A 57671-nucleotide genomic window follows, 5' to 3' on the forward strand; every position below is an offset into this window, starting at 1 on the left:
ACAAGGGGGTCCTTGATATGACAAGCCAACAATGCGCCATAATCGGGTGCGATAGACAGGCGGAAGCCAATGGGATGTGTGAGATGCATTTCACGCGCGCACTCGTGTATGGCCAGGTAAGGACCCCGCAGCACAAGGCCGTTCTTGGTTCGACGATGGCTAAGGCGCACTGCCCGGCCTGATTCGAGAACATGACCGCCATGCACCGTAATCATACGATGCCCGACACAGTGGGGGCTGACCGACTATGACGTCGATCAGCCCCCACTCGCATATTGACGTGTCGTTATGATTCATTCATCGAACCAATGGTCGACATGCTCCGTCATGTGTCAACGACGATGCGGACGCAGCAGACGCTTCGGTAATGATGCCGGCATCTGCGCCAGTAGCGTGCCGGCAAAAATCAGTGCGCAACCCCAATAGGCGCGACCGGTCATCACCTCGCCAAGAATGATCGCTCCACCCACCACGGAGAAAAACGACTCCAACGACATGATCAACGACGCCTGTGTCGGCGGCACCCACTGCTGGCCCACCACCTGCAACGTATAGGCGACGCCCACCGAACCGATGCCGGCATAGAGAATCGGCATCCAACCCGCCGCCGCGCCCGCCCAATCGACGGAACCGTCGATCAGTGACCCGACCCAACTGAGTACGGCGGACACGACGAACTGACAGAACGACAGACGAATCGGATCCACCGAAGATCCCAGCGTATCGATCACTAGGATATGGGCGGCGAACAGCACGGCGCAGCCGAACAGAATAAGGTCGGCGCCGCTGATCGATCCGAATCCTCCGGTGATGCATAGCAGGTAGAAGCCGATCACGGCGATGACCACACTGATCACGGTGACGAACGTGATGCGTCGTTTCAGAAACACCCACGCCAGCAATGGCACGATGACGATATAGAGCGCGGTGATGAACCCGGCCCGTCCCGCCTCGTGACCCCATAGCACGCCGTACTGCTGCAGGGTGCTCGCCGTGAACAGCACCACGCCGCAGACACCGCCCACCAACAGCGTGCGCGCCCAGCCGGCATGAGCGTCGGCGGATGTCTTGGTCGTGTCGCTGACCGAACCGGAATGAGCCCGTGCGTGAGCCTGAACCAGCAGAATCGGCACCAGCGACAACGCTCCCAGCGTGAACCTGGTGGCATTGAAGAAGAAGGGGGATACGGAATCCATACCCTGCACTTGGGCCACGAACGAAAAGCCCCAGATCAGGGCCGTCAACAGCAGGCAGACCATGCCGCCCAATTCTTTCCTCTGCACGTGGCCATAACCTAACGGGCCCAGGTAACGAAGAACCCGGACGTCTCGTATGCCGAAACATCCGGGTTCTCGTGGCGCCTGTCGGTTATGCGCGTTACTCGCGCGAGCCAAGCAGCTGCAACAGGTTGAGGAAGAAGTTGATGAAATCGAGGTACAGGTTCAGCGCGCACAGGATCGACACGCGCTTGATCATCGTCGCGTCCCCGGCATACTGCTGGAACAGCGCACGGGTGAACTGCGCATCATACGCGGTCAGGCCGGCGAAGATCACCAACGCGATCGCCGAGATCACCATCGTCGCGGTCTGGCCGGGCATGACGAACATCATGATCAGTTCGGCCACGATCAGCACGATCAGCGCCACCATCAGGATCGGACCCGCCTTGAGCAGATCGGCCTTGGTGGTGAGCGCCACCATCGTCAGACACAGGAAGAACCCGGCCGTCATCGCCAGCACCAGCACGATGCTGCCCAGGGAATACACGGCGAAGATCGAACTCAGCGTGAAGCCCATCAGTGCCGCATACACGTAGAACATCACGCGCGCGGTGGTCGGATTCATCGACATCACCTTCCAGCCGAGCACCACGGCCAGACCCACCTGCACGATGGCCAGACCGATCAGACCGACCGAACCGAACGCCATCAGGAACGTATACAACAGGCCCGTGGCCTGGGTGAGCAGCGCCACCACCGCGGTGACCAGCAGACCGGCGGTCATCTCGCCGTACGCCTTGGCCGTGGATACGCGCGTGGCCTTCAGATAGTTCTCCTGCGTGTACGTGGCCTGTGCGTCCATCACCGGTTGACCGTACGCGGCGGTCCCATAGCTGTTCTGCGCGTACTGCGGCTGGCCATACGGATTGCCATACTGCTGTCCATATTGCTGCTGGCCGTACGGATTGCCGTACTGCGGCTGCTGATAGTTCTGGTAGTTCTGCTGCGCATACGGCTGCTGCCCATACGGATTCTGCGCGTTGTTGAACTGATTTCGGGGCTGGCCATTATTACCAAATGCCATGATCGCTCCTTCTATGCATCATTGCCGCCAGTCTATGGAAGTCACCTGAAGGCTTGCTGAACACTAGGGGGCAATTACGCTGAGAACGATAACAGTCGGCGTGGCAATCCGATTCGATCGTCATATTCGAATCCAAACCCATAGGATGGAACACGACACCGGTCGAGGCAAACCACGACGATGCCGCGTCTGTCATGACAAACGATCAAGGAGGATTCATGGACTTCATCACCCTCAACAACACCGTGACCATTCCACAGCTGGGACTTGGCGTATTCCAGACGCCCGAAGGCGAACAGACCGAAAACGCCGTGCGTTGGGCGCTCGCCAACGGCTACCGTCATATCGACACTGCCAAGGTCTACGGTAACGAGGATTCCGTAGGCAAGGCCATCGCCGAATCCGAAGTGGATCGCAAGGACATCTTCCTGACCACCAAACTGTGGAATGAGGATATCCGCCAGCACCGTGCCAAGGAGGCATTCGAGGAAAGCCTCAAACGACTGGGCACCGACTACGTCGACCTCTACCTGATCCACTGGCCCGCCGACGGTTGGCAGGACGCGTGGAAGGACATGGTCGACCTCTACCGTGAAGGCCGCATCCGCGCCATCGGCGTGAGCAACTTCCAGATCCACCACCTCGAGGAGCTCGCCGGCATCAGCGACATCGTACCCGCGGCCAACCAGATCGAGTCGTCGCCGGACTTCCCGAACAACGAGGTCATCGCCTACTGCAGGGAACACGGCATCACGGTCGAGGCATGGAGCCCGCTCGGCGGCACCGGCGGCAGCCTGCTGAAGAACCCGACGCTCGCCGAGATCGGCGCCAAGTACGGCAAGTCCGCGGCACAGGTCGTCATCCGCTGGCATCTGCAGCGCGGCGTGGTGGTGATCCCCAAGTCCGTGCACGAGGATCGCATCCGTCAGAACATCGACGTGTTCGATTTCACGCTGACCGATGAGGACATGGCCGCAGTCGAGGCCGCTGGCAGTGGCGTGCGCAACGGCGCCAACCCCGACACCTTCGACTTCTGATCGGGTCCGCCACATCGACGTCACTGCCGATGCCGGTACGGTGGAATGTGGAATGTGGCGGTGCACGCGTGTGTCACCAAGGCGCGGACGGTGAAGGCGTACAGATGGTACGTCGAACCGGCCGCAACGCCGGTGACACTCCGTGCATCATCGCATTCAGCCGAGCTCCTGATGGATCTGTTGCATCCGATCCTCGATGTCCGCGAGCTGACGCGCACACTCCTTCAGCGTTTCGTAGTGCTTCTCGCGCTCGCCGTCCTCGATGCTGTTCTTGTAGCGCAGACGATGCTCCAGGCTGGCCCAGTAGTCCATGGCACTGGTGCGGAACTGCACCTCGACGGGTGTGGGATGCGGCCCGTCGGACAGGAACACCGGCACCTGATAGATCACGTGGAGGCTGCGGTAGCCGTTGGGCTTGGGATTGCGGATGTAGTCCTTGATGCGGATCACCTCGATGTCGGACTGCTCCGACAGCGTATTCGCCACGGCATACACGTCGGTCACGTAGTTGCAGATCACGCGGATGCCGGCGATGTCGTACAGGTTCTGCCGGATCGATTCCACGGTGAGCGGCAGTCCGCGCTTGCGTAGCTTGCCGATGGTGGAGTCGATGCTTTTAAGCCGGCATTCCATGTGATGGATCGGATTATGCCTGTTTTTCAGCTGAAACTCATCGTCGAGGTTCTCCAGCTTGGTACCGATCTCACGCATGGCACCGGAGTAGATCTGTTCGAGCTCCGCGTACGCCACGATCTGGGATCCTTGGAATACGTCGGTGCCGATGTCAGTGGAGATCTGCGCCACCTTGGAACGGATCTCGGGGACGTTGAAGCGCTGTTTGCGTTCGAGCATCATGGGAACTGTTCTCCTTGCTAAAACCGAGGGTAGCGTAGCAAAGGTTCCGGGGAATTTGCTGAAAAAATCCTCTCCGAATCCGATCGGCGTGAACGGATCCGGAGAGGATCACATGGCGCTGGTCCGGCGTCGGCGAGCCGGGGAAGACCAGCGGAAGACCAACGATGGAAGGTCACCGCTTTCCGGCGATCGACCGGCGGAAGACGAGGAACCAGATAACGCCGAACGCCATGATCGCCGCGTAGATGAGCAGCATGTTGGACGCGTTCGCCGCCGCTCCGGTGGCGCCGATCAGGCTGCCACCGGCGAACGGCTGCATGACGATCGGCCCGCCGAACACGGCGATGCCGATGGCGCCGGCGCCCTGCATGGCCAGATCGTTGAGTCCCACGCCACGCCCGGACTGCTCGGGGGTGAGCGTGCCGAGCACCGTGTCCACCGTGGGGGAGTACAGCATGGCCATGCCGCCGTAGAACAGGCACATCGTCACGGCCACGGCCACCGGGCCGAGCCCCAGGCATAGCGCGCTGCCGAGCATGCCGAGTCCCATGAGCGTGCCGCCGGTGAGAATGGCGTGTTCACGGCCGATCGCCTTGGCGATCCTGCCGGAACAGGTACCGGAGATCGTGGCGAGGATCAGTGCGGGCAGCAACATCAGCGAGATCTGCGAACTGGTCATGCCGTAGACCTCGGAGCCGAATGCGTTGACCAACGGCGTGACCGAGAAGTTGATGAAGTAGAAGATCACGATCAGCATGATCGACTTGATCCATCGGGCATTATGGAAGAAGTCCGGCGTAATGAACGGATCCCTCGCCTTGGCGATGTAGACGGCGAACAGGATGAAGAACGCCAGCGACGCCACGATCATCCACCACTGCAGCATGGAGAAGAACAGGGTGAGCAGCAGCACCGCCACGCCGAAGATGGCGAAGCCGGGCACATCCACGTTGCCTTGGCCGCCGCGGGAGCTGGGCAGGTCCTTTGCGAGTGGGATGATCACCAGCAGCGACAGCAGCGGGATAAGGAACAGATACGACCAGTCGATGGAGACGAACAGGCCTCCGGACAGCACGCCGATGGCCGTGGCCAGCTGATAGTCGGCGGTGAACAGACCGAAGTAGAGCAGTTTCTCCTCCGGCTTCAGATATTTCGCCACGATGACCAGATACACCGATCCGGCCGCCTGGAATCCGATGGTCTGGATGATGCGGAAGCCGATCACCAGCGGCAGACTGCCATGCAGCAGGAATCCCAGCACGGATCCGGCGCACAGCAGCGCCAGCCCGAACAGGGTGATGCGCTTCAGCGACAGGAAATCGCCGAGCGACCCGTAGATGAAGCAGACGATGCCCAGCACCACGCCGGGGATGGCGGTGATCAGCGAGGCCTGATCGGGGGCACCCAGATCGGCGCCAATGTGCTGGAACACCAGATTGAACGCCTGCAGGCACACCGTGCCCAGCAGATAGATGACCAGCAGGGGAATGAGCGTACGACGAGCCTTGGCGGCGACGTCGTCGGTTCCATGAGTGGTTCCATGAGTATTCATGAACGGTCCTTGTCTTGGATTTCTTCGATGAAATTCGACTCAGGCTTATGCGGGGGAGCCGGAGGGCCGCGTATATCAATGATGCCCCGCGTCTTCGACAGGAGAGCGGGGCATCAGCAATGGGATCCGTCGGATCGTGTGTCACGGTCCGACGGGGCGCCGGATCACGCCTTGGCGAGACCGGTGATGCGGGTCATGAACTCGTTCAGGAAGCGGGGCACATCCACGCCCACCGCCACCTGCATGGTCTTGACTGGATCGTTGAGACGGTCGTTGTCGCCGATGGTGCGGCCGCGGGTCGGGCCCTCCACGTCGACCTTCATGTTGATCTTCAACGTGTCCACCAGAGTCGGGTCCACGGCCACGCCCACGGCGAGCGGATCGTGCAGGCCGCAGCCGCCGAGCTTCGGGGCCGTGGTCTCGTAGGCCTTGATGTAGTAGTCGGTCATGTCGGCGAGGAAGCGGCCGGCCGGGGTTCCCAGTTCGCGCCAGGTGGCGGTCTCCTTGTACGTGAGCAGCGTCTGCAGCGTCACGTCGAGGCCGACCATCGTCACCGGGGCTCCGGAACGGAACAGCTTGTCCGCCGCGTCGGGATCCTGCGAGATGTTCGCCTCCTGCCACGGGTCGACGTTGCCGCATACCGTCAGCGCGCCGCCCATGAGCACGATCTTGCCGATCTCGTCCTTGATTTCAGGGGCCTTGGCCAGTGCGGCGGCGATGTTGGTCATCGGGCCGGTGGGCACGTAGACCAGATCCTTGCCGTAGGTCTTGACCGCGTCGATGATGAAGTCCACCGCGGAGCCGGACTCGGGGGAACGATCCGAATCGGGGATCTCCACGTCGCCGATGCCGTTCTGGCCGTGGATGAACGCGGAGACGGGAAGCACCTCGAACGAGTCCTTGCGGCTGGCATGCGGCAGGCCGGCGTACACCGGAACTTCGGGATGTCCGAATAGGTCGGTCACCGCCAGTGCGTTGCGCACGCCCTGCTCCACCAGCACGTTGCCGTATGTGCCGGTGATGCCGATCAGCTCCACCTCGGGGCTTCCCAGCGCGTAGGCGATGGCGAGCGTGTCGTCGATGCCGGTGTCGAGATCCAGAATCATCTTCTTGCTCATATTGCGCTCCTTAACGGGGCGGCGGCCCGAAGACCGCCGCGAATCATTGCACGGGAATGGTCGGGGATCCGACCGGGATTACCAGATGAACAGGCCGACCATGGCGGCGGACAGCAGGGAGACCAGGATGCCGGAGAGCAGCATGCGACCGACCTGCTTGGAGATGGCGTCGTTCTTCTCCTTGTCCACGATGCCCTTGAAGCAGCCGATGACCATGCCCAGCGTGGAGAAGTTGGCGAAGGAGGTGATGAACACCGTGAGCACTGCCTTGTAGTGGGCCGCGTAGGAGGCGACCTCGCCGGTGATCTGACCCATGACGACGAACTCGTTGGTCACGAGCTTGAGGCCCATGAGCTGCGAGAAGTCCCAGGCGGTGGCCGGATCGAGACCCATCAGCCAGGCCGGGATGTACATGACCACACCGAGGATGGATTCGAGCGACAGCTTGTCCCAGATCATGCCCAGGAAGGCGTCGATCAGACCGGCCAGAGCCACGAAGGCGATCACGTTGGCGGTGATGATGAGGATCAGCTTGCCGGCGCCCAGAATGGAGTCGCCCAGGAAGGAGAAGAACGGCTCCTTCTTCGGAACGGACGGGTCGTGCTTGTAGATCTTCTTGTACCAGGGCAGGGCGTTGTACTCGGCCACGGCCTTGTCCTGCTCCTTCTGCTCGGCCTCGGTCAGCTCCTGGACCTCATCCTCGGAGGCGGGATCGCCCAGCGTGTAGATGACGTCCTCGTCCTTGGTGACGGCGACCGGGTAGAGCATGTGGCTGACGATCAGGGCGTTGATGCAGTTCAGCGGGATGGCGGTGATCACGAACTCACCGGGGACCATCTGGATGTAGGAGCCGATGATGGCGGCGGTCACGCAGCTCATCGACATCATGGCCAGCGTCACGTTACGGCCGGCCTTCATGCGCTGCAGCTGGATCTTGGAGACGGCCAGAGCCTCGGTGTTGCCGAGGAACATCATCTCGACGGCGTAGAAGGTCTCGAACTTCGGGCGACGGGTGATGAAGCTCAGACCGCGGCCGATCCACTTGATGATCCACGGCAGGAAGCCGATGTAGGTGAGGATGTCGAACAGCGGCACGATGAGCAGGATCGGCAGCAGTGCGCTGACGATGAAGTTCACCGGGGCGGGGTTGGTGCCGTCGGCGCCCACCCAGTTGGCCACGGCGAAGTTGATGCCCTTGTACGAGATGTTGACGATCCATGCGAATCCGTCGGCCGCGGCCTTGACGGCGTCACGACCCCACTGGAAGCTGGTCAGCAGTGCGGTGATGACCAGGTTCAGCACCACCATGCACCCGACGGACTTCCAGTCGATGCTCTTCCGATCGTGGGAGAACACCCAACCCAGGGCCAGGAAGACCAGCAGGCCCAGAATGTTTACGGCTAAATACATGTTGTTCCTTCTTTCCTTATGCCGGGAGATGGCCGATCTCACGGTCTTGGTGTGCGGCATGGCCTGCCACGGCCGACCTCTCTCTCCGGTACGTGTTCCAGCGTACTCTGCGGGGCGCCGGATTCAGTGGATATCCGGGGTCCGACGCCCTACGCGCCTGCACGTTGACTCAGACGATGACCTGATGGATCAGCGTGATCGGATCGGCATGATCGCCGATGACGATGTTGTCGAGGATCAGACGCTTCACATCCTCCACATCCTCGCGGTTGGCGTGGATGGTCAGCAGACGGTCGCCGGCCTTCACCGTATCGCCCACCTTGCGGTCCAGTGTCAGGCCCACCGCATAGTCGAGCTTGTCGTCCTTGGTGGCACGGCCGCCGCCGAGCATCATCGAGGCGATGCCCATCTCGTCGGCTTTCATCGAGGCGATGACGCCGTCGGCCTCGGCGAGCACCGGAATATGGTACTTCGCCTGCGGCATGATCGTCGGATCGTCGACCACGCGGCCGTCGCCGCCCTGCGCCTCGACCATCATGCGGAAGCGCTCCAACGCCTTGCCGTTGGCGATGTTTTCCTCCAGCATGCCGCGGGCCTCCTCGAGGCTCTTCGCCTTGCCGGCCATCACCGTCATCTGGCTGCCGATGGTGAGCACGATGTCGAGCAGATCGTCGGGCCCCTCACCCTTGAGCAGGGCGATGGACTCCTCGATCTCCAGCGCGTTGCCGATCGCACGGCCGAGCGGCTGGTTCATATCGGAGATCACGGCCATGGCGTTCATGCCCACGCCCTTGCCGATGTTCACCAGCGCGTGGGCGAGCGCCACCGCGTCCTCCTCGCGCTTCATGAACGCGCCGGATCCGGTCTTGACGTCCATGACCAGCGCGTCGGTGCCGCTGGCGATCTTCTTGCTCATGATCGATCCGGCGATCAGCGGGATCGAGTCTACGGTGTCGGTCACATCACGCAGCGCGTAGATCTTCTTGTCGGCGGGCGCGATGTTGCCGGTGGCGCCGGAGATGATGCATCCCACGTCGCGCAGCTGCTTCTTGAACGCGTCCTCTCCGATCTCCACGGTGTAGCCGGGAATGGCCTCGAGCTTGTCGAGCGTGCCTCCGGTATGGCCGAGGCCGCGGCCCGAGATCATCGGCACCACGATGCCTAGCGAGGCCACCAGCGGGGCGAGCGGAATGCTCACTTTGTCGCCCACGCCTCCGGTGGAGTGCTTGTCCACCTTGACGCCGGGAATGTCGGACAGGTCGAGACGGTCGCCCGAATGCAGCATGTCCATGGTCAGGTTGCGCGTCTCCTCGTCGCTCATGCCGTTGAACCAGATGGCCATGAGCAGGGCGCTCGCCTGATAGTCGGGGATGTCGCCGGCGGTGTAGCCGTCGACGAAGAACTTGATCTGTTCGGCGGTCAGTTCGCCGCCGTTGCGCTTGGCGTCGATGACGTCGACCATACGCATGATTGTGACTCCTTTGTCGGTTGGTTTGGAAGAACGGATGTGCGGAAACGAACGGTCAGAGTTCCACTGTCGGATGGTCCAGCAGTTCGGCGGCACTGACCTGGTCGATCACCAGCGTGTTGGCGTATCCGGCGGCCAGTGCGCCGTGCACGGCGGGGACCTTGGACGGGGATGCCACCACGAGGATGGAGTGGGGCTTGGCCTTCAGATCGTCGAGGTCGATGCCCACGGTCCTGCGGTTGATGTCCTCGTCCGCTGGGTTGCCATGCGCGTCGATGAATCGTGAGATCACGTCGCCCACGGCCGTCTCCTGCAGTCTGCGCTGCTCTTCGTCGGTCAGGTAGCCCAGTCGGAACAGCAGGGCCGAGTCACGCACCGTACCCACGGTGAACACGGCGATGTTCGCCCGGCGTCCCATGTCGATGATGCGCCGGATGTAGGTCTCGCGCTCCACGAGCTCCTTGGTCTGGATGTGCTCGAAGATCACGGGCAGGGGCAGATACTGCGGCAGCGTGTGGAACGCGTTGGCGAACGCGTTGGCGCTTTCGAAGCCGTAGTTGTTGCTTTCCGTGTTCGACACGGATCCCTTGATCTGCACAACGCTGACGCGGCGCACGTCCTTCGGGGCCAGATGGGTGCCGATGCTGTAGAGCGTACGTCCCCATCCGATGCCGATGATGTCGTCGTCGCGCACGATGCCTTCGAGATAGAGCGCCGCGGCCTGGGCCACGGTGTCGAGCTGATCCTTGGGCGCCACCCCCTGGATCGGCACGACGATCACCTTGGCCAGCCCGTACCGCTGCTGGATGGTTTCGGCCATATCGGTGGCGTCGGTCATGGGATCGGCGATTTCGATGCGTACCAGTCCCATGTCCCGTGCGTACTGCAGCAGTCGGGAGACGGTGGGACGGGAGATGGACATGATCTTGGCGATCTCGTTCTGGCTGTAGTCCTGCTGGTAGTACAGCTTCGCGACCTTGAGGCTGTCGGCGTTCTTCCGTGCCTTGGCGTCCATCTCCCGTCCTCCCGTATTGCCGTGATCAGTGGGTGCAGCGGCTCGTTCCGCGTTCCTGCGGGGACGTGCTACTTGCCGGCGATCGCGGTTTCCAGAGCGATCGTGATCATGTCGTTGAACGTCTTCTCGCGTTCCTCGCTGGTCGTCTTGCCTTCGCTGAAGATCAGATCGGAGACGGTGAGAATCGACAGCGCGCGGAAGCCAAGCTTGGCGCCGAGCAGGTAGAGTCCGGCGGATTCCATCTCGGTGCCGAGCACGCCGTAGTCGGCCAGCTTCTTCATATCGAGCTCGTCGTTGTAGAAGCGGTCGGCGGCGAAGATGTCGCCGACCTTCACGTTGACTCCCTGCTCCTTGGCCACGTGGTAGGCGGTGTCGAGCAGCTCGAAGTTCGCCAGCGGGGCGTAGTGCACGCCATGGCCGAACGTGTTGGTCACCACGGCGGAATCGGTGGTGGACCCGGATGCGAGCAGCACGTCGCGCAGCTTCACGTCGGGGGCCATGCCGCCGCAGGATCCCACGCGGATGATGGTCTTCACGCCGTAGATGGTGGCGAGCTCATTGGTGTAGATCGACAGGGAGGGGATGCCCATGCCGCTGGCCTGCACGGAGATGCGGTGGCCCTTGTAGGTGCCGGTGAAGCCAAGGCAGTTGCGCACGCCGTTGACCTGCACGACGTCCTCGAGGAACGTCTCGGCGATGTACTTGGCGCGAAGCGGATCGCCAGGCATGAGCACGACGTCGGCGTAATCGCCCGGTTCGGCTTCGATGTGGGGTGTTGCCATGATGGATGTCTCCTTAGTACGTTTCTGTGTTTCGTTGTGGTGTGCCGACGGTCGGCGTTCAGCTGATCTGCTTGAGGAAGCTGGTGCCTTCGCCGTTGCCCTCGACGCCGAAGTTGTCGAGGATGGTGGCGCCCATGTCGGAGGCGGTGTCGCGGATGCCGAGCGAGGTGCCGGGGTTCGGCATGCCAGGGGAGTAGGCCAGGATCGGTACGAACTCGCGGGTGTGGTCGGTGCCCTTGTAGGTGGGATCGTTGCCGTGGTCGGCGGTGATGAGCAGCAGGTCGGTGTCGTGCATGTTGTCCATCACATGGCCGAGTCGTTCGTCGAACGCCATCAGCGCTTCGCCGTCGCCTTGGGCGTTGCGGCGGTGGCCGTACATCGCGTCGAAGTCGACCAGATTGGTGAAGCACAGTCCGGTGAAGTCGGAGGCCATGGCCTCGTCCACATGGTCCATGCCGTCCATGTTGCTCTTGTTGCGCCAGCCCTTGGTGATGCCGTGACCGGAGAAGATGTCGTTGGTCTTGCCCACGGCGAGCACGTCGTAGCCGGCCTCGTTGAGGAAGTCGAGCACGGTGGGCTTGATCGGCTCGAGTCCGTAGTCATGACGGTTCGCGGTGCGGACGAAGTGGTCCTTGTCCGGTCCGACGTACGGACGGGCGATCACGCGGCCCATCACGATCTCGGGGCCGTTGATCAGCGTGCGTGCGTATTCGCAGATACGGTACAGTTCGTCGACCGGGATCACGTCCTCGTGTGCGGCGATCTGCAGCACGGAGTCACCGGAGGTGTACAGGATCAGGTCGCCCGTGGCCATCTGCTGCTCGCCGTAGTCGTGGATCACCTCGGTGCCGGAGTACGGCTTGTTGACAATGACCTTGCGGCCGGAGAACTTCTCGAGATCGTCGACGATGTGCTGGGGGAACCCATCGGGGAACGTGGCCATCTCGAAGCGCACCGGCAGACACATCATCTCCCAGTGGCCGTCGAGCGAGTCGTTGCCGTGGGACGTGATGGTCATCTTGCCGAAGCAGCCTTCGGCCGGTTCGGCCGGCGGCACTCCCATGATCGGATCGTCGGCGCGGATGTTGCCCAGACCGATGCGGGCGAGATTCGGCAGGTGCAGTCCGCCATCGAAGAACTTGCCGATGTGGCCGAGCGTGTCGGCTCCGACATCGTCGAAGCGCGCCGCGTCGGGCGCCTCGCCGATGCCGATGGAGTCGAGCGCGATCGCCAGCACTCGCTTATAGGTGTATGACATGTGGTGTCCTTCCTTCGTCGTTGAAGGGTTGTGTGGTGCTATGACGATTGGTAGTTGTTACTGGCGTGCGGCTTCTTCGAGGATGGCCACGGACGCGGAGACGCCGAGTCGGGTGGCGCCGGCCTCGATCATGGCGTAGGCGTCGGCCAGATTGTGGATGCCGCCGGCGGCCTTCACGCCGAAGTCGGGACCCACGGCCTCGCGCATCAGCTTCACGTCGGGGGCGGTGGCGCCGGCGGTGGAGAAGCCGGTGGAGGTCTTGACGAAGTCCGCTCCGCCCTTCACGGTGAGCTTGCTGGCGCGGATCTTCTCGTCGTCGGTGAGCAGCGCGGTCTCGATGATCACCTTGAGCAGCTTGCCCTTGGCGTGGGTGGCTTCGGCCACGGCGGTGATGTCGGCGAGCACCACGTCGTCATGTCCGGCCTTGAGTTCGCCGATGTTGATGACCATGTCGATCTCGTCGGCGCCCTTGTCGATGGCGTCGTTGGTCTCGAACACCTTGGTCTCGGTGGTGTTGGCGCCCAGGGGGAAGCCGATCACGGTGCAGGTGGCGATGTCGGTGCCGGCGAGCGCCGCGTGCACGCGGGGGATCCAGTAGGGGTTGATGCAGACGGATGCGGTGTTGTACTTGATGGCCTCGGCCACGACCTTGTCGATCATCTCCTCGGTGGCGTTGGCCTTGAGCAGCGTGTGGTCCATGTACTTGGCGAGCTGGGACTGGGTGAGCATATCTTGGTGTTCCTTCCCTAATCGATCCCGCCATCGTTGGCGGGGCTTACCGTTTTATCATATCATCGTTTTTTACATTCGTCCATCAAAATCACTGCACGTATGTTCATTTTATGAGGGCCGGCGACTGAACCGACGTCCGTCGACCGCCGATGGCACAAGGCCTGCGGCCATCGATCGTCGCGCTCCAAGTCACTCGGTAGGATGGAGCACTATGAACGAGGACATGATGACGATTGAGGAACGCAACCCCATACCGGCCGCCGCGCTCACGGGAACGGGCGACGGGGCCATCGCCAAGGCCCGCGGCAAAGGCGTGTACTATGTGCATACGCTTGGATGCCAGATGAACGTCCACGACTCCGAACGCATCGCCGGCGTGCTGGAATCCGAAGGCTACGTGCAGGCCACCGACGAGCAGGTAAAGACCGAGGACGTCGATCTGATCGTGCTCAATACGTGCGCCGTACGTGAGAACGCCACCGAGCGCATGTACGGCACCATCGGCCGATGGGCCAGACTTAAGCGCAGGCGCCCCAACATGCAGATCGCCGTAGGCGGATGCATGGCCCAGAAGGACCGCGAACGCATCACCAGCCGCGCCCCATGGGTCGACGCGGTATTCGGCACCAAGAACATCGGCTCCCTGCCCAGGCTGCTCGACGACGCCCGCGCCGCCGGACGCTCCCAGGTTGAAATCTCTCAGGACCTGGAATACTTCCCCAGCCAGCTGCCCACATCCCGCGCATCGAAGATCTCCTCTTGGGTATCGATCTCCGTGGGATGCAACAACACCTGCACGTTCTGCATCGTGCCGGCCGTACGCGGCAAGGAACGCGACCGGCGTCCCGGCGACGTGCTTGAAGAGATCCAGCGGTGCGTGGCCGACGGCGCCAAGGAGGTGACGCTCCTCGGCCAGAACGTCAACTCGTATGGCTACTCGATGGGCGACCGCATGGCCTTCTCCAAACTGCTGCGCGCCTGCGGCACGATCGAAGGACTGGAACGCGTGCGTTTCACTTCACCCCATCCGGCGGCCTTCACCGACGACGTGATCGCGGCCATGGCCGAAACCCCCAACGTCATGCATCAGCTGCACATGCCGCTGCAGTCCGGCTCCGACCGGATTCTGCGCGCCATGCGCCGGTCCTACCGCTCGGCCAGATTCATGGATATCCTCGGCCGCGTGCGCGAGGCCATGCCCGACGCGCAGATCAGCACCGACATCATCGTCGGCTTCCCGGGCGAGACCGACGAGGACTTCGAGCAGACCATGCGCGTGGTCGAGGAGGCGCGGTTCTCCTCCGCCTTCACCTTCGAATATTCGCCCCGTCCCGGCACCCCGGCCGCCGTGATGGACCAGGTGCCCCATGAGGTGGTACGCGAGCGATACGACCGTCTGCACGTACTGCAGGAGCGGCTCACCGCGGAGAACATGAAAGGTTTCGAAGGTCGTGACGTCGAGGTGATGGTCTCCGCCACCCAGGGCCGTCGCGACGGTGACACCCATCGCGTCACCGGACGAGAACGTACCGGCGTGCTCACGCATATCGGCATCCCCGAAGGCGAGCCCATGCCGCAGGTCGGCGACTTCATCACCGCCACGGTCACCCGCGCCGCCGACCACTACATCATTGCCGATCCCAATCCGAAGGCAGGCCAAACCTATGTCGTCCGTCACTGAGCCGCAGACAACACCGACAACACCCCAGCTCGACACCATGCGCGTGGTCTCCATCATCGGACCGACCGCGTCCGGCAAGACCGGTCTGGCCATCGCGCTCGCCAAGGCGCTCGCCGATCAGGGGCAGCGGGCCGAGATCGTGAACGCCGACGCCTACCAGATGTACCGCGGCATGGATATCGGCACGGCCAAGGCCACGGCCGAGGAACGGGCCGCAGTGCCCCATCATCTGGTCGACATCATCGATCCGAGCGAGACCATGACGGTGGCGCGCTTTCAGGACCTGGCGCGCGAGTGCATTCATGACCTGCTGTCCCGCGGGATCCGGCCGATTCTCGTCGGGGGATCCGGCCTGTACGCCAGGGCGGCGATTGACGATATCTCGTTCCCTGGCACGGATCCGGATGTGCGGGCGAAACTGGAACGGCGTGCCGAAACCGAAGGCCCCGGCCTGCTGTTCGAGGAGCTGACCGCCAAGGATCCCGAGGCCGCATCGCGCATGGATGCCCATAACGTGCGTCGCACCATTCGGGCGTTGGAGGTCATCGAGATCACCGGACGTCCATTCTCCGCGAGCCTGCCAAAGTACCGCTATGTCATTCCCACCGTGCAGATCGGTCTCGATCTGCCGCGCAAGGAACTTGACCGCAGGATCGCCGAGCGGACGATCGCCATGCGCGATCAGGGATTCCTGGCCGAGGCCGAGCGGCTTCGTGACCATCTCGGCCCCACTGCTGCCCGGGCACTGGGCTATCAGCAGATGATCGACGTGCTTGACGGCATCCTCGACGAGGACGAGGCGTTCGCCGACATCGCGCAGAAAACCCGCCGTCTCGCCCGCAAGCAGATGGGATGGTTCGGCCGTGATCCCCGCATCCACTGGCTGCAGGCGCTCAACCCGGCATTACTGAACAACACGTTGGCCATCGTACGTCACGCCGACGCCGGCGACTACGATGCGATCGACGCGCAGGCCGACGACTACGTGCAGCACCATCTCGGCGACATTGACTGACCGGATCGGCTGATCGGATCGACTGACCGGTAACTCCCCGCATCGCGACTCGCCGTGGTGCGCAATGGTGTGAATATCGTGGACCCGATCCGAACGTTTCCTGACGGGACGGTAATATCAGGCATTGCTATGGCACAGAAATCATCCCCACGTTCGGCTTCGGGCCGATCCGCGAGTTCACGCAGAACATCGTCGTCGAAAGGCACCGGCACCCAGGGCAGACCGCCGTTGACGCACGGGCCCGAATCGGCATGGCATCGCACCATGCTGTTTTTCGGCCTGCTTGTGGCGGCGGTGCTGTTCTGCGCCAGTGAATGGTTCCGCGTCAATGGCTCGATCGGACAGTTCCTCCACGCCATCGCCGCCACGCTGTTCGGCGTGATGAGCGTGCTGTTGCCGGTAATTCTGCTGTACGCGGCCCTGTGCGTTGTCAGTTCCACGCTACGGTCCATCAACCGTCCTCGGGTATTGGCCGGATTGGGATTGCTGCTATGGTCCGTCTGCTCGATCATCGACGCGGTTCGTATCGGCAACGTCCACGAGTTCAATCTGAAGATGGTGCAGGGCTCCGGTGGTATCCTCGGATTCGCCTTCGGCTCGCCGCTTACCTGGGGACTGTCCAAGGCGTTCTCCGTCATTCTGTTCGTTATCGTGGCCCTGCTGTCGCTGCTGCTGATCACAGGCGTCACCATGACCGACATCTCCTCCTACGGTCACGCCCTTCGTCTGCGCTGGGAGGAGGATCATGAACGCGAGGCGGAATCCGAGCGACGGGACAAGACGGCGTCTCAGCGTTCGCCCAGTGAGGTGACGCTCGGCGACGATACGCTCGTGCTGGCGGACGGCGTCCCCTCTCACGACGAGGCCGCGGCTCCCGCTGTGACGGAAGCCGAACCGGCATGGAAGTCGTGGTGGCGTCGGCTGTTCTCCAGCGGTGCCAAGGACAAGACGGACGACAAGCTCGACTCCTATGCCGCCGACACCGCTTTCGACAAGGCCGCACGGTCGCACGGCGACACTGCCGAGACCGCCGTGGAATCCGTCGACGGGCTGCCCGCACACGCGCCGCGCTCCGTCTCCTCCGCAGGAGGCCCGGCCTCCCAGCCTGAGCCGGAGACCCGCGCCATGGGCGTCGACCCCTGGGCCACCGCCATTCTCGATCCCGTCTCCGATTCCGCTGCGACGGGGGAGGAGGGGCCCTCCGGCACCACGGTGCTCAGCCAGGGCACGCCCATCGTGTCCCCGACCGTCTCTGCGCCCGCCGGTACGGCCGTGGTTCCGGCTCGTTCCGTCCCCTCATCCGAGACGAACGCCGTCGTTCCGGCACAGCCGTCGTCGGATTCAATTCCGGCGGCATCGTCGCCTGCGGCCGCTCCGGCGCCGGCCAACGCCGATGGATACGAATACCATCTTCCCGATCTCGAGCTGCTTGCCCATGGCAAGCCCCACGCCGCACGCACGCCGGCCAATGACAAGGTGATCGCCGCGCTACGCTCCACCTTCCAGCAGTTCAAGGTGGACGCCCAGGTCGTCGGATTCCTCCGTGGCCCGTCGGTCACCCAGTACGAGGTCGAGCTCGGCCCCGGCGTCAAGGTCGAGAAGGTCACCAATCTGCGGCGCAACATCGCCTATGCGGTGGCGAGCTCGGACGTGCGTATCCTTTCCCCGATCCCCGGCAAATCGGCCATCGGCATCGAGATCCCGAACGTCGACCGTGAGATCGTGCATCTGGGCGACGTACTCAGAAGCGACGAGGCCGTCAAGGACCACAACCCCATGCTCGCCGGCGTGGGCAAGGACGTGGAGGGACGCTTCGTCACCGCCGACCTGACCAAGATGCCGCATCTGCTGGTGGCCGGTGCCACCGGTTCCGGCAAGTCCAGCTTCATCAACTCCATGCTCACCTCCATCGTCATGCGAGCCACCCCCGAACAGGTTCGTCTGATCATGGTCGACCCGAAGCGCGTGGAGCTGTCCGCCTACGCCGGCATCCCCCATCTGCTCACCCCGATCATCACCGATCCGAAAAAGGCCGCGCAGGCACTGGAGTGGGTGGTCAAGGAGATGGACTCTCGATACGATGACCTGCAGTACTTCGGATTCCGTCATATCAAGGATTTCAACGAGGCCGTGCGCGCCGGCAAGGTGCATGCACCGGAGGGCTCCAACCGCAAGATTGCGCCCTATCCTTACATCCTCGTGGTCGTCGATGAGATGGCCGACCTCATGATGGTGGCGAAGAACGACGTGGAAAGCTCCATCCAGCGCATTACGCAGCTGGCGCGAGCCGCCGGCGTGCATCTGGTGTTGGCCACGCAGCGTCCGTCCGTCGACGTCGTCACCGGTCTGATCAAGGCCAACATCCCGTCCCGTCTGGCGTTCGCCACGTCCTCGGCAACCGATTCGAGGGTCATCCTTGACACCACGGGCGCCGAAAGCCTCATCGGCCAGGGTGACGCGCTGTTCCTGCCCATGGGTGAGGCCAAGCCCAAGCGCGTGCAGGGATCGTGGGTCTCGGAGTCCGAGATCCGCGCCGCCGTCGACTTCGTGCGTACCCAGCGCAAGCCGCGCTACCGCGAGGACATCGAACAGATGGCCAAGGAAGCCGAGAAAAGCGCCGTCGAGCCGGACGAGGACATCGGCGACGACATGGAGGTGCTGCTGCAGGCGGCGGAACTGGTGGTCACCACGCAGTTCGGCTCCACGTCCATGCTGCAGCGCAAGCTGCGCGTCGGCTTCGCCAAGGCCGGACGTCTTATGGATCTTCTGGAATCCCGCGGCGTGGTAGGCCCCTCGGAGGGCTCCAAGGCCCGTCAGGTGCTCGTCCAGCCGCAGGATCTTCCTCAGGTGCTGGCGTTCATTCGTGGCGAGACCTCGTCGATCACGCCGTTACAACCGGAGCCGGGCGGACAGTCCGGCGAGTGACCGGATGCAGTGGGGCGCCGATTCCGGCGGGATCGCCGTCATGCCATGGGCGTTGACGACGATCTCGTCCCCGTTATGGAGCGGCGGTACGATACCATGCGCTACCCTAGGGAATCGCAAACAAGGTTATGTTGATGGTCCGGGAACGGATCCCCATATATGGGCGTTTCCGCGAACGGATCGAGGAGTGATCGATGTCAGACAAGAACAATGCGTCGCAGCAGGCCAAGAATCCTCTGCTTGTGGGATGGAACACGCCGGCGAATCTCGTCACCTACGCCCGCATCGTGCTCGTCCTCGTCTACATCGTGCTGACCGTGATGGCCGGCCCCGAAGGACGTAATGACCTGATTCTGCGCTGGGTGGCCGCCGTGCTGTTCATCGTGGCGGCCAGCACCGATAAGATCGACGGCTATCTCGCCCGCTCCCGCAATGAGGTCACCGAACTTGGCAAGCTCATGGATCCCATCGCCGACAAGCTGCTCATGTGCTCCGCGCTGATCGTGCTGTCCGCGTTCTCCGAGTTCCCGCTCGCGTGGCTGATCACCGTGCTGTTCCTCGTGCGTGAGATCGGCATCACCGTCATGCGCTTCTTCGTGATCGACACCGGCGGCAAGGTGATCGCCGCCGCCTGGCCGGGCAAGCTCAAGACCGTGTTCCAGTCGGTCGCCCTGTCGTTCTACATGGTGCCCATGTGGTCGCTGGCCGGTGCTGATGCCGGCGCAAACGGCGTGTATACCGGTTGGGTGCGTTGGTATTATCTGCTCGCCTACGCACTGCTTGTCGTCGCGCTGGTGCTGTGCCTCTACTCCGGCTACGAGTACCTCAAGGGCGTGTTCGTCAAGCCGGCGGGTTCCTCCGACGCCAAGGACGCGCGATGACCGCGTCCAACGATATCGCCGCACGGTCGAGGCGGGATGATCTCGCCGCCCGGGCGTTGCGTATCTGCGAGGAACGTTCCTGGCACATCGCCGCGGCGGAATCGCTGACCGGTGGACTGCTGGCGGACTCGTTCGTGCGCATTCCCGGCGCGTCCAGGGTCTTCCTGGGCTCTGCGGTCACCTACGACATTCATGCCAAGGCCGGCATTCTCGGCGTGGACGCGGATCTGCTCGACCGCGAGGGCGCGGTGCACCCGCAGGTGGCCATGCAGATGGCGTGCGCCACGGCGCGGTTGTACACCACGCTTCCCGAATACCACGGTACGGTGGTCGGCCTGTCGACCACCGGCGTAGCCGGCCCCGGCCCCGACGGCGACAAGCCCGCTGGACTCGTCTACATCGGCATCAGTCTGCCGTGCGAGGGGCGGACGGACGAGAACGTCGTCGAGGCGCAGGAGCTGCATCTTTCCGGCACCCGCGAGCAGGTGCGTCTGGAGACGGTGGAGGCGGTGCTGAAACGTCTGAACGCACTGCTAGATCGATCAGTTTGACCAAATTCAGTCATTCGACGATGTCCGGCACGGCCCAGACGGCATATCGGACTTATTGCGTAAGACCGGATTGCGTGTCGTCCGGGCGGAAGCAGGTGCCCAACCGTGTGAATTGCATCACATTATGTGACATTTCCTACCAAAAGCGGAATATCCCGCCCCATGACCGGTTGGGGAAGATAGAGAATTTTCGAGAAAACGGGTTGGACTAAGGAGTGGATATGACGACTACGGCAACACGATACGAAAACGACGTCAAGATGCGTTCCGCGGAACGTTCCGCCGTCGCTGTTCCCGACGGCAGGGCCATGGCCAAGAACCTCACCCCGGCACAGCGGCGCGCCGTGGCGTTCGCGCAGCAGCAGATCCTGCGTGCCCGTGCGGCCAAGAAGGCCAAGGATGACCGTCAGGCCGCCCTGAACCGCATGTGGGCCAATGCCGACCGTGAGGACGGTCTGGCCGACAAGGCGAACGATGCCGAGCGCACCCGTGTGGTGGCCGGCGAGGATGGGCAGATCTCACTGCGCAAGGTCATCGGCGAGGTGCTGCGTTCGCTGCGTACCAAGGATCACAAGACACTGCGCGAGGTCAGTGGTAAGGCCGGCGTCTCGCTCGGATATCTGTCCGAGGTCGAGCGCGGCCAGAAGGAGGCCAGTTCCGAGCTGCTGGTGTCGATCACCCAGGCGCTCGGCGTGCGTTTGAGCGACATGCTCATGATGGTCGCCGATCGTGTGCGTGAGGTGGAGGCCCGCAACTAGATTCGTTCGGTATGAGGGAACGTGAATTCTGGCAGTTGGTGGATGAGGTCTTCGGCCGGTCATACGGTCGAAGCCTGTCCCGTGATCAAAGTCTGACGGCGCTTGACTCGATGACCTCGGTCGAGGCGTTGGCGGCCGGCGTCCAGCCTCGTGTGGTGTGGAACGTGCTGTGCGATCAGATGGATATCCCCGATTCCCGCAGATGGGGGCGGGAGCATAATGCGCCGCCGATGCCGGCGGATGGCCGTTTCTGATCGATTGACTGTCGAGTGCCGATTATCCCAGCCGATTCCGATGCTTTCGGAGTGTCGCACAGATTTCGAACAAATGTTCGGGTATAGTCATAGGAAGTGACTGCTGGACGACGGTGACTCCGTGTGTCCCCGATCGCCATGAGACCTGATTGCGGGTCGAATTCCGATCGCCGGGGGAGGGGGCTCTGTTTGTTCACATCACCGGCATGGCTGGCGTCATCGGTGCGGCCGTGCATACGGTGACAACGCAGTTGGAAAACGTTGCAAGGAGACAGTGATGGCACAGCAGACTAAGAAGGATTCGGCCGACCAGCTGGCCGCGCGGCGGCAGGCGGCTCTTGATACAGCATTGGCGCAGGTGGAGAAGAGCTTCGGTAAGGGTTCCGCCATGCGCTTGGGCGACAAGCCCATTCAGAACGTGGAGGTCATTCCCACCGGTTCGTTGGCACTGGATCTGGCGTTGGGCATCGGTGGTCTGCCGAAGGGCAGGATTGTCGAGGTCTATGGTCCTGAATCGTCAGGCAAGACCACGCTGGCGTTGCACGTGGTGGCCAATGCGCAGAAGAACGGCGGCGTGGCCGCCTTCATCGATGCCGAACACGCGCTCGACCCCGAATATGCCCGCAAGCTCGGCGTGGACACCGATTCGTTGATCGTGTCGCAGCCGGACAACGGCGAGCAGGCGCTGGAGATCGCCGACATGCTGATCCGTTCCGGTGCGCTTGATGTCATCGTCATTGATTCCGTGGCCGCGCTGGTGCCCAAGGCCGAGATCGAAGGCGACATGGGAGACAGCCACGTGGGTCTGCAGGCAAGGCTGATGAGCCAGGCGCTGCGCAAGATGACCGGCGCGCTGGCCCAGGCCGGTACCACCGCGATCTTCATCAACCAGCTTCGAGAGAAGATCGGCGTGTTCTTCGGATCCCCGGAGACCACCACCGGTGGCAAGGCGCTGAAGTTCTATGCGTCCGTGCGTCTGGACATCAGGCGTATCCAGACCATCAAGGCGGGCGAGGATGCCGTGGGCAACCGTACCAAGGTCAAGGTGGTCAAGAACAAGATGGCCCCGCCCTTCAAGTCCGCGGAATTCGACGTCCTGTACGGCGAAGGCATCTCCAGGGAGGGCTCCGTACTGGATATGGCCCTGCAAAGCGGCATCGTCAAGAAGTCCGGTTCCTGGTTCACCTACGACGAGGACCAGCTCGGTCAGGGCAGGGAGAAGGTCCGCCAGTTCCTCAAGGACAATCCCGGTCTTACCGATGAGATCGAGCACAAGGTCAAGGTCGCCTTCGGCGTGGAACAGCCCGATGAGCGTGACGCCCAGCCTTCGGAGGATGCTGAGAAGACCCCGGCTGAGGACGGTGCCGCGGCGGCTTCCGCCAAGCCGGCCGATGCCAAGTCCGCAGCCGGCGCCAAGACCTCGGCAAAGGCCTGACGGTGATTTCCGTAGAGGAGTTTCTGCGGACCAATCCCGTCCGGCTGCAGGACGGCGATGCCGCTGGATCGGTCGCCGCAGCCGGCGGCCGATCCCGGTTCACCCGTGACGATAAGTCCCATGGTGGCCGCCCTGAACGGACCATGCCGCGTCGCGGGGGATTCGGTTCTCGTGGATCCTTCGGGGAAGGCCCGGAGGATCCACGAGACGGTGACGCCTGTCGCGAGGCGGCGTTGAGCCTGCTTGATGCGGCGCCGCGTTCGTCGGGCGCCTTGTCCGACCGTCTGAAGCGCAAGGGCTATGAGGAGCAGGTCGTCACCGACGTGGTGGACGGCCTGATTCGTGTCGGTCTGGTCGACGATGAACGCTATGCGCAATCCATGGTTCGCTACTGCCTGTCCCGGCATTTGGGCGAGGCCGGAACGATTCGCGAGATGACTCGCAAAGGTGTGGACCGTGCATTGGCCGCGCGTGTGGCCGCGGAGGCGGCGCGGAACGGCGACTTTGTGGAGTCGGCCTATGAGCTCGGGCGTGTCGTGGCGCGTCGCACCGTCGGCATGGAACGGGACAGACGACTTCGCCGGTTCTGGTCGGCCGGAGGGCGAAAAGGCCATGCGCCGGACCTGATCCGACAGGTTGCCGCCGACGTCTTCCATGACGACGACGGTTGCGAAAGCGATTGAATGAGACCTCCGATACCCCGGGTTCTGTCACGTGAACCAGTCACGCGGATGGCCATCCATCTCGACCTGACGTCACCGCCAGGCTCTAGCAGCCTACCCGAAGACACGAGCGAGCAGCCCTTACCGTCTTCTGCTTGGCCTTGCTCCCGATGAGGCTTGCCATGCGGCCTCTGTTACCAGAGGCCCGGTGGTCTCTTACACCGCCGTTTCACCCTTACCGGCCTAAGCCGGCGGTCTGTTCTCTGTTGCGCTATCTCTCAGGTCACCCTGGGCGGACGTTATCCGCCATCGTGCTCTATGGAGCCCGGAAGTTCCTCAACGGCGAAACGCCGTCGCGGCCATCAGGAGGTCTCGGCGGACAAGCATACCATGTCCCGAGACATCCGCGTCGCCATAGCAGACGCACCCGGGAGAACACGGAAAAAGAAACGATGATTTTCGTTACGCGGATTTCCGACAAATCCGTAAATCGTCAGTTAAGATAAAAGCAACCTTTCGCGAAGATGCTGTTAGGTGTCCACAGCGGCTCCGATGCCGCTCGATAAAGGAGGTCCACATGGAAATCGTCGTTACCGGACGTCACACGCAGATCAAGCAGCGCTTCCGTGATGTCGTAGAGAGCAAGATGAATCGTGTGACCGCAATCGCCCCCGACGCACAGCGCGCTCAGGTGGTCGTCACGCACGAGGGCAACCCCCGTCAGGCCGACACCGCCAAGAAGGTGGAGATCACCGTGATCGCCGGCCGCACCGTGGTGCGCGCCGAAGCCTCGAGCGCCGACGAGTTCAGCGCTCTCGATCTGGCGCTGGACAAGCTCACCCTGCGTCTGCGCCGCTCCCGTGACCGCCGCAAGGATCACCGCCGCGGCTACACCAACCCGCAGCCCATCGACCTCGGTGTGGTCGAGCCGCCGCAGGCTGAGGAGCCGGTGGCCGAAGAGCCGAGCAACAGCCCGGCGGACGCCGTCGCCGGAGACCTCGGTCCTGGCGAGTCCGTCGAGGTGCAGGTCGGCGACACGCCGATTGTCATTCGCCGCAAGCTGCACATCGCCGAGCCGATGAGCATCGACGAGGCCCTGTACGAGATGGAGCTGATCGGCCACGACTTCTTCCTGTTCGTCAACAAGGAGACCGGCCGTCCGTCCGTCGTCTACCACCGCCACGGCTGGAGCTACGGCGTCTTCGAGATCGACACCCCGGAGAACGTCGATAAGGCCAAGTAAGCCTCTCAACCCCCGTCAAACGCCCCCGGAATCATTCCGGGGGCGTTTTTTGATGCCTCGAATTATGCTGTTCGAACGGATTAACCGTGAAAATCGCAATGATCGCGTAATATAGTTGCAGTTTGTGCCCGAATGGAAAAGAAATCGGGCTCAACCACCAACTTACCGTCAAACGTTGAGGAGACGACTCGTGGTAGCAGTTCTGGACAAGATCCTGCGTATAGGCGAAGGACGACAGCTTCGCAAACTCCAGTCAGTGGCGGAAGCGACCAACGCCTTGGAAGATAAGATCTCCTCGCTGTCCGACGACGAACTCAAGGCGCAGACCGCCAAATTCAAGCAGCGCATCGAGAACGGCGAGGATCTCGACAAGATCATGCCGGAGGCGTTCGCCACGGTTCGTGAGGCGTCCAAGCGCACGCTTGGCATGCGTCACTTCGATGTCCAGCTCATGGGCGGCGCGGCCCTGCACTGGGGCAACATCGCCGAGATGAAGACCGGTGAGGGCAAGACCCTCGTGGCCACCCTGCCGAGCTATCTTAACGCCCTGGAGGGCAAGGGCGTGCATGTGGTCACCGTTAATGACTACCTTGCCAGCTATCAGAGCGAGCTGATGGGTCGTGTGTTCCGTTTCCTGGGCATGACCACCGGCTGCATCATCACGGATCAGAAGCCGCCGGAGCGTCGCAAGCAGTACGCGGCGGATGTGACGTACGGTACGAACAACGAGTTCGGCTTCGACTACCTGCGTGACAACATGGCGTGGGACAAGGCCGATCTGGTGCAGCGCGAGCATCATTTCGCCATCGTCGACGAGGTCGATTCCATCCTGATCGACGAGGCCCGTACCCCGTTGATCATCTCCGGTCCGGCCGAGGGCGATGTGACGCGCTGGTACCGTCAGTTCGCCAAGCTGGTCCCGAAGCTGAACCGCGACGAGGACTATGAGGTCGACGAGAAGAAGAAGGTCGTCGGCATCCTCGATCCGGGCATCACCAAGGTGGAGGACTACCTGGGCATCGACAACCTGTACGAGCCGAGCAACACCGCGCTGATCGGCTACCTCAACAACGCGATCAAGGCCAAGGAGCTGTTCTTGCGCGACAAGGACTACGTGGTACAGGGCGGCGAGGTGCTCATCGTCGACGAGCACACGGGCCGCATGCTGCCGGGCCGCCGCTACAACGAGGGCCTGCACCAGGCCATCGAGGCCAAGGAGGGCGTGGAGATCAAGGCCGAGAACCAGACCTTCGCCACGATCACCCTGCAGAACTACTTCCGCATGTACGACAAGCTCGCGGGCATGACCGGTACGGCCGAGACCGAGGCGGCCGAGTTCATGAACACGTACAAGCTGGGCGTGCTGCCGATTCCGACGAACCGTCCGATGATCCGTCAGGACAAGGACGATCTGATCTACCGCACCAAGAAGGAGAAGCTGGCCGCCATCGTCAAGGACGTGGCCAAGAGGCACGCCAAGGGCCAGCCGGTGCTGCTGGGCACCGCGTCCGTGGAGTCCTCCGAGGTCGTCTCCTCGCTGCTCGACGTGGCCGGCATCCCGCATCAGGTGCTCAACGCCAAGCAGCATGCGCGCGAGGCCGCGGTCGTGGCCGTGGCCGGCCGCAAGGGCGCCGTGACCGTGGCCACCAACATGGCCGGTCGAGGCACCGACATCATGCTCGGCGGCAACGTCGAGTTCCTCGCCGATCAGGAGCTCAAGAAGCAGGGCTACTCCCCGGAGGACACCCCGGAGGACTACGAGCGTCTGTGGCCCGAGACCCTGGCCGCCGTCAAGGCGCAGGTCAAGGACGAGCACGAGGAGGTCAAGAAGCTCGGCGGCCTGTACGTGCTGGGCACCGAGCGCCACGAGTCCCGTCGTATCGACAACCAGCTGCGTGGTCGTTCCGGCCGTCAGGGCGATCCGGGCGAGTCCCGCTTCTACCTGTCGCTCGAGGACAACCTCATGCGTCTGTTCAACACGCAGCTTGTGGCCCGCGTGATGGCCAAGGGCATGCCCACCGGCGAGCCGATCGAGGCCAAGAGCGTGTCGAAGGGCGTGCGCAACGCGCAGAAGGCCGTTGAGTCGCGCAACTTCGAGATCCGCAAGAACGTGCTCAAGTACGACGACGTGATGAACAAGCAGCGCACCGTGGTCTACGCCGAGCGCCAGGCGGTGCTCAAGGGCGAGGACATCAGCAAGGACATCCAGCGCTTCCTGTCCGACACGGTCTCCTCGTACATCAAGGGCGCCGCCCAGGGCAGCGACAAGCCCGCCGACTGGGATCTCAAGGGTCTGTGGAAGGCGCTGGGCCAGATCTACCCGATCGGTCTGGACGTCGAGGACGGCGAGAAGGCCGTCGAAGGCCTCAAGTCCGAGAAGGCCGTTGAGAAGCTGCACGATCTGATCGTCGAGGACGCCAAGGCCCAGTACGCCGAGCTCGAGAAGATCGCCGGCGCGGACGGCATGCGCCAGCTCGAGCGCCGTGTGGTGCTCGCCGTGCTCGACCGCAAGTGGCGCGAGCACCTGTACGAGATGGATTACCTCAAGGACGGCATCGGCCTGCGCGGCATGGGCCAGCGCGACCCGCTGACCGAGTACCAGCGCGAGGGCTACCAGATGTACAACTCCATGGTCGAGGGCATCAAGGAGGAGTCCATCCGCCTGCTGTTCCACCTGGACATCCAGCAGTACGCGCGCACTGAGGACCCGAACAGCAACGCCGACGAGGACCAGGCCATCGCCGAGGCATCCGAGCAGACCGCCGACGATGCCGAGACCGCATCCACGGACGAGCTCGAGACCAGCGCGCCCGCCGAACCGGAAACGGTCGACGAGGACGCCGATGAGGCCGAGGTCGCCGAAACCGAAGCCGAAGGCGAGTCCGCCGAGCCGGTGAAGACCGAGATGGGCAGCGTGACCGGTCCCAAGCCGATCAGCCATGCCGACGCCAAGGTTCCGGCTTCCAAGCGTCCCAAGAGCAACGAGGCGCACGCTCCGGAATCCGACGGTCGTGTCTTCGAAGGCACGCCGCGCAACGCGCCCTGCCCCTGCGGCTCCGGCAAGAAGTACAAGCTCTGCCACGGCAAGAACGCGAAGTGACCGTGACGGTAGATCACCGTTGCCGGTGATCCGCCATCGGTTATGACCGATCGTGTTGAGGAGGCTCCCGCACATTCGTGCGGGAGCCTCCTTTTCGCATAATGGACTCCTTGGTGACGATGCTAGTGTCCGCAACATGCAACCGTTACAATGACAGCGGAATTTGTACAGAGCGCATGCCTATGTGCGCCAAGGAGGAACAGCCATGTCCGAACCATTCACGTGGAAAGCCATCCTGACCAAGCTCGTCGGCGGCGAGCACCTGAGCGCCGAGGAAAGTGAGTGGTACGTCGACGACCTCATGCAGGGCAAGGCCAATCCGGCGGCCGTCGGTGCGGTGCTGGCCACCCAGCAGCAGCTCGGCCTCACCAGCGAGGAAGTGTCCGGCGCGGCCAAGGCCATGGTCGCTCACGCGGTGCCGCTGCAGGTGCAGGGCGAGACCACGGACATCGTCGGAACCGGTGGTGATGGTGCCGCTACGGTGAACCTGTCGACCATGGGCTCCGTGGTGGCCGCCGCAGCCGGTGTGAAGATCGTCAAGCACGGCAATCGTGCCGCGTCGAGCAAGTGCGGTGCCGCCGACTGTCTGGAACAGCTTGGGCTGCCGCTGAACATCGCTCCGGAAGCGGTTGGTGAAGTCGCCGACGAGGTCGGCATTACCTTCGCGTTTGCCAAGACGTTCCATCCCGCCATGCGTTTCGTCGGACCGGTGCGTGCGGCACTGGGTATTCCCTGCGTATTCAATGTTCTCGGACCGCTGACCAACCCAGCCAACCCCAAGCATGTCGCCATCGGCTGCGCGAATCGTGCCATGAGCCCGATCATGGCCCAGGTGTATGCGAGCCGTGGACAGGACGGCATGGTCTACACCTCGTCCGAGGGGCTGGACGAGATGGCTCCCACCGGCCCGGTAAGCGTGTGGGAGATCCGCGACGGCAAGGTGACGGAGACTGAATTCGATCCCACGGTCGAGCTCGGTCTGGCGCGCATCTCCGTGGCGGATCTGCGTGGCGGCGAGCCGGAATACAATGCCCAGGCCATGTGCGACTTCCTCGCCGGCAAGGACCTGCCGTTCCGCACCACCGCGCTGCTCAATGCGGCGTCTGCGATCGTGGCCGATCACAGTCTGCTGCCGAACCCGGATGGCACGCTCGCGGAGCGGTTCAAGGCGGCCTATGATCTTGCCGCCGAAACAGTGGATTCCGGTAAGGCCGAAGCGTTGCTCGACCGTTGGATCGCCGCCGCCAAGGCCAAGGCCGAGTAGGAGCGGCAAATGATTCGCTGACGATCGGTCCGATCTTGGCGTCGGTTTCATAACCGTGAGAAACGAAGTGATGTCCCGTTCCGAACGATTCGGAACGGGACATTGTCGTAAAGCGGCATAAGTCGGCAACAATAAGCAAAATGAACCAACCGATTGGTAGGTCTTTGGGCGTGTCGCATAAAACATTGCTATCATGACAGTGTTGTTGAACGTTCTAATCCCTTACCGTTTTCGGAAGACGCATCAGTGATGAGCCTCTTTCGGACATGGTCGAAAGATGGAGGTTTTCATGTACACGCTCGGTATTGACATCGGTGGAACGAAGATCGCTGGTGCGGTTTGCGATGAGAACGACAAGATCCTCAGCCAGTGGCGCGTTCCCACGCCGACTGAGCCCGAGGACATTAACGACTGCATCATCGAAATCTACAACGAGGCGCTCAAGCTGCATGACGAGATCCCCACGATGGGCATCTCCGCCGCCGGCAACGTCAAGGCCGATCGTCGTACGATCAGCTTCTCCGCCAACATCGCCAAGTGGATCGATTATCCGCTGGCCGATCGCATCGAAGAGCTGACCGATCACAAGTGCAAGGTCGTCGTGGAGAACGACGCCAACTGCGCCGGTTGGGGTGAATACATTCTCGGTGCCGGCAAGGGCAGCCGCAACATGGTCATGCTGACCGTGGGCACCGGCCTGGGCGGCGCCATCGTCATCAATGGCGAACTGTATCGCGGATCCTTCGGCATGGCCGCCGAACTTGGCCACCTGCCCATGGTGTCCGATGGTGATTTCTGCGGCTGCGGTCTGCGCGGCTGCGCCGAGCGTTATACGTCCGGCAACGCTCTGGAGCGCTTCGCCCGCGCCGGTATCCGTCGTATGCCGCAGAAGGCCGAGCGCCTGCTCGAGCTGTGCGGAGGAGACGTGCACGCGCTGGAAGGCAAGATGGTCTCCCAGGCCGCTCAGGAAGGCGATGAACTGGCGCTGTACGCCTTCGGCAAGATCGGCGAGTGGCTCGGCCGTACCATGGCGGCCATCGCCGCGGTGATCGATCCCGACACCTTCGTGATCGGCGGTGGCGTGGTGTCCGTCGGCGACATTCTGCTCGAACCCGCGCGCTACAACTACGTTCGATTCCTGCAGGCCGCCGCCTACCGTGAGCATGCGCAGATTCTGCCGGCCACCGCCGGTGGCGATGCGGGCATGATCGGTGCAGCCGACCTTGCCCTGCGCGCCGTCAACGCCTGATCGTCGAGATCGGAACTGCTGAAATCGGAACGAGCTGATCGTTCCGATGCATTGCTACACGCGCGCACCGTCGTCGAAGGCGTCGGTGCGCGTTTCCGTATGTCCCTTGTGCTGGAAGAACATGCCGGCGGCACCGATGAGCGTCATCACGCCACCTACCGTGCCCAGCCATGCGGACAGCGCCGGAATCAGAATGGACACCGTAAGCGCGCCCATGCCGATCACCAGCAGGGCTACGAACAGCATTGTGGATTTGCGGACGTTGCCGATCGACGGGTTCGGGGGAGTGAACGTCGACTCCCCATCCATAACGTCATCGGTGTCCAGCCAGCTACGTCCCTGAAAATCGCGCGGACCGGGCTGCCGAGTAAACGCCTCCGGCTTGAGATCATCCACACTCAGCTGGGCCTGCTTCTCGGCCTTGCGCGCGGCCTTGTCGAACTTGCGAGCCGTACGCGACCGTTCCAGATCATCCAGTTCGTCCTGATGGGACGACATGAACTCCGCCCATGCATCGTCGGGCCCGTCGGCGTTGCCCGAACCATCGCTTGAGTGAGATCGGTTCTCATTGCTATTCTTGTTGCCAGTCATATGTATAACTGTAGCCGTGAAGCCGACGTTTTCACGGTACGGAGGTCGTTGTGCTGTATTGGTTTTTCGTCAAGGGATTCGGACCCATCGCCCGTCGTCGTCTGGGGCCAAGCGCCAAAGGCGTGAATAACATTCCCCGCAAGGGCGGCGGCATCATCGCCGCGAACCATCTCGCCGTCATCGACGATGCGCTGATTCCACTCACCTGCCCGCGCATGGTGCATTTCATGGGCAAGGCCGAGTATTTCGAAGGCAAGGGCATCAAGGGCAAGTTCAAGAAGTGGTGGTTCACCTCGGTCGGTGTTTTCCCCGTGGACCGTTCCGGTGGCTCGAAGTCCCTCGGCGCGCTCGAACACGCCAGGGAGATTCTGGAGGAGGGCCACCTGTTCGGCATCCACATTGAGGGAACCCGCAGCCCTGACGGGCGTCTGTACAAGGGACACACCGGTGTGGCACGACTCGCCTTTGAGACCGGATGCCCGATCATCCCCACCGCGATCATCGGTTCGAGGGAACTGCAGAAGCCCGGTACGGTGATCCCGTCCAAGGGCACCACGCAGGTGATCTACGGACGTCCGATCCCGGTCACACGCAATCCTAACGCCACTCATGATGATCTGCGTGAGCTCACCGATCGTGTGACCCGCGAGATTCAGGTCATGAGCGGTCAGGAATATGTGGACGAGTACGCGCAGAAGGTCAAGGAGCGCCTCGCCGCACAGCAGCAGTGATGACCACGGTGCCAGACGCACACGTCGCATAACGCGTACATGCGGCACCAAACGGTGCGAAAGACCGGAGATGAGCAACGGGAGGTCCGACGAATACCACGTCGGACCTCCCGTTGCGTTTCCCTTCGTTGGTGATTGAACCGATTCGGCGACGGCACATGTCACACGACGGTGAGCGTCACCGTCGTGGCGTTGCCCTTCGTATCGCGCAGACGCACCTGCTGACCCGGCGCCGGATCCTGCAGCCGTACGGTCTGCGTCAGATCGCCGAGCGGTGCGCTGATCTCCACCTTCAGTCCCAGCGCCTCCAACGTCTGCTTGGCCTCGCTTTCGCTCTTGCCTCGTACGTCGGGGATCGTCACCATTTCAGGCCCCTTGGACACCACGATGTTTACCTGATCTCCCCAGTGCATCTGCGTGCCCGCCTTCACCGACGTGGAAATGACCTTGCCGGCCTCCACGGTGTCCGAATACATTTCGGACGTGGTCACCTTGAGCTTTGCCTCGTTCAGTGAAGAAAGCGCATCATCCTTGGTCTCTCCGACGATGTTCGGCATGCTTACCGGCATCGGCCCCTTGGACAGGGTCACGGTGATGGGCTCGTTGTGCTTCAGGGTGGTGCCGGGCTGGGGATCGATGCTCAGCAGCGCGCCTTCGGGAACATCCAACGAATACTGATCCTGTGAATCATCATGCGTCACGTTGTCGAAGCCAAGCCTCTTCAGAGTATCCAGCGGAGTCTTGCCATTGTCGCTCGATGCGTCGGTGATGTCATCGGGGATGGTGGCCTCGCGCACGCCTTTGGAAACGATCACCGTCATCGTTTCGCCGTTACGTTTGCTGACACGGTCACCGATGTTCGCCGGATCCGAGGAGATGATATCGCCCCGAGCGACATCGTCACTGTATTGCCCGGTGGTCGTATACGGGATGCCGGCCACCTTCAGCGCACGCTCGTAACTGGTGAAATCGGCTCCTTTGAGCGTGCATGTCTGACCGTCGGCGCAGGTCACGTCATCGGCGGATGGCACCGTCCAGTAGCTGCCGGGACCGAGGAAATACCACCATGCGCACCCGCCGCCGATTATGCCGGCCACTGCCAGAATTACGCCGACGATGATGGCGATCCTAGTGGTCCGTCTACGACTCGTGTCGTCGGCCATGCCATCGATGGTCTCCGTGGCGGTGTCGTCGGATCGCGCGTCCGACGATGGTTGCGACGGGGACGGGGGAGCGGGGATCATGCTCGATGACAGTACGCTGGTGGCCTGCGGGCCCGCGTCCACGGTCCGGTACGACAGTTCCGCAGGAGTCAGTGTCGGCATGAGCGTCTGCAATTCCTGCAAGGCGGCCGTGGCATCAACCGGGCGATCCTCCACATGGCGGGCCGTCAGATGCGCGATGAAATCGGATACCCGCTTCGGTACGCCGGGATGACTGACGGTCAGCGTCGGTACATCCTCGTGCACATGCTTGAACACCATGGTCACGGGGTTGTCGGAGGCGAACGGCACCTCGCCGGTCAGCATCTCCCATGCCATGATGCCCACGGAATACAGATCGCCCTGAGGCAGGGCCTGATTGTCCTCGATCATCTCCGGCGCCAGGTAGGCCGCCGTGCCCAGCAGCATGCCCGTGGTGGCGAGCGTCGCCTGGGATGCAGCCTTGGCCAGACCGAAATCCGTGATCTGAACCCTTCCCCGATCGTTGATCAGAATGTTTTCCGGCTTGATGTCGCGATGCACCACGCCGGCGGCATGGGCCGCCGCCAGCCCGTCAAGCACCTCACCCACGATGCGCAGGGTTTCGCGGACGGACAGCACCCGCTGACGGTTCATCTCATACCGCAGATTCACGCCGTGCACGTACTCCATGACCAGATAGTCGAGTCCCTCAAACTCACCGGTGTCATAGATCTGCACGATATGCGGATTCGCGATGGCCGCCGCGGAACGAGCCTCACGCTGGAACCGCTGCACGAACTGATCGCGATGCGGTCCCTGTGCCAGCTGCACATGCATGACTTTGATCGCCACCGTCCGGCCCAGCTTCACGTCGGTCGCCTCATACACGGTGGCCATGCCGCCCTCGGCGATCCTGCGCGTCACCTGATACCGGTCGTCGATCATACGGCCCACGGGGCTTTCCGTCACTTCGCTCATGCTTCCAATCCTAGGATCGTTACTGTTGCTGGCATGGTCGGCGTACTCCACCGTCAATCACGAATGTCCGAGGGAATGAACCGCGCGCACATGTCGTGCAGCGTCGCCAGAGCGGCATCGTCCAGATCGAACACACGCCCCGCCTCGGCGAGCGCTGCCTGTGCCTGCCTCCACAGGGCCGTGATGCGCTCCCGGGAACGTGACACCGCTCGAGTGGAGGAAAACAGGCCGATGACACGGTCCACGGTCGCGGCGTCACGCGAGGGGACCATGAACTGTCGCTTGAGATAATCGGCCTGCTCCCGATCGGCTCCGGACAGGGCGTCCGCCAACAATACGGTCCGCTTGCCTTCACGGATATCCCCGCCCACGGGCTTGCCGGTCACCGCCGGGTCCGACACCACGTCGAGCAGATCATCCGCCAACTGGAACGCCAGACCAAGCGGCACACCAACCGACTCCGCCACATCGGACGCATTCCGTTCGTCGACTCCGGCGGCCAGCAGCGCCAGGCGGATAGGCGCGATGGTGGTATAGCTGGCGGTCTTCCAACGGAACACGGCCAGTGAGTTCCTCACAAGCTCTTCGGGGTTGTCCAGCGATACATGCTCCGCGGCGAGATCAAGCACCTGCCCGATCTCCACCTCGCGATGCATGGTCAGGAAGCCCGCCATGATGCGCTCGCGGTTCGGCAGTTTCGAAGCCGCCTCGTTGATGATGTCCACGCTGGCGGTGGCCAGCAGATCGCCGAGCATGATCCCCAGTCCCGATCCCAGAGAGGCCGCGGAGACGGCGGTCACGTCGGCATAGCGTTCGGCGGTCAGCGACTCCAGTGCCTTGTGCGCGGACGGTTTGCCGCGACGCACGTCGGCCTCGTCGATGATGTCGTCGTGCACCAGCGCCGCGGTCTGGAACACCTCAATGGCACAGGCCAGATCCAGAGCTCCGCCTCGCGTGTCGGCGTCGGAGACCCGCCTGGCCAGCGCATCGTAGAACGCGAGCAGCAGTCGTGCCCGCAGACGTTTGCCGCCCTCACTGGACACGCACGCCTGACGCACGACCTCGTCATACAGCGTTCCGCAGTCAAGCCCGGCGAGGGAATGATCGGTGGGGGCACAGTGTCGTGTGATCAATACGCCGATGCGGGATTCGATGTCGTTGCCGATGGTATGCGAAGAAGCCTGAGCAGTCATATCGTCCAGCCTATCGAAACGGTGTTGACAAACGGTGAAATTCCGGGCGGGGTTTCCATTCGACCACATTGCCTCCCGTCTCTATACGTGCGCGGCGAACACCGTCATAGTGGGAACAGGGCGGAGGAACGGCGACAACATGACGGCTTGGCAATGCCAAGGCCATGGACGCAAGGAGGCGACCACAATGACAATCGAAGTGGGACTCAGGCCGTTGGACGGCCCCTACGCCACCGCGGAAGGCCGCGAGGCGATGCGCGTGGACGACGAGACGATGACCGGTCTGCGGAAACGATTCCGCGCCAATCGGAGAAGCCAGGGAATACGACAGGCGGATGCCGACTGGTTCCACGATCCGTTCGACGAATGGCATCGATGGCTTGTAGAGGGACGGAACGACGTCTCTCCCGATTCTCTGATGAAACTGTGCGTCGGCATGCGCGAAACCCTGGCCATGCGCGACGCGATCATTCTCGCGCCGATGGCCGGCGTGACGAAGGACGATCTGCTGTCGCTGGTGACGAACCCCCATTCGGAATCCAGTTCGACGCTGGTGTGCAACACGCTGACCCGAGGATTCGAGGACCCCTCTCTCAGCCCCGACCCGGGACGCTGCCAGCGCAGCATCGATGCCTTGGCGCATATGGTCACGCTTGCCCCGGAAGATTACAGCGCGCAACCCTTGGCGGCGCTCGCCTACCTGCTGTGGTGGGTGGGGCGTGACGAACAGTCGCTGGCCTGTTCGCTGCGCTCGCTGTACGTGGATGACTCGTGCATGATGGCGTCGATTCTGCTTGGCGTAGTGCAGCGTGACATCCATCCGGCATGGATTCAATCCGATTTGCGGGAATAATCGTCCTTGGAACGTGGTTCACTCTATTAGTTGACAATTTGCTCTTGCCATAAGTGTGTCTTCGTGCTATAGGAGACGCCGACAGGACGAACCAGGAGGACAAGTTTGGCCACCGAGAAGGCAACACGGAAGACGACCCGTACCAGGAAGACGTCAGGTGCCGCAAAGACGGCAAAGACTCGCAAGAGCGCCGCCAAGAAGGCCGAGCAGGAGCCGATCAAGCAGAACGACGACCTGCTGGAAGGCGACGACCTGCTGGATGACGTCGAAGACATCGACGACGAGGACTTCGACGAGGACGATGTCGAGGACGTCGACGGTGAGGACGACGTCGAGGACACGGACGACGAGGAGACTTCGGGCGACGACTCCGATGAGGAGGAAGAGAAGCCCAAGCCTCCGGAACAGCCCAAGGAGAAGGGCGCGTTCGTCGTCACCGATCTGGACGACGACGACAACTACACCCCTTCGGGCAATCCGAAGCGTCGTGTGATCGCCACGGGCGCCACCGCCGACCCGGTCAAGGACTACCTCAAGCAGATCGGCCGAGTCAGCCTGCTGAATGCCGAACAGGAGGTCGACCTGTCCGAACGCATCGAGGCCGGCCTGTACGCGCAGCACCTGCTCGACACCGAAACCGACCTCGACTTCAAGCGCAAGCGCGAACTCAAATGGGCTGCGAACGACGGCCGCAAGGCCAAGGACCACCTGCTGGAGGCCAACCTGCGACTCGTGGTCTCTTTGGCCAAGCGCTACACCGGCCGCGGCATGCTGTTCCTGGATCTGATTCAGGAAGGCAATCTCGGTCTGATCCGCGCGGTGGAGAAGTTCGACTGGAAGAAGGGCTTCAAGTTCTCGACCTACGCCACCTGGTGGATCCGTCAGGCCATCACCCGAGCCATGGCCGATCAGGCCCGTACCATCCGCGTGCCCGTGCACATGGTGGAGGTCATCAACAAGCTCTCCCGCGTGCAGCGTCAGATGCTGCAGGATCTCGGCCGTGAGCCCACGCCCGACGAGCTGGCACGCGAACTCGACATGCCGGTCGAGAAGGTGCAGGAGGTCCAGAAGTACGGCCGCGAGCCCATCTCGCTGCACACTCCGCTGGGTGAGGACGGCGATTCCGAATTCGGCGACCTGATCGAGGACACCGACGCCATCGCGCCGTCCGACGCGGTCGCGTTCTCCCTGCTGCAGGAACAGTTCAAGCAGGTGCTGGAGACGCTCTCTCCGCGCGAGGCCGGTGTGATCAAGATGCGCTACGGTCTGGAGGACGGTCAGCCCAAGACGCTGGACGACATCGGCCGCGTGTATGGCGTCACCCGCGAACGTATCCGTCAGATCGAATCCAAGACGATGTCGAAGCTGCGCCATCCGTCCCGTTCCCAGACCCTGAGGGACTTCCTCGATCAGTGATCGAAGACGAACCTCATCCATTTCGCTCCCTCGTCACCGCGGGGGAGCGTTTCCATGCCGGCGCATGACGACAATACGGCAAACACGACGCGCGGCATCACGATACAGCAATTGCGTTAGCGAAGGAGGGCCATGGCGGCGCAGAAGGAAGAATACGGCGCAAAGGATCTGGCGGTTCTCGAAGGACTGGATGCGGTCCGCAAGCGTCCCGGCATGTACATCGGCACCACCGATTCCCAGGGACTCATGCACTGTCTATGGGAGATCATCGACAATGCGGTGGATGAGGCGCTCGCCGGCTTCTGCACCAGGATCGTCGTCACGCTGCATACCGATGGATCGATCACGGTGGCGGACAACGGCCGAGGCATCCCCGTCGACAAGGAGCCCAAGACCGGTCTGAGCGGTGTGGAGGTGGTGCTCACCAAACTGCACGCCGGCGCGAAGTTCGGTAATTCCTCGTACAACGCGGTCGGCGGCCTGCACGGCGTAGGCTCCTCCGTGGTCAACGCGTTGAGCTCCAGGCTCGACGTGGAGGTGGACCGCAACGGTAAGACCTACCGCATGGAATTCCGCCAGGGCCATCCCGGTGTGTACACCGACGCTGATCCCTCGCATCCCTCCCCGGCCTCCCCGTTCAAGAAGACCCGTAAGCGTTCCCCTACGGAACTGCGCGAGGTCGGCACGGTGGGCGCCAACGTCACCGGCACCCGTATCCGCTACTGGGCGGATCCCGAAATCTTCAACAGCACGGCCAAGTTCAGCTACGAGCAGTTGATCGACCGTGTTCGCCAGACCAGCTTCCTGGTGCCGGGTCTGTCGATCACCGTGGTCGACGAGAACATTCCCGAGACCGGCGACGAATCCATCGACGATCTGCGCGAGACGGACGAGACGCCGCTGGTGCAGGATCGAAGTGCACAGGCATCCGATCGGACTCCCGATCAGGATTCCGGAAACGAATCCAAGGACGTCGAACGCCCGGCGGAAGAGTCGATCCCGGAATCGGCGACGGTCACCGAACCGGCAGGGCATGCCCGTGTGGAGGAGTTCTGCCACACCGGCGGCGTGGTCGACTACGTGGACTTTCTGTCCAAGGGCGAGCCGGTGTGCGGCATCTGGCATATCTCGGGCGAAGGCACCTACGAGGAGGAGACCCAGGTGGTGGGCCCCGGCGGTGATCTGCATGCCCAGATGGTGGAGCGCACCTGCGGCGTGGATATCGCCCTGCGCTGGACCAACAACTACGACACCACGATCCGCAGCTTCGTCAACGTGGTGGAGACGCCCGGCGGCGGCATGCACGTGGATGGATTCCTCAACGCGGTCACCCGTCAGGTGCGCAAGACCGTGGAAGCCAATGCCCGTCGCCTCAAGGTGAACCTCAAGGATGCCGGCACCAAGATCGAACGTGACGACGTGACCACCGGACTGGTGGCGGTCGTCACCGTGCGCATCGCCGAGCCGCAGTTCCAGGGGCAGACCAAGGACGTGCTCGGCACCGCACAGGTCAAGCCGATCGTCACCCGACTCACCGACAAGCAGTTCGGCGAGATGATCACCGGTTCCAAACGCGGATACAAGGAGCCGTCATCCCGCGTGCTGGAGAAGATCGTCGGCGAAATGCATGCCCGTATCCAGGCACGCAGGACCAAGGAGGTCACGCGGCGCAAGAACGCGCTTGAATCCGCCTCCATGCCGTCCAAGCTGTCCGACTGCCAGCCCGGCAACGACGACATCGCCGAACTGTTCATCGTGGAGGGCGACTCCGCACTCGGCACCGCCAAGGCGGCCCGTAACTCCGGCTTCCAGGCGCTGCTGCCCATTCGAGGCAAGATCCTCAACGTGCAGAAGGCCTCGGTGTCGCAGATGCTGGCGAACAAGGAGTGCGGCGCGATCATCCAGGTGGTCGGTGCCGGCTCGGGCGCCACGTTCGACATCACCCAGTCCCGATACAACAAGGTCATCATGATGACCGATGCGGATGTTGACGGCGCCCATATCCGCATCCTGCTGCTCACCCTGTTCTACCGCTACATGCGGCCGCTCATCGAGGCCGGCCATGTGTATGCAGCCGTGCCTCCGCTGCATCGCATCGCGCTGACCGGCAAGCGCAAGGGCGAATACATCTACACGTATTCGGACGATGAGCTCGCCTCCAAGGTGGCGCAGCTCAGACGCGATCGCATTGGCTTCGACGAGGACATCCAGCGGTACAAGGGTCTGGGCGAGATGGATGCCGACCAGCTCGCCGACACCACCATGGATCCTCGCACGCGCATGCTGCGCCGAATCCGTATGGAGGACGCCGCCCAGGCCGCGGACATCTTCGACCTGCTCATGGGCGGCGAGGTGCCCCCGCGCAAGAAGTTCATCGTGGACAACGCCGACGACTTCGACCGATCCAACATCGACGCCTGACGATCCATGCGGCCGGTACGCGTCGTGGAATGTGGATAACTTTCGAGTTACTCCACTTATCCACATTTTCGCACCGGCCGGTGGCAGGCGATCGCCCAACGTGCCATAGTGTGCCTTGCACAGGCCTTCCGGAAGGTCCGGCAGGGGACAATGGTGCGCAAAGAAGGGTGATCATGTCCACGAATTTCAACATGGATACCACCGGATTCCTACAGACGATCAACAAGCTCGAACGTCGCTTCGACGAACTGACCTCGCGGGAATCGCAACGCCGGGTGTATGAGAACGACGGCGTCAACCCGGAGCCACTCGACCATCGGCTCTACGTGCTGGCGCACGAGGTGTTCACCAACACGGGATGGTCCATGGACCTGTTTTCGGCGGCCGCCTGCTTCGACGCCGTGCTGATGGATGAATGCCGGCGGTTTCTGCACGGATCCGCCTCGGTGGTGCGTCGGTACGGATTGCCGGTATGGCTCTACGATCTGATGAACGCCTCCACGTTGGCGGCCTATACGGGGGAGCCGTCCGAACGCATGCCGAAATGCATCCGCGTCCTTACTCCTCGTGAACTCGCCATCCGAGGCATGGCGAAGGGGCGCAAGCGCTATGGCACCAAGAAGCAGCGCAAGGAGGATGTCTGGCAGTTCGTGCGGGAGACCCATCGTCTTGGCGCCTTCACCATGCTCAAGTGGGGCGAGAACGAGCCGAGGAGTCTGTCCATCGCCCGAATGATGCTCACCGATCCCGGTATCGGCATGAGCATGCTGCGCGACGATGCCGGCGTGGACGGCATGGGCGCCGTTCCCGACTATCGATACCGTCGTGTGGTCGCCTATGAGGAGGCCCTGATGAACCAGGTCGAACAGTGGGATGCCGATCACGGGGAAACCTCCCGAACGTCCGCCGCGGACATCAAGCAGGATTCCGATTTGATCGGCGCCAGGTATTTGCGTGACGCCGACCGGCTGATCGAGGCGTATCGTCACCTGTGGGACAAGGAGACTCCGCGATCCAGCGATGTGCTGCTGTCCGCGGGCAATCGGGACGGCGGACGCAAGGATCTGCCGTTGTGGCAGAATCCGGTGATGCTGCGTAATCTGGCCATTTCGCTGTTGGGATCCACGTTGTCGTCCGATCTGATCGTAGGATTCGAGGACCGTGACCGGCGAACGTTCGACCGTGGTGTGGAACAGTTGCGTGAGGCGATGTCGATCGTGGAGGAGTCCGGTTTCGCCATGATGCCGAGGCTGCTGATCGACCGCTATGATCCCGGCGTGGACTCCCTGTTGTACTGCAGCGAGGAGGAGTCCGAATCTCGGCAGCGTCTGTTCCGTGACCTGTGCGAGGGACTGGCATGCGTGATTCTGTATCGTGTGACCGACGAGGCGTTGGCCCGCCGACTGGCGATCGCACTGATCGAATGCGAAACCGGACGATATGAGGAACTGGTGAATGGCGTCGATGCTGCTTGCCAAAAGTAGTTTAACGTTTTACCATGTGAGAGGACAGTCCTATGAGAAGGCGGTCTTCAGACGGTTTGTTGACGTTCGTTTATGTGACGTTGCGATAAAGACGGATATGCCGATGGCGAGAGCCCTCGGCCCCAACGAAGGAGTTGCCATATGGTCGAAACACTGAGCCGGGACGAAGCATTCTCCCTGCTTGATTCCTTTGCCTCTACGGACGCGGCCATCGCCGTGGTCGGTTCGATGAACGCCGACTACACCGTGGACACCGAGCGTCTTCCCGGTCCGGGCGAAACCGTGAACGCAGGTCCGCTGAGGGTGCTGCCCGGCGGCAAGTCCGGCAATCAGGCCGCATCCGCGGCGAAGATCGGAGCGAAGGTGCGTCTGCTCGGTGCCGTCGGACAGGACGCCAACGCCGAGTTCCTGCTGGGTGAACTGCGGAAGGCCGGTGTCGACGTGTCCGACGTGCTGCATGTTCCCGGCCCCAGCGGCACCACCGTCATCACCGTGGACGCGCACGGCGAGAACACGATCGTCTACTCGCCGGGCTCCAACGCCCATGTGGATGTCGACTACATCCGTGGCCACGCCGACGTCATCACCGATTCGGCCGTACTGGGTCTGTGCCTGGAAAGTCCTCTTCCGGCGGTGATCGAAAGCGCGAGGATCGCCCACGAGGCCGGCGTCAAGGTGCTGGTCAACGATTCTCCGTTCATTCCCGAGCTGCCCGCCGATCTGATCGCCAATTCCGACATTCTTCTGGTCAACGAGCACGAGATGAGCCAGCTGCTCAATTTGGCCGAGCCGGAGGACGGCGATTGGGATGGCGTCGATTGGACCGCGATCGCGTCCGCCTTGCACGATTTCGGATACGAACAGGCCGTGATCACGCTGGGTGGCGACGGTAGCGTGGTCATCGACGGAGATCAGGTGGAACGCATCAGTCCGGTGCGTGTGGACGCCGTGGACACCACGGGCTGCGGGGACTCGTTCATGGGTACCATTCTCGCCGGCCTTGCCTCCGGTCTGTCCTTGGGACGTTCCGCCCAGGTGGCGTCCTACGTGTCCGCCTATGCGGCCACCGGGTCCGGCGCCCAGGCCTCCTATGGCGACGTGCATCAGATCCGAGCACTGTTCGGCGCCTGACCGATGGGCAAACGGACAACGATCCGGGATGTCGCCGCCGCGGCCGGAGTGTCGGTCACGGCGGTGTCATTGGTGCTCAACAACCGCCCGTCTCGCGTCTCCGAGGAACGACGCAAGGTCATCCTTGAAGTGGCCGAACGTCTGCACTATGTACCCAATCAGGTGGCCCGCACACTGGTCACCCAGCGATCCATGCTGCTGGCGCTCGTGGTGCCGGACATTCAGAACCTGTTTTTCGCGGCACTGGCGAAACGGATCGAGGACGAATGCCGGCAGGCCGGGTATTCGTTGATCATCGCCAACACTTCGGATTCGCGCGCCGTGGAATCGGAGATCATCCGACGGCTTTCCGCCCGCGGCGTCGATGGCATGTTCCTTATCGCCGCGGGGGAGTCCTGCGTGAACATCGACGATCTTCGTGCCGATGTATCCGAATGCCGGTGTCCGGTACTGTGCGTGGACCGACTGATCGATCTTGATTGGTGCGACGGCGTGGGCATCGACAACCGTGCCGGTGGTCGCATGGCCGCGCAGTTCCTGCTGGAATGCGGACACCGTCGCATCGCCTGCGTGTCCGGCGACGTACGTGTCGGCAATGCCTACGAACGTCGTGATGGGTTTCTCGAAGCGCTCCGTGAGGCAACCGGGGATGAGCCCGTGGCCGTGGTGGAGGGTGACTACCGGTTCGACGGCGGATACGCATCGGCGGACACCATACTGGAATCGGGCGCCACGGCGGTCTTCTGCTGCAACGATCTCATGGCCATGGGTCTGATGCAGCGTATGCATGAACGGGGACTTGCCGTTCCGGCCGACCTGTCGGTGATCGGCTACGACGGCATCGCCGAACGATTCGGCTTCGGCAACCCGCTAACCACCATCGGACAGAAGATCGGCTGGCTCGCCCACGAATCGGCGATGATCATGCTCGACCGCATCGATCGCACCGGTCCGGACGGCGTCCGGCATGTCACGCTGCCACCGGAACTGATCCGACGCGGAACCGTACGAATCCTCTGAAATACGCGTCCCCATCGCATCGTCCATTGCAGGTATGTCGGCAAGAACGGCAAGAATCGGAAGACATGAGCGACTCCACATGCCCGGACTGGTTCACCCCCGAAACGCGGGACTGGTTCACTCATGCCTTCGGAGCGCCGACCGTCGTGCAAGCCCAGGCATGGGACGCCATCCATTCCGGCTCCAACGTGCTGGTCACCGCTCCGACCGGATCGGGAAAGACCCTCGCCGCGTTCCTGTCCGCCATCGACACCCTGGCTCGCCAGGAGACCGAATCGGGAACGAAAAACGGTGACGACGCCCCTGCCGCATCCGCCACGCCGCGTCAGGGCGTACGCATTCTCTACATCTCGCCGCTCAAGGCATTGGGCACCGACGTGGCCAAGAACCTCCGCCGGCCATTGGACGGCATCGCCGCATGCTTTGAGCAGGCGCATCATCGTGTTCCACGAATCACCGTGGGAATGCGTAACGGCGACTCCACCCCACAGGAACGACGGGCCATCGTCTCCCATCCGCCGGACATTCTCGTCACCACGCCGGAATCCCTGTACCTGTTGCTCACCTCCAAGGCGCGGCGGATTCTCACGACCGTGACCACCGTGATCGTCGATGAGGTGCACGCTCTTGTCGGTACCAAACGCGGCGTCCACCTGACGCTGAGTCTGGAACGCCTCGCCCTGCTGGCGGGAGAATTCCAACGCATCGGACTGAGCGCCACGATACGGCCGCTCGACACTGCGGCCGGATTCCTTGCCGGAACGCGTCCGGTATCCGTTATCGCCCCACAGCAGACACCATCGTTCGCATTACGGATCATCAATCCCGCCGATGATCTACATGACATCACGTCCTTGTCCAACGCCAACGATGACGACGATCGCGGATCGGTGTGGCCAAAAGTCGAACAGGCCATCCTTGACGACATCATCGCCCACCACACCACACTCGTCTTCGTCAATTCACGAGGCCTCTGCGAAAAACTCACGGCCAGACTCAACGACCTGTACGCCGAACGAATCTACGGACGGCAGCCGCTCCGCTACCGCGACCGCAGCCACTACGACGCCGTCGCGGGATCCAGCACCATGCTCGTGCACGACCAAGCCCCTGAAGACGTCATCGCCATGGCTCATCACGGATCGGTCTCCAAAGAACGACGGCACCAGGTGGAGTCCGATCTCAAAGCCGGACGGCTCAGATGCGTAGTGGCCACCAGCAGCCTCGAACTCGGCATCGATATGGGAACGGTCGATCTGGTCATTCAGGTATCCCCGCCATTCTCGGTATCCAGCGCACTCCAGCGTGCCGGTCGCGCCGATCATCGTGTCAACGGCACCTCGCACGCGCGGTTCTACCCACTCACCCGCGAACAGGTCCTCATCACCACGGCCACCGTCGAAGCCATGCGTGCCGGTCGCATCGAACAGACGACCATTCCCACCAACCCGCTGGACATTCTCGCGCAGCAGACCGTAGCGGCGGCTGCCATGGAACCGCTCGATCACGACACCTGGTACCGTGTCGTGCGCCGCGCCGCACCCTACCACACCCTTGACGAAACCTCCTACGACGCGACGATCGGCATGATGTCCGGCCAATACAACGGCGAGGAATTCTCCGTCTTCCGCCCCTCGCTCATATGGGACCGGGATACGGGCATCATCAGCGCCAGACCGGGAGCACAACGTCTCGCCGTCACCTGCGGAGGCACCATCCCCGACCGGGGCACCTACAGCGTGGTACTCACCGACGAGGCCGCCGGCAAAGGCCCCAAACGAGTCGGCGAACTCGACGAGGAAATGGTCTACGAATCCCGAGTCGGCGATGTGATCACCCTCGGCACGTCCACATGGCGAATCCGCGAAATCACCCACGACCGCGTCATCGTCACTCCGGCTCCGGGACAGACCGCACGGCTGCCGTTCTGGCACGGCGACGGTCCCGGACGGGACGCCGACAGCGGCGAAACCATAGGACGCATCACCCGCGAACTGACCAACGGACTCGACAACGAACACGGGCTCGACGGCCGGAACGGAGGATTCGACACGCCCACGCTACGCCGGCTCCACGATGACGGGCTTGACGGACACGGGCTTGACGGACTCGCCCGACTCCTCGACGAGCAACGCGCCGTCACCGGAACCGTCCCCAACGATCGCACCCTGGTCATCGAACGGTGCCAGGACGAGGACGGTGACTGGCGGGTGATCATCCACTCGCCATACGGCCGCCGCATCCACGAACCATGGGCCATGGGCATCAATATGCGACTCAGAGCAAGATACGGATACGATGGCCAGACCATGGCCGCCGACGACGGCATCGTGCTCCGCGTGCCAGACACCGACGAACCATTGCCATGGAGAAGCCTGATCGTCTTCGACCCGGACGAACTCGAAGCCGACATCCGCCGGCACATCACCGAAACGGCTCTGTTCGCCGCACGCTTTCGGGAGAATGCCGCACGATCATTGTTCATGCCACGCATGAATCCAAGCAGACGCGTGCCCCTCTGGCAGCAGCGACTGCGCGCCGCACAGCTGCAGACCGCGGCATCGGTCATCCCCGGCTTCCCCCTCATCCTCGAAACCGCACGCGAATGCCTACAGGATATCTACGACATGGCCGCACTGCGACGCATGATGACCGCGCTCGCCGACGGCCGCATTGCCGTGGCAAGTGCACAGACCCCTGTTCCGTCACCGTTCGCACGAGCGCTGCTGTTCGGCTACACCGGTGCCTACATGTACCAGTACGACGTGCCTCAGGCCGAGCGGGCCGCCGCCACGCTTGCCCTGGACCCCGAACTGCTCGCCCGGCTGCTCGGCGATGGCGGCGCCGAAGCGGAGCCGTTGCTCGATGCACAGGTCATCAAACGGACCGAGGCCGAGCTGCAGTGCATGACCGCGGAACGGCGCAAACACGGCAAGGAGGGCGTCGCCGATCTGCTGCGTCTGCTGGGACCGCTGTCCGAACATGACATCGCCGCACGTCTGCGTGACGGGGAATCGGCCGGGGAGTACGTCGCGCAACTCCAACGGGAGCGCCGGGCGGTTCCGCTGCCCATACGCGGCATCACCTATTGGGCCGCACCCGATGATGCGCGACGAATCGACGAGGATCCCGATGATTTGATTTTGCGCTATGCCGGCACGCACGGACCGTTCACCGCCGAGACCATCGCGGAGCGCTTCGGATTGCACATAGGACAGACCCGTGCGGAGCTGAATGACCTGACCCGGGAGGGGCGCCTGCTGCGGGGCGGATTCGGCATGGGAGCCGACGACGATGATCATGATGCCGCTGCCGGACACGGTATCGGCAACACGATCTCACCATCGACGGAATCGGCGCCACGCTGGCTGCATCCGAAGGTGTTCCGCATGCTCCGCCGCCGATCGCTCAACAAAGCGCGGGCGTCCATCAGACCGGTGTCGCCCGCCGCATACCAGGAGTTTCTGGCGGAGCGGATGGGGCCGCAATCAGTCGGCTGCCAACGCTATGAGGGACCTGACGGACTGTATGACGTCATCGGGCTGCTGGAGGGGGTCTCATTGCCCGCCGACATGTGGGAATCCAGCATCTTCCCCTCCCGTGTGCGGGACTATCATGCCGGTATGCTCGACGACCTGTTGACCTCCGGCGATGTGTTCTGGGTGGGATCGACGGCCAAGGGGACAGGGAAAAACCCCGGCAGAAGCATTGCGTGGTATCTTTCGGACTCCCCACTATCACAAGACAACGTGTTGAGCGGTGATTGGTCGATGGTCCCGGAAGCGTTGCGCGACGGCGACTCCTGCTATGCGCGTCAGCTGAAACCCGATGATATGACGGATGCCGCGTTCCTGACCCGCATGCGGGCGCTGATGTGGAACGGCATGATCACCTGCAGTTCGTTCATGCCGGTCCGACTGACGCTTGGCGGACCAGCAAAGTCGTCAAGGACATCGTCGCGGCGGCGCCGTACCGGTGCGATGGCCATCGGCAGGAGATTCCCGGGGCGCGCCCGTCCGACCGTGCTGGACGCCGAGCTGCCCGGACTCTGGTCGCTGACGTTTCCGGTGCCGCCGAACGACGGGGAAACGGATACGACGGCGGATGCCGAGGCCGAGATGATCACGACACGTCGGGTCGTGGACATGACGGAGGCTCTGCTCGATCGATATGGCGTGGTCAGCGCCCCGCTGATCGAGATGATCGGACTCGCCGGAGGGTTTTCCGGCATCTATCCGGTGCTGCGGCGCATGGAGGATCGCGGCGATGTGATTCGCGGCATGTTCGTGGAGGGGTTCGGCGCCGCGCAGTTCGCTCGACGGGAGACCGTGGATTCGTTACGAGCCACAGCCTCGGAACGGGACGACCATAGCGGACGGTCTCATGACGCCATGATCGCGATGGATGCGCTCGACCCTGCCAACCTGTTCGGCGCCATGATCCCATGGCCGGAGCCGATGCCGTGGCCTGACGCGCCGATCGAACCGGAAGCCGGAACGATGCTGCGGCCCACACGACGGGAAGGCGCTGTGGTGGTGATCTCCGCCGGCCGGGCGATACTGTATGCCACGCCGCGCAGCCATCATGTGCTCGTGTTCTCCGCGTCCGACACCGTTCCCCAGGATGGTACGGCGGAGACGGGGGAGCCGGCGTACCCGTCATACGATGATGATCTGCTGCGACGCGCGTTCGGCGAACTGGCCTATGCGCTGCGCAGCAGATCCCGGTCGACGACGCTGTTCTGCGATGTCAACGGCATGCCTCTGACAAGAAGGAATCCATTCTGGCAGGTCATGCACGCCGCGGGATTCTCCCCCTCACCACAGGGATTGAAAATCTACCCGTGAAAGTCGCTCAGAGACGACTCATGCGACGAAGACGATAGGGGCGTCCAGATCCACGCCGGAGCCATCACGACGCATGTCCGGTGCGGGCAGCGAGACCGGCGTTCCGGATGAAGTCGAAGCCAGCAGCGGCCACGACCCCACACAAGCCAGCAACAACGTGTTCTGTCCCTTGAGGAACCGCTGGGATCGTACGCCGCCGGTGCCGCGCCCCTTGGTCGGATACAGCTCCAACGGCGTGACCTTCGCGCTGCCGTTCTCCGTGCCCTCCAACGCCTCGGAATCGCCGGCGACGGTCAGTACCACGGCGCCCGAATACAGAGGCTCGCCGTTCTCGTCCTCCGACGTCGTCCATGCGAGTTTGCCTGCGGGCACGACCGCGAACGCGGCCACATGACATCCCTCGGCGAGCCTGATGCCCGCCATACCTGCGGAGTTGCGGCCCTGAGCACGTACATTGCCGGCATCAAAGGTCAGCAGCGAGGAATCCGAGGAGACGAACACCAATCGATCCTCGTCGGCGGCCGGTGCCGCGGCGAGCGCGACATCGTCATTCTTGAGGTCGATGACGCTCCAGGAATCCATCGTGGTGGGGGATTCCCGATTCCAGCGCTTGATCACTCCGCCCCGCGTGCCGATGGCCAGCGGACGATCGTCATCCAACGCCACCGCGGCGATCACATGCTCGCCGCTGATCGGCTCGGTGCTTTCCGTCATCGTCAGCAGCTCGTCGGCGGCGACACCGCCCGAGACGTTCGGCTCGACGGTCGTGGGCAATGTCGGCAGATCGGACACATGCGCCAGCACGAATCGGCCGGCCGAGGTCACCAGACCGTAATCCGACGTGGTGGTGGTACGGAAGGCCGAAACAATCTCGTCGTTCGCGTTCCGTTTGGTCTGTGGACCACGGGAGGCCAAGGCGTCGAGGGCGCTTTCCCCGCTACGGGCGATCAGACCGGAAGCGGACAGCAGGACCGTACACGGTTCGTCGCTGATCGTCAACGACGCTGTACCATGCTGTGCGGTCTGCGCCGCCTGTTGCGCCGCCTGCGTCGCACGGGCCATGCCCTTGGCGCCGCTGATGGCAGTTTCGGCATTGGCGGCATGATCGGCGGAGGAGATCACGGCCTCGCTGTGCACGGGGGAGAGCTCACCGCTCGGGGAAGCGTCCAGCAGCACCGTGCGACGGGGCGTGCCCCACTTGGCCACGGCCTGATCCATTTCGTCGATCACCACACGATCCAGTCTCTCGTCGGATCCGAGGATCTCGTCAAGTTCCTCGATGCGGCGGCGAAGATCATCACGTTCGGCCTCCAGCTCGATGCGGCTCATCCGGGTCAGGCGGCGCAGGCGCAGATCAAGGATGTACTGCGCCTGAATGTCGTCAAGTTCGAACACCGCCATCAAACGGGTCTTTGCCGCGTCGGCGTCCTCGGATCCTCGGATCACCTGAATCACTTCGTCGATGTCGATCAGGGCCAGCAACAGGCCCTCCACCAGATGCAGGCGTTCCTCGGCCTTGCGCTTGCGATAGGCGCTGCGTCGGCGTACCACGGAACGGCGATGGTCGATCCACACTTGCAGCAGCTCGCGAAGTCCCATGGTGTGCGGGCGGCCGTCCACAAGCGCCACGTTGTTGATCGTGAACGAATCCTGCAGCGGAGTGTGCTTGAACAGCTGTGCGAGCACGGCCTCCGGATTGAAGCCGGTCTTCACTTCGATCACCAGACGCGTGCCGTTATGACGATCGGTAAGATCGATGGCGCCAGTGATGCCCTCGAGCTTCTTGTTCTTCACCCCCTCAGAGATACGCTCAAGCACCTTCTCGGGGCCCACCATGAACGGCAGTTCGGTCACCACGATGCCCTTCTTGCGCGCCGTGATGTTCTCCACATGCGTCACCGAACGCGTGACGAACGAGCCACGTCCGTTCTCATAGGCTTCGCGAATGCCCTCGCGTCCGATGATGATGCCGCCGCCGGGCAGATCCGGACCGGGCACATACCTCATCAGGTCGTCCACCGACGCATCGGGATGTGCCATCAGATGCTTCGCGGCGGCCACCACCTCGCCAAGATTATGGGTCACCATATTCGTGGCCATGCCCACCGCGATGCCGGACGAACCATTGACCAGCAGATTCGGAATCGCCGCCGGCAGCACCTCCGGCTCCTGCAGCTTGTTGTCGTAGTTCGGGCGGAATCCCACCGTGTCCTCGTCGATGTCGGCATTCATGCCCAGTGCCGCGGGCGCCAGACGGGCCTCGGTGTATCGGGAGGCGGCCGGCCCGTCGTCAAGCGAGCCGAAATTGCCATGGCCGTCAACCAGCGGCAGGCGCATGGCGAACGGCTGCGCCAAACGGACCATGGCCTCGTAGATCGCGGAATCACCGTGCGGGTGGAGCTTGCCCATCACCTCGCCCACCACGCGTGCCGACTTCATATACGAACGATCCGGAGTCAGATTCATCTCTCCCATTTGGTAGATGATGCGACGCTGCACCGGCTTGAGACCGTCACGCGCGTCCGGCAGCGCGCGGGCGTAGATCACCGAATACGCATATTCGAGGAATGAGCGGCTCATCTCCTCATTAAGCGGCGTATCGACGATGTTCTCCCGCACCGTGCGAGGATCGAACGACGGCTTGGTCTTATGCTTGGTGGCCAACGCTTGAACTCCTTTGCGAACGTGAATCAACCATCCATATTACGACGACTTGACGGGAAGCAGTGGTTCAATGGAAGGCATGAGTGTGGAAGTGCCCGACCCGAACGAGCTGCTGAGGCTGCAGCCGACCGTACGATACGACGACCGGAACGATCAGGGTCGCGGAGGAGCCCGACACCTGAGCGCGGTGCTGCCGGCGCTCAGCGCGGCCATCGGGCATCCCATGCCGACGCCGGTTCATACCGATCCCAGGCTCGCCCGCGAGCAACTCGGTCTGCCCGAGGCCTCCAGCGCGATCATCGTGCTGGTCGACGGACTCGGCTTCTGGAATCTTGCCATGCGCCGCGGCCATGCGCCGTATCTGCGTTCGCTGCTCGACGACTCGGCTTGTTCGAGACCGATCTCCACCTGCTATCCCAGTACCACGGTGGCCGCCATGAGCACGTTCGGCACGGGTACGTGCCCCGGGCTGACCGCCATGACCGGATACACCCAATTGAACGTGCGTACCGACACCATCTGCCAGCTCATCCAATTCAAGGACGCTCCCGACCCGCAGGAGCTGCAGCGCCAGCCGACGATCTTCGAACGGCTTGCCGCCGAGGGCGTACGGGTCACTTCGTCCGGACTGCCGAAGTTCGCCTCATCGCCACTGACCCAGGCGGCATTCCGAGGCGCCGACTACATCTCCAACGTACTGCCGCGGGATCGTGTGCTCGCCGCGGCCAAGGCCGCACGGACCCCCGGCCTGACCTATCTGTATATTCGCGACGCCGACAAGACCGGGCACAACTATGGCTGGAATTCCGATCGGTGGATCGGCGCATTCGAACGTATCGACGCCCAGTTGGGACTGCTCAGTCGCAGCGTGCCCAAGGGAACGTTGATCGTCATCACCGCCGATCATGGCATGATCTCCACCGACCCCGACCGGCGCATCGACATCGCCCATGAGCCCATGCTGTCCCATGGCGTTCGTGCCGTGGGAGGGGAGCCCCGGGCGCTCATGCTGTATCTCGAACCCGATCAGCCCGCGGATGAGGTGGCCTCCCGCTGGCGTGAGCGTCTTGGCGACAGCGCTCTGGTCCGCACTCGTGACGAGGCCGTGGCCGAGGGCGTCTACGGACCGGTCGAACCGCGTGTGCTACCGATGATCGGCGACGTGCTGGTCAGCGCCGCAGGGCGGACGACCATCGTGGACTCGCGCATTCAGACCGACAAGGCGACCAGACTGCCGTCCGTGCATGGTTCCCAGACATCGGCGGAGATGGATATTCCTCTGCTGATCGACGTGGCCTGATCGCGTTCGGACGTTCGCACGTTCGCCCGTCATACGTCGAGCGATTATTCGCCGAACAGGATCTCGTCCCAACTGGGCACCGCGGAACGGCGGCTCTTGCGGCGCGGCTTGGCAGGAGCGGCATCGGTGCCGTCGGCGTGCCCGTCGGTCTGTGCGTTGGGCACCAGTGGCGAAACCTGATCGTCGGTCTTGACGTCGCTTTGTGCGGATTGGGCCGTCTGCCCGTGCTTGCCGTTGTCGGTCTTGTCCCCGTAGAGCCAGTCGCCGGTGGTCGGTGCGCCGCCGGCGGCGTTATGATCGTCGGCATTGCGGGCGGTCGTCGGCGCATCCGCGGGAGACTGCGTCGCGGAAGATGACGACGAATCGTTCGGCGATGAGGAGGAATCGCCGTTGCTGTCCGAAATATGGACATCATTTACGGAGTTCTTGACGTCCGGGGAACGGCCGAAGACGGAATGGGATTCATCCGGCTCCCCGCCGTTCGGTTCAAAGCGTTTCGCCTTGAGCAGCATGCCCGCCGTCGTGTTCATGGGCGTGACCGAATTGTCGCGCATGTCCCATGCCCATTCCGCCTTGATCAGACGTCCCGCGGTCTCGAACGACGCATGGATCCTCCACGGTTCGCGGGTATGCCGAGTGGCGGACCAGCGAACCGTATCCATGGGAATATGGGCCGCGCGCAGCGACGCCTCGACCACGTCAAGCACACTGCGGCTGCGCGACGTGGTCGAGGCGGGGGCGGAGAAGAACTGATTGATGGCGTACTTCTTCTCCGTCTCCACCGGCTGGGCAAAACGCCGCACCAGCACTTCGCTTACGGAATAGTTCTTCGCCACCTCGCTGGGACTGGCCCCCGCGCGGATCATCGACTGGATCATGGAGATGGGGATCGTGGCGGTGGACTGGGGATCCGGGGCGTCTCCACGTTCCACCCGAATCTGCTTGCTGGCGAGAATGCCTTGTTCGAGACGGTCGTCGATACGTACGAGGAAGGAATGGCCGTCCATGGAGAAGACCAGATCGCCGTTCTTATCGACACGTTCGAAATGCGCCACCTTGAGCGTTTCATCCGACATACAGGCACCCGACTTCCTACAAAGATCACTGATACATCTATTGTGCCCCACGTGTCGGAATTTTGCGGGTATTTGAAATCGTGTATCCTATGGCGCAGAACATGACACCAATGTCTTTCGAAAAAGGAAAGGAGTCCCATCATGGCACAGGATTACGATACCCCCAGAAGCAAGGACGAGGACGAGGAGTCCATCGAGGCCCTGGGCAAGAGCTCGAGGCAGAATCAGGCCGGCGACATCGACGACGATGAGAACGCCATCGCCGAGGACTACGAGCTGCCCGGTGCCGATCTGAGCAACGAGGACTCGTCTGTGACCGTCATTCCGATGCAGGGTGACGAGTTCATCTGCTCCGAATGCTTCCTGGTCAAGCACCGCAGCCAGCTGGCCTACACCACCGATGACGGCGACCCCGTCTGCGAGGAGTGCGCCGGCTGATATGGCATACGACGAGACGTACAACGGTCCCGAAAACGTGGAGGTGCTCGTCAAGTCGCTGACCGGCGAGCCCATCGACCTGCACTATGCACACGGCGGTGATGCGGGCGCCGACCTGCGGACCACGGAACGGGTGGAACTCAGACCGTTCGAGCGCGCCTTGGTTCCCACGGGAGTGGCCATGGCTCTTCCCGCGGGGTATGTGGGACTCGTCCACCCCCGTTCCGGTCTGGCGGTCAAGCAGGGTGTCACCGTGCTGAACGCGCCTGGAACGATCGACGCCGGATACCGCGGCGAGATCAAGGTTCCGCTGATCAACCTCGACCCCGAACACACCGTGGTCTTCGAGCCGGGAGACCGGATCGCCCAATTGGTCATCCAGCGTTACGTCGAAGCACGCTTCATCGAAGCCGAACGACTGCCCGGTTCCGATCGTGCCGAACGCGGGTTCGGCTCCACGGGAGTCAATTCCTGACGAATGCCGCGCCCCGCAAAACGGGGCGCGAATGCGACGGTTCGCGGGGAAACTCATTACAATGGGCACCACCACAGCCGCGTAGGAGAGGAGAGCATTATGGCCGAACAAGGCAATGACAAGCCCAAGGATATCTCCGCGCATGAGTTGGGCTGCGAGATCAGCGCCGATCCGCTCAATCCGCTACTGCCCATCCGGCAGATGTGCGAGTTGCACCACCCCGACGATGATCTGTCGATTCTGCAGCGTGCGTACGATCGTGCGGTGATCCAGCATGCGCCCCAACGGCGCAAGTCGGGCGAGCCGTACATCATCCATCCGCTGGCCGTGGCGCAGATCCTCGCCGATCTGGGCATGGGGCCGCTGGTCGTGGCCGCCGGACTGCTGCACGACACGGTGGAGGACACCGACTACACGCTCGACCAGTGCCGTCGTGAATTCGGCGATACCGTGGCCGGTCTCGTCGACGGCGTCACCAAGCTGAGCAAGATGGACTACGGCGACTCCGCACAGGCCGAGACCATTCGCAAGATGGTGGTGGCCATGAGCCGTGACGTCCGCGTGCTCGTGGTCAAGCTGGCCGATCGCGTGCACAATGCCCGCACCTGGCGGTACGTCAAGACCCCCAGCGCCCAGCGCAAGGCGCGGGAGACTCTTGACGTGTATGCGCCGCTAGCGAACCGTCTGGGCATGAACGCCATCAAGACCGAGCTCGAGGAGCTGAGCTTCAAGGTGCTCCATCCGAAGATTTACAACGAGATCGTCGTGCTTGTCGCCAGGCGTGCCGGACAGCGCGAGGTGTATCTCAAGCAGATCCTCGAAGAGGTCAACGCCGATCTGAAAAAGCAGAACGTCAAGGCGTACGTGACGGGTCGCCCCAAGGACTACTTCAGCATTTACCAGAAGATGATCGTGCGCGGTCATGATTTCGAAAACATCTACGATCTGGTGGGTGTGCGCATCATCGTTGATTCGATCCGCGATTGCTATGCGGCGCTCGGCGCCGTGCATGCGCGATGGAACCCCGTCCCCGGACGGTTCAAGGACTACATCGCCATGCCGAAGCTCAACATGTACCAGAGCCTGCACACCACCGTGGTGGGCCCCGGTGGCAAGCCGGTGGAAATCCAGATCCGCACGTGGGACATGCACCGGCGAGCGGAATTCGGCATCGCCGCCCACTGGAAGTACAAGGAGAACGGACAGGCCGGTCGTGCGCTGTCGTCCCCCGACAAGTCCGATCGCCAGCGTGAAAGCAACGACGAGTACAAGGAGCTGTCCGAGGCCGACAACCTCAAGTGGATCCAGCAGCTCGCCGATTGGACCAGCGAGACGCCGGACTCCGATGAGTTCCTCGGCTCGCTCAAGCAGGATCTTGGTTCCGCGGAGGTCTACGTCTTCACGCCGAAGGGCAAGATCGTCTCCCTGCCGGCCGAGGCGACGCCCGTGGATTTCGCGTATGCGGTGCATACCGAGGTCGGTCATCGGACCATGGGCGCACGTGTCAACGGACGACTGGTCCCGTTGGACACCAAGCTCGACAACGGTGACACGGTGGAGATCCTCACCTCCAAATCCGATACCGCCGGTCCGTCGCGCGACTGGCTGAGCTTCGTCAAGAGCCCCAAGGCGCGCAACAAGATCCGTCAGTGGTTCAGCAAGGAACGCCGCAGCGAGGCCATCGAAGAGGGGCGCGACGAACTGACGCGTGCCATGCGCAAGCGCAATATGCCCATTTCGACGCTGCTGACGCCGGAGGCGCTCATCGGTGTGGCGGAGGAGCTCAACTATCCCGACCCGAATGCGGTGTTCGCCGCCATCGGCGAGGGACAGGTCTCCACACAGAACGTCATCTCGCGTCTGGTCAAGGACGTTGGTCCCGCCGAAGTGGACGACGAGGTGGAACAGGAGGCGCTGCCGCTGCAGCGGGTCCGTAACGTCGACAACACGCCGGGCATCTCCGTCAAGGGCGTCAGCGACGTATGGGTCAAGCTCGCCAAGTGCTGCATGCCGGTTCCCGGCGATGCCATCGTCGGGTTCATCACCAAGGCCCAGGGCGTATCCGTGCATCGTGCCGACTGCCAGAACCTCATCGACCTGAAGAAGCACCAGGGTGATCGCATCGTCGAAGTGGCATGGAACAGCACGAACGGCACGTTCCTGGTGAAGATCCAGGTCGAGGCGCTCGACCGCCCGCATCTGCTCAGTGACGTGACTCGCATGCTCTCCGACCATGGGGTGAACATCATCTCGGGCACGATCTCCACCGGCGACGATCGTGTGGCCACCAGCCAGTTCGTCTTTGAAATGGCCGACCCGCAGCATCTCAACACGTTGCTGTCGGCCGTGCGCAAGATCGACGGCGTGTTCGACTGCTATCGCATCACCGGCGCCAAGGACAGTGCCGAGCCACGACTGCGGCACATGTAACGCGTAGGTTCAGCGAGTGAACGAAGGGCGGGGAGTGCATGATGCATTCCCCGCCCTTCGTCAAGTGCGCCTTGGAGTTTCCCGAATGATCAGTGCCTGTCGGGCCATGCATGCCGGGACTCCGCGTGATTCGTCGGCACACGGTAGGACACGTCGTACGCATTTGTGCCGATGCATGCATATACACGATGAGGGGGTTCCTGAACGATTTCCAATCGGAACCGTTCAAGAACCCCCTCATCAGTATCGGGATTATCGGGTGAGAGCCGTTTGCCGGACTACTTCACCGCGTTGAGCCACTGCTCCTTGGTGGCCTTCTCGGCCTCGAGCGCGGCCTTCTTCTTCGGATCGGACTCGGCGGCGATCTTCTCGCTCAGCTCCGCAAGCTGCGCGGTCAGCTGCTCCTCGAAGCTGGACTTTCGGGCGTCGGTCTCCGGATCGGACTGCGTCCACTCGGCATCCTCGACGGCCTTGATCTGCTTCTCCACGGCATCGAGACGGCTTTCGATGCGATGCACATCGCCACGCGGCACGTAGCCGATCTGATCCCATTCGTCCTGAATCTTGCTCAGGGCCTGACGGGCCTCCTTGGCGGCCTTGACGTCCTTCACCGGCAGCAGGGCCTCGGCACGGACCAGCAGGGCCTCTTTGGCGGCGAGATTCTCCTTTTCGCTGGAGTCGATCTGATCGCGATCGGCCTGACGGGCATTGAAGAACGTGTCCGCGGCCTCACGGAAACGGGCCCACAGCGCGTCGTCGTCGTTGCGTCCGGCGCGGCCGGCCTTCTTCCAACGATCCATCAGTTCGTTGAACTTGCGGGAGGTCTCGCCCCAATCGGTGGAGTCCTTGATGCCATCCGCCTCCTCGATGATGGCTTCCTTGATGCTCTT

43 protein-coding genes and 1 other RNA gene (1 of these 44 only partly in view) are annotated in these 57671 nt (G+C 62.8%); 26 read left to right on the forward strand and 18 right to left on the reverse strand.

The window, feature by feature from the left end:
* Positions 1–332: 332 nt before the first annotated feature.
* Together D2E23_RS06930 and D2E23_RS06935 are read right to left on the reverse strand one after the other, a co-directional pair.
* Positions 333–1259: a DMT family transporter gene (locus D2E23_RS06930; protein WP_164520725.1), complete on the reverse strand. Its 927-nt coding sequence runs from the start codon at positions 1257–1259 to the stop codon at positions 333–335.
* Positions 1260–1377: 118 nt separating this feature from the next.
* Positions 1378–2304, reverse strand: coding sequence for a Bax inhibitor-1/YccA family protein (locus D2E23_RS06935; RefSeq protein WP_126030228.1), 927 nt, complete (start codon positions 2302–2304; stop codon positions 1378–1380).
* Between the two features lie 218 nt (positions 2305–2522).
* On the opposite strand from D2E23_RS06935, the gene D2E23_RS06940 reads away from it, so the two are divergent.
* On the forward strand, positions 2523–3341 hold the full coding sequence (locus D2E23_RS06940; protein ID WP_126030229.1) for an aldo/keto reductase: 819 nt from the start codon (positions 2523–2525) through the stop codon (positions 3339–3341).
* 156 nt (positions 3342–3497) lie between these two features.
* Here D2E23_RS06940 and D2E23_RS06945 read toward each other — a convergent pair whose 3' ends face one another.
* The 9 genes from D2E23_RS06945 to deoC form a co-directional block, all read right to left on the reverse strand.
* On the reverse strand, positions 3498–4196 hold the full coding sequence (locus tag D2E23_RS06945; protein ID WP_126030230.1) for a GTP pyrophosphokinase: 699 nt from the start codon (positions 4194–4196) through the stop codon (positions 3498–3500).
* Between the two features lie 172 nt (positions 4197–4368).
* On the reverse strand, positions 4369–5748 hold the full coding sequence (locus D2E23_RS06950) for an MFS transporter (protein ID WP_126030231.1): 1380 nt from the start codon (positions 5746–5748) through the stop codon (positions 4369–4371).
* Positions 5749–5912: 164 nt separating this feature from the next.
* Entirely contained in the window at positions 5913–6866 is a 954-nt protein-coding gene (locus D2E23_RS06955) for a nucleoside hydrolase (RefSeq protein WP_126030232.1), read from the reverse strand.
* Between the two features lie 78 nt (positions 6867–6944).
* Positions 6945–8276, reverse strand: a complete 1332-nt coding sequence (locus tag D2E23_RS06960) for a NupC/NupG family nucleoside CNT transporter (RefSeq protein ID WP_126030233.1) — start codon at positions 8274–8276, stop codon at positions 6945–6947.
* Positions 8277–8445: 169 nt separating this feature from the next.
* Positions 8446–9744: a pyrimidine-nucleoside phosphorylase gene (locus D2E23_RS06965; RefSeq protein WP_126030234.1), complete on the reverse strand. Its 1299-nt coding sequence runs from the start codon at positions 9742–9744 to the stop codon at positions 8446–8448.
* 55 nt (positions 9745–9799) lie between these two features.
* A complete protein-coding gene (locus D2E23_RS06970) occupies positions 9800–10759 on the reverse strand; it encodes a sugar-binding transcriptional regulator (protein WP_126030235.1) in 960 nt (319 codons plus the stop codon).
* 68 nt (positions 10760–10827) lie between these two features.
* Positions 10828–11541 carry a purine-nucleoside phosphorylase gene (gene deoD / locus D2E23_RS06975; RefSeq protein WP_126030236.1) on the reverse strand — a complete coding sequence of 238 codons (714 nt, stop codon included), beginning with the start codon at positions 11539–11541 and terminating at the stop codon, positions 10828–10830.
* Between the two features lie 58 nt (positions 11542–11599).
* Positions 11600–12799, reverse strand: a complete 1200-nt coding sequence (locus tag D2E23_RS06980; protein WP_126030237.1) for a phosphopentomutase — start codon at positions 12797–12799, stop codon at positions 11600–11602.
* 57 nt (positions 12800–12856) lie between these two features.
* A complete protein-coding gene (deoC, locus tag D2E23_RS06985; protein ID WP_126030238.1) occupies positions 12857–13528 on the reverse strand; it encodes a deoxyribose-phosphate aldolase in 672 nt (223 codons plus the stop codon).
* Between the two features lie 214 nt (positions 13529–13742).
* Between deoC and miaB the strand changes: the two genes are divergently transcribed.
* The 9 genes from miaB to D2E23_RS07030 all read left to right on the forward strand — a co-directional run bounded on the left by miaB (position 13743) and on the right by D2E23_RS07030 (position 23714).
* Positions 13743–15212, forward strand: a complete 1470-nt coding sequence (miaB, locus tag D2E23_RS06990) for a tRNA (N6-isopentenyl adenosine(37)-C2)-methylthiotransferase MiaB (protein ID WP_126030239.1) — start codon at positions 13743–13745, stop codon at positions 15210–15212.
* Positions 15196–16227, forward strand: coding sequence for a tRNA (adenosine(37)-N6)-dimethylallyltransferase MiaA (gene miaA / locus D2E23_RS06995; RefSeq protein ID WP_420897296.1), 1032 nt, complete (start codon positions 15196–15198; stop codon positions 16225–16227). Before miaB ends, miaA begins: the two co-directional genes overlap by 17 nt.
* 129 nt (positions 16228–16356) lie before the next feature.
* A complete protein-coding gene (locus tag D2E23_RS07000) occupies positions 16357–19152 on the forward strand; it encodes a DNA translocase FtsK 4TM domain-containing protein (RefSeq protein WP_126030240.1) in 2796 nt (931 codons plus the stop codon).
* A gap of 194 nt (positions 19153–19346) precedes the next feature.
* The gene (gene pgsA / locus D2E23_RS07005; RefSeq protein ID WP_126030241.1) at positions 19347–20033 is read left to right on the forward strand and encodes a CDP-diacylglycerol--glycerol-3-phosphate 3-phosphatidyltransferase; all 687 of its coding nucleotides are present in this window, start codon (positions 19347–19349) and stop codon (positions 20031–20033) included.
* The gene (locus D2E23_RS07010) at positions 20030–20584 is read left to right on the forward strand and encodes a CinA family protein (RefSeq protein ID WP_126030242.1); all 555 of its coding nucleotides are present in this window, start codon (positions 20030–20032) and stop codon (positions 20582–20584) included. The genes pgsA and D2E23_RS07010 overlap by 4 nt, the downstream gene beginning before the upstream one ends.
* 260 nt (positions 20585–20844) lie before the next feature.
* A complete protein-coding gene (locus D2E23_RS07015; RefSeq protein ID WP_126030305.1) occupies positions 20845–21342 on the forward strand; it encodes a helix-turn-helix domain-containing protein in 498 nt (165 codons plus the stop codon).
* Between the two features lie 11 nt (positions 21343–21353).
* Positions 21354–21596 carry a DUF3046 domain-containing protein gene (locus D2E23_RS07020; protein ID WP_126030243.1) on the forward strand — a complete coding sequence of 81 codons (243 nt, stop codon included), beginning with the start codon at positions 21354–21356 and terminating at the stop codon, positions 21594–21596.
* Between the two features lie 277 nt (positions 21597–21873).
* A complete protein-coding gene (gene recA, locus D2E23_RS07025) occupies positions 21874–23031 on the forward strand; it encodes a recombinase RecA (protein ID WP_126030244.1) in 1158 nt (385 codons plus the stop codon).
* Between the two features lie 2 nt (positions 23032–23033).
* Positions 23034–23714, forward strand: a complete 681-nt coding sequence (locus tag D2E23_RS07030; protein WP_206432013.1) for a regulatory protein RecX — start codon at positions 23034–23036, stop codon at positions 23712–23714.
* Here the strand turns inward: D2E23_RS07030 and rnpB are convergent.
* Positions 23712–24068: RNase P RNA component class A (gene rnpB, locus D2E23_RS07035), an RNA gene on the reverse strand. The genes D2E23_RS07030 and rnpB overlap by 3 nt on opposite strands.
* 202 nt (positions 24069–24270) lie before the next feature.
* Between rnpB and hpf the strand changes: the two genes are divergently transcribed.
* The 4 genes from hpf to D2E23_RS07055 all read left to right on the forward strand — a co-directional run bounded on the left by hpf (position 24271) and on the right by D2E23_RS07055 (position 30549).
* A complete protein-coding gene (hpf, locus tag D2E23_RS07040; protein WP_126030245.1) occupies positions 24271–24936 on the forward strand; it encodes a ribosome hibernation-promoting factor, HPF/YfiA family in 666 nt (221 codons plus the stop codon).
* Between the two features lie 190 nt (positions 24937–25126).
* Positions 25127–28036 carry a preprotein translocase subunit SecA gene (gene secA, locus D2E23_RS07045; protein WP_126030246.1) on the forward strand — a complete coding sequence of 970 codons (2910 nt, stop codon included), beginning with the start codon at positions 25127–25129 and terminating at the stop codon, positions 28034–28036.
* A 205-nt stretch (positions 28037–28241) separates the two neighbouring features.
* Positions 28242–29300 carry an anthranilate phosphoribosyltransferase gene (gene trpD, locus D2E23_RS07050; RefSeq protein WP_126030247.1) on the forward strand — a complete coding sequence of 353 codons (1059 nt, stop codon included), beginning with the start codon at positions 28242–28244 and terminating at the stop codon, positions 29298–29300.
* Between the two features lie 289 nt (positions 29301–29589).
* The gene (locus tag D2E23_RS07055) at positions 29590–30549 is read left to right on the forward strand and encodes an ROK family glucokinase (protein WP_126030248.1); all 960 of its coding nucleotides are present in this window, start codon (positions 29590–29592) and stop codon (positions 30547–30549) included.
* 54 nt (positions 30550–30603) lie between these two features.
* On the opposite strand, the gene D2E23_RS07060 is transcribed toward D2E23_RS07055, so the two are convergent.
* Positions 30604–31047 carry a hypothetical protein gene (locus D2E23_RS07060; protein ID WP_241227244.1) on the reverse strand — a complete coding sequence of 148 codons (444 nt, stop codon included), beginning with the start codon at positions 31045–31047 and terminating at the stop codon, positions 30604–30606.
* Positions 31048–31190: 143 nt separating this feature from the next.
* Between D2E23_RS07060 and D2E23_RS07065 the strand changes: the two genes are divergently transcribed.
* Positions 31191–31871, forward strand: a complete 681-nt coding sequence (locus tag D2E23_RS07065) for a lysophospholipid acyltransferase family protein (RefSeq protein WP_126030250.1) — start codon at positions 31191–31193, stop codon at positions 31869–31871.
* Positions 31872–32032: 161 nt separating this feature from the next.
* Here the strand turns inward: D2E23_RS07065 and D2E23_RS07070 are convergent, their stop codons facing one another.
* Positions 32033–34033: a protein kinase domain-containing protein gene (locus tag D2E23_RS07070; protein WP_126030251.1), complete on the reverse strand. Its 2001-nt coding sequence runs from the start codon at positions 34031–34033 to the stop codon at positions 32033–32035.
* A 53-nt stretch (positions 34034–34086) separates the two neighbouring features.
* Positions 34087–35226 carry a polyprenyl synthetase family protein gene (locus tag D2E23_RS07075; RefSeq protein ID WP_126030252.1) on the reverse strand — a complete coding sequence of 380 codons (1140 nt, stop codon included), beginning with the start codon at positions 35224–35226 and terminating at the stop codon, positions 34087–34089.
* Positions 35227–35413: 187 nt separating this feature from the next.
* On the opposite strand from D2E23_RS07075, the gene D2E23_RS07080 reads away from it, so the two are divergent.
* From D2E23_RS07080 to D2E23_RS07110, 7 genes are all read left to right on the forward strand, one after another.
* Complete coding sequence (locus D2E23_RS07080) at positions 35414–36079, forward strand: hypothetical protein (RefSeq protein WP_126030253.1); 666 nt, start codon at positions 35414–35416, stop codon at positions 36077–36079.
* A gap of 105 nt (positions 36080–36184) precedes the next feature.
* A complete protein-coding gene (locus D2E23_RS07085) occupies positions 36185–37495 on the forward strand; it encodes an RNA polymerase sigma factor (RefSeq protein ID WP_126030254.1) in 1311 nt (436 codons plus the stop codon).
* Between the two features lie 132 nt (positions 37496–37627).
* A complete protein-coding gene (locus D2E23_RS07090; RefSeq protein WP_126030255.1) occupies positions 37628–39916 on the forward strand; it encodes a DNA gyrase/topoisomerase IV subunit B in 2289 nt (762 codons plus the stop codon).
* Positions 39917–40089: 173 nt separating this feature from the next.
* Entirely contained in the window at positions 40090–41400 is a 1311-nt protein-coding gene (locus tag D2E23_RS07095; protein WP_126030256.1) for a hypothetical protein, read from the forward strand.
* 141 nt (positions 41401–41541) lie between these two features.
* Positions 41542–42531, forward strand: a complete 990-nt coding sequence (locus D2E23_RS07100; protein ID WP_126030257.1) for a ribokinase — start codon at positions 41542–41544, stop codon at positions 42529–42531.
* Positions 42532–42534: 3 nt separating this feature from the next.
* Positions 42535–43551: a LacI family DNA-binding transcriptional regulator gene (locus D2E23_RS07105; protein ID WP_126030258.1), complete on the forward strand. Its 1017-nt coding sequence runs from the start codon at positions 42535–42537 to the stop codon at positions 43549–43551.
* 65 nt (positions 43552–43616) lie between these two features.
* Positions 43617–48398, forward strand: coding sequence for an ATP-dependent helicase (locus tag D2E23_RS07110; RefSeq protein ID WP_126030259.1), 4782 nt, complete (start codon positions 43617–43619; stop codon positions 48396–48398).
* An 18-nt stretch (positions 48399–48416) separates the two neighbouring features.
* Here the strand turns inward: D2E23_RS07110 and D2E23_RS07115 are convergent, their stop codons facing one another.
* Positions 48417–51062, reverse strand: coding sequence for a DNA gyrase/topoisomerase IV subunit A (locus tag D2E23_RS07115; RefSeq protein WP_240541568.1), 2646 nt, complete (start codon positions 51060–51062; stop codon positions 48417–48419).
* A 79-nt stretch (positions 51063–51141) separates the two neighbouring features.
* Here D2E23_RS07115 and D2E23_RS07120 point away from each other — a divergent pair, with 79 nt between their 5' ends.
* The gene (locus D2E23_RS07120) at positions 51142–52362 is read left to right on the forward strand and encodes an alkaline phosphatase family protein (RefSeq protein WP_126030260.1); all 1221 of its coding nucleotides are present in this window, start codon (positions 51142–51144) and stop codon (positions 52360–52362) included.
* A 44-nt stretch (positions 52363–52406) separates the two neighbouring features.
* Here the strand turns inward: D2E23_RS07120 and sepH are convergent, their stop codons facing one another.
* Positions 52407–53438, reverse strand: a complete 1032-nt coding sequence (gene sepH, locus D2E23_RS07125; protein ID WP_126030261.1) for a septation protein SepH — start codon at positions 53436–53438, stop codon at positions 52407–52409.
* Between the two features lie 141 nt (positions 53439–53579).
* On the opposite strand from sepH, the gene D2E23_RS07130 reads away from it, so the two are divergent.
* The 3 genes from D2E23_RS07130 (at position 53580) to D2E23_RS07140 (ending at position 56781) form a co-directional block, all read left to right on the forward strand.
* On the forward strand, positions 53580–53876 hold the full coding sequence (locus D2E23_RS07130; RefSeq protein WP_126030262.1) for a DUF4193 domain-containing protein: 297 nt from the start codon (positions 53580–53582) through the stop codon (positions 53874–53876).
* 1 nt (position 53877) lies between these two features.
* The gene (gene dut / locus D2E23_RS07135; RefSeq protein WP_126030263.1) at positions 53878–54351 is read left to right on the forward strand and encodes a dUTP diphosphatase; all 474 of its coding nucleotides are present in this window, start codon (positions 53878–53880) and stop codon (positions 54349–54351) included.
* A gap of 99 nt (positions 54352–54450) precedes the next feature.
* The gene (locus tag D2E23_RS07140) at positions 54451–56781 is read left to right on the forward strand and encodes a RelA/SpoT family protein (RefSeq protein ID WP_126030264.1); all 2331 of its coding nucleotides are present in this window, start codon (positions 54451–54453) and stop codon (positions 56779–56781) included.
* A gap of 278 nt (positions 56782–57059) precedes the next feature.
* On the opposite strand, the gene D2E23_RS07145 is transcribed toward D2E23_RS07140, so the two are convergent.
* Positions 57060–57671: the 3' end of a DUF349 domain-containing protein gene (locus tag D2E23_RS07145; RefSeq protein WP_126030265.1), read on the reverse strand. The gene runs 804 nt beyond the window's last position; 612 of the gene's 1416 nt are visible here — the last part of the coding sequence; its start codon lies beyond the right edge, outside the window; it ends in the stop codon at positions 57060–57062.

The organism is Bifidobacterium callimiconis, from assembly GCF_003952005.1.
GTDB classification, from domain to species: Bacteria; Actinomycetota; Actinomycetes; order Actinomycetales; family Bifidobacteriaceae; genus Galliscardovia; species Galliscardovia callimiconis.

Excerpts from the sequence above, each read along its gene's own strand:
- D2E23_RS06930 (WP_164520725.1), bottom strand. The coding sequence starts at position 1,259 with ATGGTCTGCCTGCTGTTGACGGCCCTGATCTGGGGCTTTTCGTTCGTG.
- D2E23_RS06935 (WP_126030228.1), bottom strand. The coding sequence starts at position 2,304 with ATGGCATTTGGTAATAATGGCCAGCCCCGAAATCAGTTCAACAACGCG.
- D2E23_RS06940 (WP_126030229.1), top strand. The coding sequence starts at position 2,523 with ATGGACTTCATCACCCTCAACAACACCGTGACCATTCCACAGCTGGGA.
- D2E23_RS06945 (WP_126030230.1), bottom strand. The coding sequence starts at position 4,196 with ATGATGCTCGAACGCAAACAGCGCTTCAACGTCCCCGAGATCCGTTCC.
- D2E23_RS06950 (WP_126030231.1), bottom strand. The coding sequence starts at position 5,748 with ATGAATACTCATGGAACCACTCATGGAACCGACGACGTCGCCGCCAAG.
- D2E23_RS06955 (WP_126030232.1), bottom strand. The coding sequence starts at position 6,866 with ATGAGCAAGAAGATGATTCTGGATCTCGACACCGGCATCGACGACACG.
- D2E23_RS06960 (WP_126030233.1), bottom strand. The coding sequence starts at position 8,276 with ATGTATTTAGCCGTAAACATTCTGGGCCTGCTGGTCTTCCTGGCCCTG.
- D2E23_RS06965 (WP_126030234.1), bottom strand. The coding sequence starts at position 9,744 with ATGCGTATGGTCGACGTCATCGACGCCAAGCGCAACGGCGGCGAACTG.
- D2E23_RS06970 (WP_126030235.1), bottom strand. The coding sequence starts at position 10,759 with ATGGACGCCAAGGCACGGAAGAACGCCGACAGCCTCAAGGTCGCGAAG.
- deoD (WP_126030236.1), bottom strand. The coding sequence starts at position 11,541 with ATGGCAACACCCCACATCGAAGCCGAACCGGGCGATTACGCCGACGTC.
- D2E23_RS06980 (WP_126030237.1), bottom strand. The coding sequence starts at position 12,799 with ATGTCATACACCTATAAGCGAGTGCTGGCGATCGCGCTCGACTCCATC.
- deoC (WP_126030238.1), bottom strand. The coding sequence starts at position 13,528 with ATGCTCACCCAGTCCCAGCTCGCCAAGTACATGGACCACACGCTGCTC.
- miaB (WP_126030239.1), top strand. The coding sequence starts at position 13,743 with ATGAACGAGGACATGATGACGATTGAGGAACGCAACCCCATACCGGCC.
- miaA (WP_420897296.1), top strand. The coding sequence starts at position 15,196 with ATGTCGTCCGTCACTGAGCCGCAGACAACACCGACAACACCCCAGCTC.
- D2E23_RS07000 (WP_126030240.1), top strand. The coding sequence starts at position 16,357 with ATGGCACAGAAATCATCCCCACGTTCGGCTTCGGGCCGATCCGCGAGT.
- pgsA (WP_126030241.1), top strand. The coding sequence starts at position 19,347 with ATGTCAGACAAGAACAATGCGTCGCAGCAGGCCAAGAATCCTCTGCTT.
- D2E23_RS07010 (WP_126030242.1), top strand. The coding sequence starts at position 20,030 with ATGACCGCGTCCAACGATATCGCCGCACGGTCGAGGCGGGATGATCTC.
- D2E23_RS07015 (WP_126030305.1), top strand. The coding sequence starts at position 20,845 with ATGCGTTCCGCGGAACGTTCCGCCGTCGCTGTTCCCGACGGCAGGGCC.
- D2E23_RS07020 (WP_126030243.1), top strand. The coding sequence starts at position 21,354 with ATGAGGGAACGTGAATTCTGGCAGTTGGTGGATGAGGTCTTCGGCCGG.
- recA (WP_126030244.1), top strand. The coding sequence starts at position 21,874 with ATGGCACAGCAGACTAAGAAGGATTCGGCCGACCAGCTGGCCGCGCGG.
- hpf (WP_126030245.1), top strand. The coding sequence starts at position 24,271 with ATGGAAATCGTCGTTACCGGACGTCACACGCAGATCAAGCAGCGCTTC.
- trpD (WP_126030247.1), top strand. The coding sequence starts at position 28,242 with ATGTCCGAACCATTCACGTGGAAAGCCATCCTGACCAAGCTCGTCGGC.
- D2E23_RS07055 (WP_126030248.1), top strand. The coding sequence starts at position 29,590 with ATGTACACGCTCGGTATTGACATCGGTGGAACGAAGATCGCTGGTGCG.
- D2E23_RS07060 (WP_241227244.1), bottom strand. The coding sequence starts at position 31,047 with ATGTCGTCCCATCAGGACGAACTGGATGATCTGGAACGGTCGCGTACG.
- D2E23_RS07070 (WP_126030251.1), bottom strand. The coding sequence starts at position 34,033 with ATGAGCGAAGTGACGGAAAGCCCCGTGGGCCGTATGATCGACGACCGG.
- D2E23_RS07075 (WP_126030252.1), bottom strand. The coding sequence starts at position 35,226 with ATGACTGCTCAGGCTTCTTCGCATACCATCGGCAACGACATCGAATCC.
- D2E23_RS07080 (WP_126030253.1), top strand. The coding sequence starts at position 35,414 with ATGACAATCGAAGTGGGACTCAGGCCGTTGGACGGCCCCTACGCCACC.
- D2E23_RS07090 (WP_126030255.1), top strand. The coding sequence starts at position 37,628 with ATGGCGGCGCAGAAGGAAGAATACGGCGCAAAGGATCTGGCGGTTCTC.
- D2E23_RS07095 (WP_126030256.1), top strand. The coding sequence starts at position 40,090 with ATGTCCACGAATTTCAACATGGATACCACCGGATTCCTACAGACGATC.
- D2E23_RS07100 (WP_126030257.1), top strand. The coding sequence starts at position 41,542 with ATGGTCGAAACACTGAGCCGGGACGAAGCATTCTCCCTGCTTGATTCC.
- D2E23_RS07105 (WP_126030258.1), top strand. The coding sequence starts at position 42,535 with ATGGGCAAACGGACAACGATCCGGGATGTCGCCGCCGCGGCCGGAGTG.
- D2E23_RS07110 (WP_126030259.1), top strand. The coding sequence starts at position 43,617 with ATGAGCGACTCCACATGCCCGGACTGGTTCACCCCCGAAACGCGGGAC.
- D2E23_RS07120 (WP_126030260.1), top strand. The coding sequence starts at position 51,142 with ATGAGTGTGGAAGTGCCCGACCCGAACGAGCTGCTGAGGCTGCAGCCG.
- sepH (WP_126030261.1), bottom strand. The coding sequence starts at position 53,438 with ATGTCGGATGAAACGCTCAAGGTGGCGCATTTCGAACGTGTCGATAAG.
- D2E23_RS07130 (WP_126030262.1), top strand. The coding sequence starts at position 53,580 with ATGGCACAGGATTACGATACCCCCAGAAGCAAGGACGAGGACGAGGAG.
- dut (WP_126030263.1), top strand. The coding sequence starts at position 53,878 with ATGGCATACGACGAGACGTACAACGGTCCCGAAAACGTGGAGGTGCTC.
- D2E23_RS07140 (WP_126030264.1), top strand. The coding sequence starts at position 54,451 with ATGGCCGAACAAGGCAATGACAAGCCCAAGGATATCTCCGCGCATGAG.